The sequence below is a fragment of the Arcicella rigui genome (genome assembly GCF_034929435.1).
In the GTDB taxonomy this organism is placed as follows: Bacteria; Bacteroidota; Bacteroidia; order Cytophagales; family Spirosomataceae; genus Arcicella; species Arcicella rigui.
Genome location: NZ_JAYFUM010000002.1, coordinates 1 through 49,098 on the forward strand (window position 1 = coordinate 1; position 49,098 = coordinate 49,098).

Below are 49,098 nucleotides of genomic sequence, written 5' to 3' on the forward strand. Positions count from 1 at the left end.
GACTTATCCATAAAAATGACAATTATTGTTCCTAAGTTATTTAAAGTTTTTTGTTGGGGCTTTGATTTTTTAAAAAATCAAAGCCCCAACAAAACTTACACAACTAAAGGGAGGGTGCCTAATTATCAAATAATTAATATAAAATTATTTGACAATGGTGCTGTATTATTGAAAATATCACTGAATATTCAATTGTTACTTTGACTTTCATTCTTTTTAGAAAGGTTAAATTTTAGTTTAGATGAAATTGTGCCATTAATTTGGATTTATTCTAAATACAGATGATATTTCATTGATTGTGTCAGGAGTTGTACAATTTCAAAGTAAACTTTAGAGATTTTAAATTTAACAGGTGTGATAAGTAAAAACCCCTAATTTAAGGGATTGTTGCTTACGATAAAAAGTAACAATTTTGCACTGTCAAGTTTATAACCTAACCGCTCTCGATTATAGCATAAACCGCCACTTCTGCTATTCAAAAAATAAGCTTGTATAATTTAATTAGTCCAGTTGGTAGTGATAACCGTCATTATTACTACCATTCTTATGTCGTATTATTGTCTTCAAACAATCATATATTTCTGTATTTATCTACTATGATTTTTGCATTCTAAGCTGATTAATTATATATATTCTTATCTTTATGATTATATACTTAGAAGAACACAAAAGATAAAAACATGGGAATCAAAATTGGTATTATTGAAGATGATTTAATCCTTAGAAAGAATATTGAGGCTTTTTTTTCAATTACGAGGGATATGGAAATCAGCTTTTCTGTCAATAGTATTGAAAATTTTTTAGCAATCAGTAACTCTTTGGCTTTCGGTTCATATTTAGTGCTGGTGGATATTGGCTTGCCTGGGGTTTCGGGAATTGAAGGCATAAGCGTGGTGCGTAAAACTATTCCTGATGCACATATTATTATGATAAGTGGCTCGAGTAGTGAAGAATCTATTTGGCAATCTGTAAAAGCGGGTGCAAATGGTTATTTACTTAAACCGCTTAGTTTGGATAAATTAGCCGAACAAATTGAAATTGTAAAAAATAATGGGGCTTTAATTTCTCCGGAAGTTGCTTCCATTCTATTTTCAAAAATTTCACATTCAGAAGAAGACAAACTTACTTCTCTCAGAAAAAGATTAACCAAACGAGAACTCGAAGTAGTTGATTATTTACTGAAAGGGATGTCTTATAAGGAGATTGCTAATAAACTTTTTATAAGTTATTCTACTGTAAATGACCATGTTAAGAAAATATATTCAAAATTAGAAATCAATTCAAAAGGCGAACTTTTGGCTCTCTTTATCAATTAAAACAAATTATAATGGTGAATTTTCAGCAGGCTATACTTATAGTTGATGACGAATTTTTAAACAGGTTTTTACTTCGTAAATTTTTAGCTGACTTAGATTTCCCTTTAGCTGAAGTTGAGAATGGCGAGGATGCCATTGATTGGATTAAGAATTCAGATTATACTCAAGTAATAATTCTTTTGGATTTGAATATGCCTGTAATGGATGGCTTTGAGGTCATTAATTATCTACAAACCAATTCAAGTGAATTTGCCGACAAGCAAATAGAAATTATTATTGTTTCCGCCTCTGAGTTCAGTGATTTTAGTAAAAAAATGCCTGATGCTAAAATCGTTGATTTTCTTCGGAAACCGTGTACCAAAGTCGCTATTCATAATTCAATCAACAAAGCCCTTGAAAATTTTAAGTAAATGATTACAAAAGAAGATAGTTTGGTACACAAACTGAATTTTATTCTTAATAAAATTCCTTTCGCTGTACTTTTGGAAGATAGCAACCGCCGCTTACAATTTACGAATCAAAATTTTTGTCAACTATTCAATATTGAAGCAAAACCTGAACAAATGGTTGGTTTCAATTGTGCCGAGGCTGCTGAAATTGTTGCTCCTTTATTTAAAAATCCAGAAGAGTTTTTAAACAGAATTGATGAAATTCTTGAGAAAAAGGTTGCTGTAAATCAAGAAGTGATAGAATTGGCAAATGGTAAAGTTTTCTTACGAGATTACTTGCCAATCTTCAATGATGAGGTTTTTGAAGGGCAGGTTTGGATTTACTATGACTATACTTCAACTCGTAGAATGGAATATGAAAACATTCGCCATAAAGAATTTTATGAACGAATTCTACATAATATACCTGCTGATATTGCTGTATTCGATAAAAATCATCGCTATACTTTTGTCAATAAAATCGCAATTAAAGATGATATTATTCGTGAGTGGATTATCGGCAAAGATGATTTTGAATACATTCAACTCAAAGAAAAAGATATAAATATTGCTAAAGTAAGAAGGGCTTTATTTAATACAGTTATTCAAGAAAAAAATCCACAAGAATTTGTTGAGGAAAATATTAAAAAAGACGGCGACGTTCAGTTCAATTTACGCAGAATGCAGCCATTTTTTACTGAACAAGGTGAGGTTGATTATGTTGTAGGGTATGGTATGGATATTACATCTATTAAAAAAGCGGAGGAGTATATTCGCAGAAAAGAACAAAATTTTGCTCAAATCCCCGATATGCTCAGTATCGTGGTGGTTATTATTGATAAAGCACTGAATATAGTTTTTGCCAATTCTTCATTTGAGTCTGTGTTTGGCTATCCACCTTCTGAGATTATTGGTAAAAAAATTGAGGAGATTGCTCTTTCTGATATGGTTTCGATACGCAGAGATATTGAATTGTATGAAACTAATGCCATCACCGAAGATGCACCAAAAGAGTTTCAGTTCAAAGATAAGTATGGTTCTACGAAGTATCTGACTTATTCTCTTATGCCTTACGAGCGTGCAGATGTAGCCGAAACAAATTATGCTTTATTTTTCAATGATGTTACTGACCAGCATTTAGCTGTTTCTGAACTTCAAAAAATCATTGAAAAAGAAAGAAGATTGAACGAACTAAAATCTGGTTTTGTGAATATTGTCTCGCATGAGATGCGTACTCCACTTTCAGTGATTCAATCGAGTGCACAAATCTTAGAATTACTCAATGGTGCAGACAGAGTAACTAAAGAATTACTCACGCTTCATACCAACAGAATTGTGAGTGAAGTAGGAGGGATGGAAAATTTGATGGAAGAATTACTGTTGGTTAGTAAAATTGAAAGTGGCAAAATTGAGTTTAAGCCTTTTCCACAAAATTTATCAAGCTTTGTAAAAACCCTGCTTTTTGAAAGATATTCGCCTTACAACGACGGGCGTTATATGAGATTTGAGGAAAGAGGAACGCTAAGAGAGTTGGCATTTGATAGAGTAATGATGCAACATATCTTGAATAATGTGATTAATAATGCCTTTAAATATTCGAGTGGTAGAAAACCTCCAGTCATTCGACTACGCTATGGCATCAATAAAATATCAATAATTGTGATGGATTTTGGGATTGGAATCCCTGAAAAAGATAGACAAAATCTGTTCAAAGCGTTCTCAAGAGCTTCTAATGTCGATGGTATTAAAGGTACTGGATTAGGGCTTTTGGTGGTGAAATATTTCTTGGAGTTCCATCAAGCAAAACTCAGATTTAAAACAAAAGTCAATACTGGTACTTGTATTATTATTGACATGATCGAAAACCCCGCTTTAGATGTATAAGATTGTTTTAATTGAAGACGACATTGTTTTAGCAGAAAACACCAAAACTATTCTTGAAATTCATGGATTTAGTTGTTCTGTTGCTCATAAAGGTCAATTAGGAATTGAGTTGGTGCAAACGACTTGCCCAGATATTGTCGTTTGCGACATTATGCTTGATGAAATTGATGGTTTTGAGGTACTAAACCAAATTCGTGCTTTAGAACAATTTATTCATTTACCTTTTATTTTTCTGACTGCTCGGGCAGATTTTATGGATAAAAGAAGAGGTATGAATTCGGGAGCAGATGATTTCTTGACGAAGCCTTTCATGGCTAAGGATTTGGTCGAAACTATTAAGTCTCGTCTGACGATTAGTTCTCAGAAAAAAGAATCTGTGGTAAACGAAATCAAGAAAAATGCAGTCGATATTTTCTTTAGTGTTTCCAGTAAAGAGTATTTACATCCACTCGACAACATCGTAAATCTGAGCGATTCAGCGATTAATCAATTAAAAAATCAGGAGTATTCCAATGTCTTGAATTTACTTACCGACATTAGTAATGCTGGCAGAAGAGTACTTGATACCACCCACAAACTACTTTTTTACAACCAATTGGCCAATAATATTAATCCTTGGGCAAAACCTGTAAACAGTGGAATGGTTAATATTAAAGAGATTCAGAACAATGTTTTGCTTGAACTCAAACAAAGATTTCCGAAAAAAGTATTGATAGAATTCAAATCGAACCTTAATACTTTGAACGGCTATGATGAAAAATGGGTGAAATTTCTATTTACAGAATTGTATCAAAACTTGTTTCAATACGCTGATATTTCTTACAAAGCTTTTTCTGATACTCGTCTCGAAAGCGATAAGTTTGTCTTGATTCTTAGAAATCATTATCAAGGAAATTATGCTTTCGAGACTGATGACATCACTCCATTTTTTCAAGCTGATAGAAGTAGCAAAGAAATGGAAAATATTGGTTTGGGTTTATACATTATCAAACAATGGATTGATTCAATCAATGGTACATTTAAAGTAAAAGCCCATAACAATTTGTTTGAAGTTGTGATAAAAATCCCCGTGAGTATCGTTTAATGTTAGATTTTTTTCAGATTTACATAAAAATTCTCGTCCACTTTTAGTTCAGTTCCCGTAATACCTGAGCTTTTCCATTCAGTTGTTGGGTAAATAAACTGAAAGCTTTCGCTGGGTTTGGCTACTTTTACAGGCATATCAAAGCCTGCAATGCAATTTGTCCAACGATATGAAATTACGCCATTTTCAGATTTATATTCTAAAGTTGGAATAGCTGTATTTCGCAAATATTGGTCGAATACTTTTTGTAAATTTACGCCTGCTTCTTTGCTGACATAATTTTCAATTTGTTGCGTTTCTACGGTTTGGTGATAGAAAGTACGATTCAGTCCTACTAAAATTCCTCTCCATTTTTCATCATCATTCACAATCTGACGAATGGTATGAAGCATATTTCCACCTTTGTAATACATATCGCCCGAACCTTCGGCATTTACATTGTAGAAACCAATGATAGGTTCACGATTTTGAATTAATTTTCTTGTACCAATTACATAAGCCGCACCTGCTTCTTTTCCATAATAATATTCAGTATAAAGGTTTTCAGAGTAGTTTGTGAAACTCTCATGAATCCACATATCGGCGATGTCTTTATAAGTAATATTATTGGCAAACCACTCGTGTCCAGACTCATGAATGATGATAAAATCCCATTTCGTTCCCCAGCCTGTTCTTGATAAATCTCTGCCCAAATAGCCATTTTGAAACTTGTTGCCATAAGTCACTGAACTTTGGTGTTCCATGCCTAAATACGGTACTTGTACCAATTTGTAACCATCTTCATAAAATGGATAAGGCCCAAACCAATGTTCAAAAGCCTTGAGCATCATCGGTACTTGCTTGAATTGTACTTTGGCTTTTTCGAGGTCTTCTGGCAAAACGTAATAGTTGCAGTCTAAAACGCCTTTCAAACCTTCAAACTTTTCTGAAAAGTGAACATAATTACCAATGTTTACATTTACACCATAATTATTGATTGGATTAGCCACAAACCAATGAAAAGTATGCGTATCATCTTTGTTTTCAGTTACTTTTCTTAATCTACCATTTGAAACATCTGTAAGATTTTTCGGTATTGTCACCGAAATAGCCATACTGTCGGGTTCGTCGTACATGTGGTCTTTGCAAGGCCACCAAAGGCTTGCCCCAATTCCTTGGCATGAAGTAGCAATAAACCAATTGCCAGCAGTATCTTTTTTCCAAGAAAAACCGCCATCCCAAGGAGCATTTTTGGCTGGACGAGGTTTCCCTTCATAATACACAAGGATTGATTCCTGTTTACCGATTACTTGTTTTTTATTCAGTGTAATAAAGAACGCATTGCCATCTCTACGAAATTTTAGGGCTTTGCCGTCTTGTGTTACTTTTGTGATTTTGAGAGGATTCTGCAAATCAATTTGTATCGACTGTGAAGCTTTGAGTACTTTATAAACCACCAAATTATTGCCTGAAATGCTACTGTCTTTAGGTTCAACTTTTAGACTGAGGTGATAAAATTTTAAATCCCACCAAATACGTTCAGGTGTAATACTTCCTCTGAGCGTATCTTGATGCGTAAAAGTGGGCTGATGATTTAGAAGTTGAGAAAATCCGCAAAAACTATAAAGCCAAAAGCAGATGCAAAGTATTTTTTTCATGGAATTATTGAATGTTGATTTTTTATGAAGCTCGCAAGATACAAGATAATTTAGAGTTATGAATGAGGAGTTGTGAATTTTGAAATTTAAAATATACGAATTCAACATTTTAGGCAAGGATAAATTTTAATTCATCATTCATCACTCATCATTCACAATTTCTTTCATCCTACTTCAACAATATTTCTCTTTTTCTCAACGGATAATTCTTTTGGAATAGCCGCCAAAATACTTTCCTTCAAAGCTTTCAAAATTCCCAGCTTTGCAAAGTTTTTATGTGCAACCAAACTTACTTCACGCACTGGTGCAGGCGATTTGAAATGACGAATCAGATTCAATCTGTCTTCATCAAAATCCATCGTTGCCAGTTCTGGTAAAATTGTAATGCCTTGATTTCTTTCAACCATTTTCCGAAGTGTTTCCAAACTTCCTGCTTGGTACTCAAACTGATTTCTACCGATTGATTTTCTCTTCAACTCACAAAGGTTTTCAATCTGCGAACGCAAGCAATGTCCTTCTTCCAAAAGCCATAATTCTTTGGGATTAATGTCTTCTGAAAGAGCATATTTTTTCTGATAAATCGCATTTTCCTTTGATACATAAAGTACCAATTCTTCGTAATAAATAGGATACTCAACAATATTAGGCTGTTGCAAGGGCGTAGCGATTAAGCCCAAATCAAAATCATCATTTTTTAATCCGTGAATAATTCTGTCGGTGGTAAGTTCTTTGATTTTTAATTCAACATTGGGATATTTTTCCAAGAAACTTGCCAAAAATAGAGGCAACAAGTAAGGAGCAATCGTTGGAATTACACCCAAACGAACTTCGCCACTTACGTCATTTTTGCCCGAATTTACGGTTTCTTTGATTTTATAAAACTCAGCAATGGTAATGCGTGCTTGCTGAATTATTTCTAAACCGATTTGGGTGGTAACAACTGGCTGGCGACTTCTATCGAAAATTTTTACGCCTAATTCGTCTTCTAATTTTTGGATTTGCATACTCAAAGTAGGCTGAGTAACAAAACAACTGTCTGCCGCTTGCACAAAATTTCTGTGATTTTCCACAGCGATTACATACTCTAATTGGGTAATTGTCATAAGCTTAAATTACGTTATAAAGAATCTCTATGTAAATATCAATATTATCAATTTGTTTACAAAACATTTAGTTAGCAACTTTGTAACGAAATAAAAAATATTACTTTTCAAATAGGAAAATGATTTAAATCATTTCTGATAAGGATAAAATTGTATAATTTCAATATTTAATATAAATACTTAAAATCATAAAATCATGTTATCATTAGGTTCAATTTTCCCAAAATTCCAAAAAACTGCTGTTGTTTCTCTTGAAAAAGGAAAAGAGTTTCACGAAATTACTTCTGAAGATCACAAAAATGCAGATAAATGGATGGTAATGTTCTGGTGGCCAAAAGACTTTACTTTTGTGTGTCCTACTGAAATTGCTGCTTTTAATGACAAATTTGATGACTTCTCTGACCGTGATGCTTTCTTAATCGGTGCTTCAACTGACTCTGAGTTCGTTCACTTAGCTTGGAGAAACAACCATGATGACCTTCGTGGATTAAAATTCCCAATGTTGGCTGATACTTCTAAATCTTTAGCTGAAGAATTAGGTATTTTAGAAGCTAACGAAAAAATCGCTTACCGTGTTACTTATATCGTTGACCCACAAGGCGTAATTCGTTGGGTTTGTGCTAACGATTTATCAGTTGGTCGTAACGTTGACGAAGTTTTAAGAGTATTAGACGCTCTTCAAACAGACGAACTTTGTCCATGTAACTGGAAACAAGGCGAAGAAACTTTGTCAGTATAATCCTTATTTTGATATGTCATTGAGGGTAATTTCTCAATGACATACCTTTACACTCCTCCAAATTAAAATCATGTTCGGAACAGTTAGTGAAACAAAAAAAAATCTGTTGGCAGAAGTAAATCTTCCAGCGGCTTTTGAAAGTATATTCCTCGACCGTCTAAATGCTCTTGACCATCGTTATATCAAAGACCTTAAAATCAATGTTTCAAATGCTTTGAAAGCTCAGACTTTGAAAGAAAAAGAGGCAGTTTTATTGGCTTTGTCGGTGGCTATCAACGAGAAATCGACTACTTTAATTTCGTCTTTAGAAGAATTAGCAAAAAGCAAAGGAGCAGAAGAAAAAGAACTTTTAGAAGTAGCTGCTTGCGTTTCTTTAATGAATGCCAACAATGTATTGTATCGTTTCCGTCACTTTATGGACAAAGAAACTTACAATAATATTCCAGCAGGTGTTAGAATGTCGATTATGATGAACCCTGTTTTAGGAAAAGAATTTTTTGAATTATTGAGCTTGGTAATTTCTGCGATTAATGGTTGCGAAATGTGTGTTACTTCACACGAAGCATCTGTAAAATCTCATGGAGCAAGCGAACAGCGTATATTTGATGCCGTTCGATTAGGAGCTGTTATCAAAAGCTTTATTACTTTATTGTAAGATTTACAAGACATAAAAACTACCGCAGAACGAGAGTCGAACGAAAGTTTGGCTCTTTGTTTTTTTAGTTCTTTTTAGAATTAATGAGCTGATTCACAATGCCTAACCATAAATCTCTTCCTTCACAATTCCAATGTGTATCACTTTTTAAATAATACTTTTCAGGATATTGCTTGAAAAGCTGATAAGCATCAATCACAGGAATGTTAAGTTTTGGGTTTGTCTGAATTCTTTCAATTAAATGGTTATAATTTCCCAAATCTGGCGATTGCAAACTTACTTTATTCGGAATTATCGAAAGATATACTTCATCAAAACCAGCCTTTAAATACTTTTCTCTACTGTTGTTTGCGTGCGTCACAAAAGTATCAATCTGAGCCTCCGTAACTGGAAAAAACGAAGAGCGACCATGAGTACTATCGGCTTCTTCAAAATAAAATAAATGTTTTTGGTTTTTTGAAAGAATAACTTTTGGTTCAATTCTGTTGAAAATGGCTAAATTCATTTTGGCTTTCAACTCACGAAACCACAAGAAAAAATCGTAGTTAAACAATGTATGTTCTAAACGTTCTTCTGTTCCTGCGGGGAATGCAATGCTTTTTATTTTATCCCATTTTTGCGTTAAGTTTTGTCTGAAAGTAAAGTGCTGAGGTGTTTCGTTTTCTACCAAAGCTTCTGTCTGAAAATTATTGGCATCTTGCGAAAGATGTTCTTTGGTGGCTCTTTCTACCGATTCTAAAATTAAAATATTCTTTTTTGTACTGTCCAATTGAATGTGCTTGAGATTCGCCCAATGCACATACTGATATTTTTCAGCCTGAAAATCGCTTTCATTTACTCTTTGTTCTTCGGTAAAACTGTCGCCAATGATGTACAAATGAACGGGTAATTTTGGACTTTGTGATGAAGCGTTTTTGTGACAATCAATGGCTTTTTCTTTGAATTGTGGTAAATAGGAAAGTCTGTATAAATCGCCATTACGGTAATCGTCAGGAAATAATTTTGTGCTTGAATAAATGGCAGGAAAGTAGGCTTGCAGCCACAAAAAAATGGCTAACAAGAGTACAGAATATTTTAAAACACTTTTTAACATAAGAAATTTTTTGAATTCGGATATGTGATTTCGGATTTCGGATTTCTGCTTTTGGACATCGGATTTCGGATGATATTTTTCTAAAATCAGATGTCCCAAATCCCAAATCTGACATCCCAAATCCGAAATCCGATGTCCGACATCCGAAAGCTTTTCTAAAATTGAAAATAAATAAAATTATTGGTGTTGAAAACGCCAAAGAAGTAAACCAAAATCATTATCAGCGAAATCATTCCGTAAAATTTTATGGTATTTTGGGTTGAAATATAAAAGTACTTGATTTCCTTCCAAAGCAATAAACCAATTAATCCAAGCGAAAAAGCCATTTCTACGCCATTTAAAGGCGTTTGAAGGTTGTCGATAGGAGAGAAGAGTAACATTTTTTTGATAATCAAAAAAGCATCATGTGTGTCTTTTGCTCTGAAAAATACCCAAGCGAACATCACAAGTATAAAGGTTGAAACAAGATTTAAGGCTTTGCCAAAAGTGTTTTCGGGCAAAGACATTTTCGGAAAATACTTGTTTCGGACAGCCGCCACGATTAAATAAAAACCATGCAAAGAACCCCAAATAACAAAGGTCCACTGAGCTCCATGCCATAAACCACTCACCATAAAAACAATAAATTGGTTGAGGTATCTTCGCCATTCAGCTACACGATTTCCACCCAGAGGAATGTACAAATAATCTCTGAACCAAGTTGAAAGTGAAATATGCCAGCGTCTCCAAAATTCTGAAATGGAAGTAGAAAAATATGGACTTTTAAAGTTTTCCATCAATTCAAAGCCCATTACTCTGGCAGAACCCAAAGCAATTTCTGAATATCCCGAAAAGTCACAGTAAATCTGAAAAGTATAGAAAAAAGTAGCGACTAACAGCGAAAGTCCATTCTTTTCGTTTGGGTCTTTATAAGCATAATCTACAACCATCGCCAGTCGGTCGGCAATGACCACTTTTTTGAATAAACCCCAAGCCATCATCATCAAGCCACTTTTTACTTTTTCCCAATCATACTGATGTGTTTCATGGAATTGATGCAATACATTTTGTGGTCTCTCGATTGGCCCAGCGACCAATTGCGGATAAAACATCACGTAAAGGGCATAAATTCCAAAATGTCTTTCAGCTTTTTGGTTGCCACGATATACTTCAATCGTATAACTCATGGCTTGAAAAGTATGAAACGATAAACCAATGGGCAATAAGATTTTTAGATAAGGGGCAGGGTTATGAATGTGAAACATCCATAATAAATGCGTAAGATTTGTATTGAAAAAATTATAATATTTAAACAAAGCCAAAATCCCAATATTAGAAATCAAACTGACGATGAGTATGAGTTTTTTATTTGGCCCATGCGTTTTTTCAAGATAAATCCCTGCGATGTAGTCAATGATGATGGTGAGTAATAGGATTAAAATATAAATTGGCATGAAAACCATGTAGAAATAACAGCTTGCCAATAATAATAAACGCCAACGACCACTCCAACCCAAAGACCAATAGCCAAGCGTGACGATGATAAAGAAAATTAAAAAATGAATGGAATTAAAAATCATATTAACGAAGTTTCACCGACCAAGTTTCCAACGCAGTAGGTGTTGTGATGTTCATAATTAATTTTTGATAAGATTCAGAATACGTAATTACTGGAAGATGAATAGATTCTATGGCTTTACCACCGATGTATTCGCCTTTCTCATCAAAAAAACGATAATTTGTATAAGCATTTGTAAGAGCGAAGAATTTCCCACCAATACCCAAATTGTAATATTTCAAACGTTTTACGCCAAAAGTAGCTTCTTTGATGGTAAACATTTCCTTTTCAGTTTTGTCTATTACCACCACATTTTTGCCGTCGCTTCGCATAATTACCCAATCGCTATTGCGTTCGTCGGGACAAAGAAAAAATTTAGTTTCGCTATCCGGACGAAGTAATTGTCTTTTTTCAATGATTTTTCCCGAAATCCCAATTTTGAAAAGTTCTCCATTTTCACTTAAAACGTTAATGGCAATTTGATTGCCCGAACCTTCAAGAAAAGCTGGACTATTAATATTGCGATTCAGTGAAACAGGGAAACCTTCGGCAGTTTTGCCTTTGGCATTTTGCAAGGTTAATTTCCCTTTTTTATCCAAAAGTACTGCATACTCTGTTCCTTTCAGAATGACCGTAGAAAGTGGCGTAATGTACTGATTTGAAGTATTGTCTTTAAAGCCTGCTTTGAGCGTTTCTGAAGATTTACTAATTTTAAAACTTTCACCGTTTTCGGCAAAAAGCGTTAGATTTTCGTTGGCATCGCCTTCTTCATTGAAAATCAAAAAGTCTTTCAATCGCAAACTTTTTGGATTCTGGATTTCGGTAATCTCAAAAGTATTTTGAATTCTGCTGAGTATGTAAGCCTTATTTGTCGTCACAACCAAGTATTGTGTTTGGTTGCTTGGTAAAAATTTCACAGTTTTTACATTGCCAATCAGTTTTCCTGAAAGTTCATGCTTCCAAACACTTTTGTTATCAACAATAAAATGGAGTACTTTATCATCACTTTGGGCAAAAATCTCCTGCTTGTTATGATTATTCAAATAGCTTGGTTTGGCTGCACTGATTAAAGGAATACTTGTTAATTTCAACCATTTATTAGTGTATTTAAGAGGTGCTTGCGACAATGATAAATTCTTTATTAAATACAATTTGCTTTCATTGGGCATTACCTGATAAATACTTGCTTCTACTTGGTTGATGGCATTTTCTTCTTTTGTGATTTTATTCACCCAATTATTGATAAAAGACTTTTTTAAGCCCGTTAAAGCTCTGTTAGTTTCGGCAATTAGCGTCAAATTAGCGGGGCTTGTCTGCTTAACAATCGCTTGATTTTTACTTGAGTTACTCCAAACATCACCTTTACTGAGCGTCACCAAATAGCTTTGCATGGCAGTCAGACTATTCGTCAAAATCAAGTGATTTTTATATTCTGTAAAGTAACACTCATCAAAACCTGCAAAACCTTCGCCAAATGCCATACTTGGGAATTCACGAATTCCTAATGAATGAATGGTATAAGCTCCAAAGGAAAGGCTAAAAACATTGGCAGCTCTTTTTTTGGCAACTTCCTTGGCGATTTCTTCTAAAGGATAATACAGTTGTTGATTTTTGAGAATGAGTACTTTTCCTGCAAAAGTGGCGTTGCCTTCATCAAAACCAGCCAGAATGATTTCGTCTTGTAATTTTTGATAAATTTTTGAAAAATCTACTTTAAATTCATCAATCACCGTATTGCGTAAATCATTCAAGTGTTCGCTTTTTTTGATGTATTTTTCAACACCTTCTTCAAAAAGTTTATTATCAGAAACCGCAAAGTGTAATACAAAAGCAGAAGTGTTTGGAATCAGATTCAAACTGCTGATTTTGGCAGGTACTTGTCCTAAAAAAAGCTTTGATGAAAATGCTTCGCCTTTGGCTTCTAAAGTAGTTTTGGTAGTTACAAAATCAGTGAATTGTTCAGAAAGTAAATGCACAAACTGACTGGCAGGCGAGTTTTTTTCTAAAGAAATAGTGTTGATAAATTTGGCAATAGCTTGTCTGTTGAGATAAGTAGCGTTAAAAACACCCTCGCTGTGATTATTGATTTTGCCCGTAAGTCCTTTTATCCAAGTATTTCCACGGGGAAGAATTGCTTCTTCCAATATCAAACTTGAAGAGCTGAAAATCAGGAAATTATCTTGAATAATAAATGAAAAAACAGATTTTGCAGAAGCGTCTATCACTTCTGCAATTTTGTAGCCTTGTGTGGTATGATAAATAATTCTGTTGCCAGAAATATTATTTTTTAGCGTTTCGAATTTATCTAACAAAGACTGGTCGTCGCTGTTTAGCGGAAGGTAATTTACAAAATTCAAATCATCTTTGGCTTCGGCAATGAGGGCAAAATAGAGGGTTTTATGAGCTAATATTTTTTTGATTTCAGCATCATTTAGACCGATTTTTTTCAAAACCAAAAACTGATTCCCTACTCTGGAAAGTAAAGGAATATGCGAAATGACGGGCGTTTTTGGATAATTGCTAAACTCATTGCTTTCTAACAACAAAAGTGTATTGTCAGGTACAAATCTGGTAAGAACACTACTATAAAGGCTTTTCTTTTGGTAGAAAAGATAAGCGACGATTCCTATGACGGCAATAGCAAGGAAAAGTAGTGTTTTTTTCATGATAGATGATTTAGATTTCTAAGCTATTTGAATCATTCTCCCAATACATTTTTTACTCTTACCAACGCAGAAGCAACTACTTGGTGCATATCATAATATTTGTATTCAGCCAAACGTCCTCCAAAAATAACATTCTTTTCCTCAAGTGAAAGTGTTCGATAGCGTTTGAACATTTCAGTATTTTTATCGTCGTTGATTGGATAATAAGCCTCCATTCCCGAAGTCCACTCGCAAGGAAATTCTTTGGTTACTACTGTTTTAGCTTGTTTCCCAAATTCAAAATGCTTGTGTTCGATAATGCGAGTATGCGGAATATCCGCTTCGGTATAATTCACAACGGCGTTTCCTTGATAATTCTCTTGGTCGAGTACTTGGTTTTCAAAACGTAAACTTCTGTATTCTAATTTTCCAAAACAGTAATCATAAAACTCGTCGATATGTCCTGTAAAAACGATTTTCTCAGCAATTTCTGTAAACTCCGCTTTGTTTTTGAAAAAATCTACGGAAGTTCTTACTTCAACACCAGCCAAAAGTCCTTCCACTAACTTATTGTAGCCACCGATAGGAATTCCTTGATACTTATCGTTGAAATAATTGTTATCGTAGGTAAAACGCAAAGGCAAACGTTTGATAATAAAAGCTGGAAGTTCTGTGGCTTTTCTGCCCCATTGTTTTTCGGTATAGCCTTTAATCAACTTTTCGTAAATGTCAGTTCCAACCAAAGAAATTGCTTGTTCTTCCAAATTTTGCGGTTCGCTAATGCCCGAAGCTGCTACTTGTTCTCTGATTTTTTCTTGGGCTTCCTGTGGCGTTTTTACTTTCCAAAGCTGATAGAAAGTATTCATGTTGAAAGGCAAATTGTACAATTCGCCTTTGAAATTAGCTAAAGGTGAATTGGTATATCTGTTAAATTCAACAAATGAATTTACATAATCCCAAATATCTTTATCGTTGGTGTGAAAAATATGAGCTCCGTATTTATGGACATTGATGCCTTCGATTTCTTCACAATACACATTTCCGCCTAAGTGCGGACGTTTGTCAATTACTAAGCATTTTTTCCCTTTTTTGGTAGCTTCGTGGGCAAAAACTGCCCCAAATAAACCTGCTCCAACGATTACAAAATCATATTGTTTCATACTTGTACTGGCTGCTGTTTTTTCACATTTCTAATTTTTTCGTTCAAGGTCAATCTGAAATTGAGTAATTCCTTAAACGACTGCCAGCACACTTTTAAAAGTTTCATTTTTCTGATTGAAACTTCGCCAGTTGCTCTTTCTTTGTGTACAATCGGAATATTGAATAATTCTTCGCCTGCTTTTTTTGCCATGATTGCCAAGAAAATATTTGGAGCAAATGGCACCGGATTGGGTAATTGAGCTAATAATTTTCTCAAGAAATTACCTTCAATCAAGCGGAAAGGAATATTTGAGTCCATGATAAAAGTACCATAAACGGCAAACATACTGTATCGTAAAATACGAGTAATAAGAAGGCGGAATGGGTCGTCGTGACGCACTTGGCGATAGCCCAAAATGAAAGAAGACTGATGGCGTTTTTCCCACAAAAGTTTTACGTCTTCTGGAATAAACTGGTCGTCTGAATCCGTTTGGAAAATATATTCAGCACCGATTTCAACGGCTTTTTTATATGCGTGAACTACGGCATTGCCATGTCCACCATTTTTCTGATGTATAACAATGAGTTTTGGATAAAGAGGTTGAATATCGTCAAGGATTTTTCCTGTATTATCTTTTGAACCGTCGTTTACTACAATAAGTCGAGTTTCTTCAGAAGCAAATTCACTGTCTAAGAGGTCTGACCAGATTTTTACTACGTCTGCCATGCAATCTTGTTCATTATAAGCTGGCATGACGATGGCTAATTTAATACTCATTCTTGATGTTGGTAAGGCTGCTATGAGAATACATAGGAAAACTGGAAATTCGACTTAAAATATTCATATTTTTAGAGATTACGCAGTTTCTGATTTACAAAATTATTGAAACATTGGCACAAAACCCATTTTTCAAAGAATACTTTGCTTCAATCTACGATTCTAAGTCACAAATTATTGTTTACTTAATACGTGAAATGCTTTTTTAAGTGGTTGATTGGCTTTTCAACAAGAAACCAAGAGAGGCTTGCGACTACAATTGTGATGATAAAATAATAGAATAGTTCAAAAACAACATTACTACTCACAGCTGGCATAATTCGCTGAATTTTGTGCAAAACTCTTAGTACAATACTCGTCTGGGGCGTATGATAAAAGTTATAAATAAAATTATGATACAAATAAATACCGTAACTGATACGACCAAAGTAGCTTATGGCAGGATTTTCTAAAAATGATTTCCCAAAACTTTGATAGCCCGAAACTGCTTTCGCAATAAAGAAAAAACAAAACAATGCCGATACAAACCTTTCAAGTACAACCGTACCAAATTGGTGGCTCAGATGCGTAATACTTTGTTGGTGTAAAGTGTAGTAAACCGAGAAAGCATACACTCCAAAACTAAGTAAAACCAACCAAGTATTAGCTAATTTTTCAAAGATAGCTTCTTTATGAAAAGTAAAATAATAAGCCATTAAACCGCCCAAACCGAAACAATCAAGGCAAGTTGGCATCAAAACGTACTGAATTACCCAATTACTTCCTTGAAGATAGAAGAAAACCCGAAGACCGATAGAAAGCAAAATCATTAGGGTAAGTACTTTAAGGTAATGTTTGCTTGGTAAAAACAGAATCAAGTAAGGGAAAATTAGATAGTACTGTTCTTCTACTGCCAAAGACCAGAGGTGGTCGATTGTTCCCATCCAATGTTGATGAATGGCAATGTAAAAATTGGTAGCATAAGCCAAACACCACAAAATCGTATCTCTTACAGGTGGGACATCGAAAAGGTACAGTGCAAAAATGGCTAAGAAATAAATCGGGAATATTCTGATACTTCTACGAATGATGAATTGCTTTACCGAAAACCAATGGCTTCGACCAATTTTATCATCCTTTAACTTGCTTTCAATCAGGATACGGGTAATCAAAAAACCGCTGAGTACAAAAAACATTGTTACACCCAAATGCCCCAAAGGCAATACATTTTTTTCTGCTAACCAGTGGTCAAAAAGTACCAAAGCGACAGCTACAAAACGGATTCCGTCTAATTGGGTAAAATATGTTTCTTTTTTTGTTTGAGACATTTTGTAAATATTTGAGCTTATTTCTCATAAGCTGTGTTTTGTGTAAAGAGGTGTAATTTTTATAAATTTCTGATAATTAGAAGCTTAAATCGACAATTGCCAATGTTTGTTTCCTAATAATTATGCTCAATTTTGATTGAATCATTCAAATTATAGGCTTTCCCAATCTTTCCGTCTTGAATCCACAAGCCTAATTGATAAGTATCAGCATCTATAAATTGATATTCAAGTGAGCCAATAAACCCTTTTGCCCAAAAATCGCCCGTCCTCAAAAACTTTCTCATCGAAGAAGAATGATTACTCACAGGGTAAATATAGACTCTTTTACTTGATTGAAGCATTAAATATACACCAAATTTTCCTTCTATTCTTGGCTCAAAGTCGGCACTTTCAAAAACTAACATTTCGCTGTATGGCGTTTTGTAAAAAGAATGTTGCCATTTGGGAGCTTCAATAATAGGTTTTTTGAGGCTTCCCAACTGTTCATTAAACCATAAATGAGGTATCTGATAAATGTTACTATTTAACTTATCAAATTTATCGCCCGAAACTATCAAATTATTGATTAAAGCACAAATTCGCTGTTTTTGTAAGTGAACAGTAATGTAATAATTTCGATAATTACTCCATAAATTATAGAGAATACTCAAGAAAATCAAAGGAATGATAGCTTTCGCTAACAAATATCTGTCAGCTTTGAGTAATAAACAAAAATACAGACTAACTATTATTAATACTGAATAGATTTTATATCGACTGACAAATAGCGAGATTAGTCCAAAACTTACCCTTGTAACCGCCACGATGAAGGCTGTGCCGAGTACAAAAAGAAAACAGCCTAACAAAAATAGCTCAATAGCTTCAAATTGGCGGTTTATTAGCCAAGCTTTCATCAAATATTTGACTAAGAAAAAGATAACCAATCCCAGCGATAAAGCTCCTACAAGCGTTATTAAGATGATTCTAATCGTCATGTTACTGACAAGGTCGAAAGCTGAACCAATGAATAAAAGAAAACCTTGACCAATGGCTATTATATCTACGCCTTCAAAATAATGAATGTACTTGGGCGATTGATAATGATAAAAGTATGTACCAATTAGTAACAAAGCCCAAAGGCAAAAAATAAAAAAATCTTTTATCCTTTTTTGAAGTAATAGGAGTGTTCCGCAAACAAAAATGCTGAGAATACCATTCCCACTGGTATAAGTAGCTAAAAAAACAAAGCAGAGAGATAAATAAAAAAGTGAGCTTTTTTTCGAGAGGATGAAGTGAATGGCAATCAGTAAAATAAAAATTACACCAAAATTCTGAATTGAAGCCATTCCCCAAAAACTATTTTCCCAAAATTGTAACTGAAAAAATAGAAAAGGGACAGGAATAAAGTAAAGTAAATGAAATTTTAACTGTAAAAAGTAATGATAAAAAATAGCAACAATGCCGAGTAAAAATATGTTGCCGATAAAAATCATTACTCTGTAATTGAGATTTCCATTCAACCAGTAGATAAGAAAAGCAAAAACTCGATTTAGAAAAATTCTATGCTCGTTGTGTTGTTCAAAAAAAAGTTCGACTTTCTCGCCAAAACTAATTTCCGAAAATAGCTTTGGAAGAAAGTCGAAAAAGGTATAATCATCCAAATAGGGAATATTTACGGCATACTTATCAAGAAATAAGAAGTATCCTAAAATCGGAATCAAAACTGTCAGTAAAGATAATACTTTAAAAAGTTGAGCATTTTTAGCAGAAATATTCATGATTTGAGGTTTTATGAGATTAAGCCATAGCCTATTCCATAAAACACTTCAATTTGATGGCAATATTTTGGCTATCTAATCCCGACTGTGTTTGGTGATAAGTTTGGCTTCCGTAAGTACCATCGGGATACCCTTCGGCTCTTAGGCTTACAAACTTCTTTAACGAAACTCCATTTTCTAAAAGTTGCACAGACAATTGCTGTGCCAATCCTCCGGTACTTACGTGTTCTTCTACGACTAACAGCTTTTCAGCCTCTTGAATTAATTGGAAGGCTTCTTTTTCAATTTTCATTGGCAAATTGTAGGCCGTAAAGACGTTGAATTGCCCTGAAAGTTCTTCATTTTCTAAAGCATTCATTACATTGTTGGCAACAGGGCCTAATGATACAATCGAACCTTTAGCATTACTTGCTTTGTATAATAACTTCAATCCACCGAAATCAGTATCTAAGGAAGGTGTTTTTTTTCCTGCACCTAATCTTAAATAAGCTGGGCGAGCATCTGCAACGATTTGATTTAGAAAAGGTTCTACTTCATCTGAAAATGCTGGAATCCAACATTTTACGTTTTGTAAGCTACTTAGTCCTGCCAAATCTTCAATAGCATGATGGCTACTTCCCATGATTCCGTAACCATAACCACCTCCATTTCCGACTAAGAAAACGGGTAAATTATGTAAACAAACGTCGTTTCTAAACTGCTCCCAACAGCGATACACTACAAAAGGAGCGATTGAATAACAAAATACTTTAAAACCTTTGTAAGCCAAACCTGCTGCCAAGCCCACCATATTTTGTTCAGCAACTCCAGCATTGATAAAGCGATTGCCCATGGCCGCTTGTAAGTTTTCAAGGGCATTATATCCTAAATCTCCAGTGATAAAAACTACCTTTTCATCTTCAATGGCAATTTTTTCGATGGCATCTGAAAATTCTCTCCTCATTCTTTGAAGGCGATTCTTGAATCGCTTTATAATGTTATTTTCTTTGTTGTTCTACTAACCTTTTGATTTCCTCAGAAGTGTTATACTTCTTAATTCCCTTACGTACTCTGGTTCGGATAAACTTCGGTCTTTTCTTAGTTTCTTCAAAGATTTTGGCAATGTATTCTCCTAAAAAGCTTATCCCCAAGAGATTGATACCGCCAAAAAACATTACTAATACTATGACAGTAGAAATCCCCGAAGGGGTGTCTGGATAAAATATATATTTTGCCAATATTTGCCAAACGATACCTAAAATTGAAAGTAATGTCATGATAAAACCACCATAAGACATAATTTCTAAAGGCACAAAACTGAATGAGAAAATGGCTTTTTTTGCCCACCAAATGTTTTTTCGCCAGTTGTTGGTAGAAACGCCAAACATTCTTTCGGGACGAACGTAATCAACACCAATTTGTTTGAAACCAACCCAAGCACGTAATCCTCTTAAAAACTGTTCCGTTTCTGGTAAACTCACCAATTCTTTTACTACTTTTCTATCAATCATCGAAAAGTCGCCAGCATCATTAGGAATATTGATGTAAGACATATTTTTGAAGATTCTATAAAAAGTTTTGTAGAAGAAATGTAGCCAATTTGGCATTTCTCGCTGTACTCTTACACCATAAGTTACTTCGTAGCCTTCTGACCATTTTTCAAAAAAGCGTGGCATTACTTCTGGGGGGTCTTGCAAATCGCCATCCATGAGTACTACGGCATCGCCAGTTGAAATTTCCATACCAGATAAAAAAGCTGACTGAGAACCAAAATTTCTTGAATGGGTAATCCCGATTACATTCGGGTCTTTATTACAAATCTCTTCTAATACTTCTTCGGTATTGTCTGGCGAACAGTCGTTTACAAAAATGATTTCATAGCGTACTTTCATTTCGTTGAAAGTTTTCACTAATCTTTCATACATGTATGGAATTGCCTGAGCGTCTTTGTAACAAGCAATAATGGCCGTAATCACAGGGTTTAAGTAAGGATTTTGGAAAGCTGGCAATACTTTCTCTTCGTAGCGAATACTTTCTTGCCACTGGTAGTACTTTCTTAATCCTTCTGCCAAAGGCGTTTTTGCCGACCAGCCTAAATCTTTTTGAGCTTCCGTTGGGTCGCCGTACCAGTCTGCCAAATCCCATTGGCGATTTTCCATACTTCCCCACGAAGGTTTTTCAGCAATGCCAAATTCTTGTCGAGATACTTCTACTAAATCGCCAATGGTCGTTTTTACACTACTGGCAATGTTATAAGAATTACCACGAATGGCAGGCGACATTTTCAACGCTGTATCAAGGAAAGCTTCTATACAATCTGAAATATAAACAAAATCTCGACTGATTTCTGGAGAAACAAAATTGGGTAATTTATTATGTCTAACACTTTCAATCAATTTAGGAATCAAGCGGTCGGGTTCTTCCCAATCTCCATAAATTGAATAAAGACGTAAATTCACCGCATTTTTGTTGTGAACTTTCGCATAATATTGAATGGTATAAGCCGCAGAAACTTTTGAAACTGAATAATGACTGTTGGGTTCGAGTGCGTCGCTTTCTTTGGGTGCAGTACAGTTAAAACCATATTCCGAGCTACTTCCTGCATGGATGTACACCATATCAGACGCTAAATTTTCAAGCAGGTTTACTGTTCCGATTACATTGGTTTCATAAGTAAGCGTTACATTTTTTTGCTTAGAGTACGCTCCATAAGCCGCCAAATTGAAAATCGTTTTGGGCTTATAAGCACTAAAAACTTCTTGAACCGAGTAATTAGAAACAATATCGCAGTGAACAATATTTTCAGCAGGAACATTCAGTAATTTCAAACGCCATGCTTTTTGAGCATCATGGGTAAGTGCATAGCAGTCTTTTCTGAGTTTGAAAATCTCGTTGAAGAGATTCGCACCAATAAAGCCACTTGCACCATATACAAAAATGGGGCCTTTAAGGGAAAGTATTTTATCTTTTAACATGAGGTCGTTATCGAAAAAATATGATTTCAAGGGTTAGCTCGAAAGGATTAATTTAGAAGTTAATTTGTATTAGCTATCAGCCATCAGTCGTCGGATTTAAGTAAAACCTTTTAGGTCAATAGACGATGATTAAAGATATGCCTTCAAAATATCATTGGTAGCAACGGCGTACTGTTCTGGATTCATAGGAAGGTAATGCCACTCCAAGCGATTTTCCATGTAAGAAACGCCCTTTCCTTTTACCGTATTGGCAATGATTACTTTTGGCAAGCCGTTTTTATTATTTTTGAAAAAATCTATTTGCTGATAAAGTGCTTCAACATCGTGTCCGTCGCATTCTGCTACTTCAAAACCCATTACTTGCCATTTGGTAGCATCGGCAGAAATTCCCAATACTTGATTGGTATTTCCAAAACCTTGCAAACCGTTTTTATCAATCATCACTATCAGATTATCCAATTGCTTGGCTACGGCATAATGAGCAGCTTCCCAAGTTGTCCCTTCATTGGTTTCTCCGTCTGACATCAGCACATAAGTAGTTTCGTCATTTCCGAGAATCTTATTGGCTTGAGCAATGCCTAAAGCGATGGGTAAACCATGCCCCAACGAACCCGTAGCAAATGGAATTCCTGAAATTTTATTAGGAGCTGGGTGAGCAGGCAAAACTGTACCTTCTTTATAATAAGTACTGAGTAATTCATCTGAAATTTCACCTAATTCATGCAAACAAGCGTACAAAGATGCCGCCGCATGACCTTTGGAGAGGATAAAAACTTCGTCTTTGCGTTTGTGAGACATCAAAGAAGCAATCATTAGGTCGATACAAGAAAGCGAACAGCCAATATGACCAGCGTTGGCTTTAAAATACATATTTAAAATCTTGAGGCGTAGTGTTCCTTGCCACTTTTTTAAGTCTTGCAATACTTCAATTGAGTTACTTATCGTAGTTGTCATTCGGGCTTCTTTGGGTTATTTTGCCAGTTTCATTTTATGAAACTTAGGGCTGTCCTATGAAGAATACACAAAAATAACTGCTTTTTAAGCCTTACACAAAGAAAAGTACTATTTCTTAATGATTGTAAACTCTACTCTTCGGTTTCTTTGGCGTTGTTCTTCGTTGGCATTGTTAGAAATAGGTCGAGTTGGGCCCCAAGCTTTGGTCTTAATTCTTTGAGGTAAAATTCCCTGACTGACCAAATATTTTTTTACTGCTGCAACTCTGTCTTCCGATAATTTCATGTTCAATTGAAAGTCTCCCTGATTATCAGTGTGTCCTTCAAAGAGAATTTCCAAAGTCGGATTGTCTTTCATAACTTGTACAATTCTATCCAAATTTCGCATCAATGAAGGTTGTAATTTAGCTTCACCTTGTTCAAATGAAAAACTGTTTAGAATACCTTTACTTCCAACTTCGATTGGAATGAGATAAAAATCTTTTTTGATTTCTTGGTACTCATTTACATTTCTTAAATCAATGGTTTCGTTGACGGCAATAAAACCAGTTGCTTCTGGAATAAAATCATAAATATCATTCAGCGGTATTACGAAACTAAACGCACCAGTACTGGGTTCGTATTGCTTTATCTCAGTTTTATTTACTGAACTTCTCGCCGTCATGGTCAATTTGGCTGGAATGGCCAGTCTTTCGTTACTCGACAACACATTGCCCGTTACAATTGCCACAGGATTGGGTTGAGCCGTTTTAGGTAAAACTAATTTGTAAATATCTTCCTTTGCTCCGCCACTAAATGAACAAATATAGGCAAAATCACCAGAAGCTGGCATGGTAAAATAACCGTCCCAATTGGAAGTATTCACGGCTGGGCCAAGATTTTCGGGTTCTGTCCAAGATGTCCAAGTATCGTCTAACCTGACACTTTTAAAAATGTCATTGTCACCAAAACCAGAAAATCCACGAGTCGAAAAATAGAGTGTTTTGTTATCGGCAGCAATGAATGGCGTTACTTCATGCTCGATGCTATTGACGGTTTTCCCTAAATTTTTAGGTTCAGTCCAAGTATTATTCGGTTTTCTGAACGAAACATATAAATCTCGGCTACCAATGGCATTTTTTCTTTGGATAGACATCACCATTACTTTACCATCAGCAGAAACCGAAAATTCAGCGTTGGGGCTTTGGTTGTAATAATTATCAATTTTTACTTCTTCTGGAAAAGACCAGCCGTTGGCGGTACGATAAGTCCTTGAAATCCCCGAAGACAAATGTCCGTCTGGATGATACTTATTCATCAGCAACAGTTCGTATCCATCTGCCGAAACTGCCAAAACCGCATTTTTATCTTCGGTATTAATGGGTGCTCCAATATTTTGTGCTTTTTGCCAATTGCCCGCTTCATCCTGCACACTGAAATACACATCTTGGTCGCCTTGTTTACCGAAAAGGCTTAAATAATTACGAGTATAATAAAGCGTTTTACCATCAGAAGAGATAACAGGAGCAAATTCTTGATGCCTTGAATTGATATTTTTTCCTAAATTTTCTCGATAAACTTCACCCGGAGCATCTGCTGCCACATTCACCATCGCTTGAATGGGGTCTGTACTTGCCGAAATACCAATGGCATCTATCTGATTGGCATCTTTGATTTTTTCAATATTCAGTACAATTTTGATGGCATATACTTTATAAGGTGTTTTATTGGGTAAAATCACATTGAACATTTCGCCTTTATCTCTCGGAATAATGGCTGCATCTCTTTGGTAAAGGGTGTAAGGTTTTGCTAAAGAATCAAAGGCGATTACTTTGTCGATACTGCCAATACCATAATTTTCGGCAACGGCTACTTGCTGTATGTGCATCAAAGTATCAAAGCCAACGGTGATATATTCTTCACTTGATTTCTTTTGTACGGAAGGTTGCCAAGCTAAAGCACTTTGGGTGTATTGGGGCAATACATTGGGCTTGCCCAATACTTGTACGGCTTTATGTCCTAACTGTTGAAATGGGATTACTTTTTCGGAAGAAAAACTAAAAATTTGGCTTGCCCAATATGTTTTTTGGGACAATGCCGTGAAGGAAAAGGAATATAATAGCAATAATATGGAAAAGGACTTGATTTTCATTAAAGCCATATTTGTTTAATTATATCCTAATTTGACAAAAATAATACCAATTGCTGAAATTTCAGCATGAGTCCTTTGGCAAAGAGTTACTTAATTTTTGATAATCATAAATTCTACTCTACGGTTCAATTTACGTTTTTCTTCTGAATTATTACTTGAAACTGGTCGAGTAGAACCATATCCTTGCGTTTGGATTCGGCTCATATTAATGTTTTTACTGGCTAAGTATTTCTTTACTTCGTCCACTCTTTGTTTTGAAAGCAACAAGTTGGCATTCCAGTCACCCTGATTGTCGGTATGTCCTTCAAGCATGATTTCCATCGTCGGATTTTCCCTCATCAAGCTAACAATTCGGTCTAATTCTGGGTACGAACTTGGTAAAATTTCATACTTACTTTGTTCAAAAAATACGCTATTTAAGGTAATCCTTTGCCCAGCTTCTATCGGATAGAGATAAATATTCTTTTTGATTTCTTTAAAATTGGTCTCTTTTGTAAAATCTAAAGGTTCTGATATAGACATGAAACCTTTTTTAGAAGCCGAAATGGTATAGCTTTTCTTAGCTGGCAACATCAATTTATAATCGCCCGTTTGTGGGTCATAAGTAACGCAAACGGTATCTTTATCAGTCATCGACTGTACATTAATGCTGGCTGAAATTGGTTTTTTATCACTGTAATTATAAACACCACCCGTTATTTGTACTACGGCATCTGGCTTGATGGATTCAGGTACTTTAAATTTAAAAATATCTTCTTCTCCTATGGCGTTTTCTTGCGAACTAAAAAAGGCATAATCACCCAAAGCTGAAATCGAAAAGTAACCGTCCCATTCTGGCGTGTTGATGATTGGCCCTAAGTTTTCGGGTTCAGACCACTTCAACCAAGTGTCATCCAAACGGCGTGACATAAAAATATCGTTACTTCCAAAACCACTTAGTCCTCTGGTTGAATAATAAAGTGTTTTTCCATCTGCGGCAATAAATGGCGTGCTTTCATCTTCGGCAGTATTAATCACTGAACCTGCATCTTGTGGCTCAGACCAAGTATTGTCTGCTTGTAAAAATGACAAGTAAACATCTTTTCCACCTTGTGTTTCCTTGAATTGACCTGTCAGAATGAGTACTCGTCCATTGGGCGAAAAACTGTATTCTGCATAATCAGATTTATTTTTGAAATTTTTAATGTTTAAAGCCTTCGGGAAATCCCAACCTTTACTGCTTTTTGTGGACATCGAAACGCCTTTTGCCATTGTACCGTCTGGTAGATAGACATTGTTCAATAAAATTGTTTTGCCGTCGGGCGAAATAGCACAAATCGCATTGTGTTCATTGTTGTTGATAGGAGCAGGGAAAAGTACAGCCGCTCCCCATTTTTTATCTCCCTGCAATTCCGAATACCAAATATCTTGATTTTTATCTTTGCCTAAATTGTCGGGATGTTTCCAACGAGTATAGTACAAAGTTTTTCCATCTGGTGAAATGACAGGTGCAATTTCTCGATATTCTGAATTAACACTTTTGCCCAGATTTTCTTTAACAAGTTCGGTAGGCAAGTTTTTGGCAAGATTAATAGTGGCTTTGATGGGTGTAGTAGCCTGCGAAATACCAATCGCATCTATCTGACTCCAGCCTTTGATTCTGTTGGTATTCAGTACAACTTTGATACTTCTTACTTTGAATGGCGTAGGTTTTTGCAAAACAATATTTAACATTTTCCCAACTTCACCCGTCGGAGCAGATTTATTTGCCCAAAGTAATTTTAGGTTATCGAATTCATCAAAAGCTTCTACTCTTACCACACAACCTTGTCCGTAGTTTTCTGCAACCGCCACTTGTTGAATTGACATTAGGGTATCAAAACTAACAATAATAAATTCTTCTTGTGGATTATTCTGTGTGAGTGGCTGCCAAGCACAAGCACTCATACCAATTTGAGGGAGCTTGTTGGGTCTTCCCAGAACTTGAATCGCACGGTTTTCTTTGGTAGTAAGTGCATCCGAATATTCTGAAGAAAAGGCAACAACTTTACTTGCCCAAAATGTTTTTTGGGCGAATGAAAGACTTGAAATGAGAAAGAATAATAAAAACAGCAGTATTCTCATTATAATTTGATTAACAAAGCGATTAGATTTTTACCAATAAAATTAAACGAAAATTCCCTTTTTTTTTTTACTCTTTCCAAAATTGAGGCAGTAATGAGTAATTAAAATTGACTGATTTTGTGAAGAGATTGGAGTACTAACTACCCAATCTCTATTTAACAATCACAGAATAATGACTATCGTTTAATGTTTTTTAGTCCAGCAATGGTTTGCATTGGGTCTTTTGCCCCGAATACATAACTTCCTGCAATTAAAATATCTGCACCCGCTTCAACTAATTTTTGACCTGTCTCTTGGTTTACACCACCGTCGATTTCGATTAAAGTATTCAATCCTTTTTCCTCAATCATACGGCGTAATTTACGCACTTTGTCGTAAGTAGATTCAATGAATTTTTGTCCGCCATAACCCGGATTTACCGACATCAATAAAACCATTTCGCAGTCTGGTAAAATTTCTTCTAATACAGAAACAGGCGTTGCAGGATTAAGTACCACACCAGCCAAACAACCTAAATCTTTGATTTGCTGAATTGTACGATGCAAATGCGTGCAGGCTTCATAATGAACAGTGATGTTGGTAGCACCAATTTTTTTGAATTCAGCTAAGTATCGCTCTGGCTTTTCAATCATCAAATGAACATCTAATGGCTTTTTAGCATGGCGATTAATGGCTTCGATAACGGGCATTCCGAAAGAAATGTTAGGCACAAAGTGTCCGTCCATTACATCAATATGAAACCAATCGGCTTCGGAAGCATTTACCATTTCAATATCTCTTTGGAGATTTGCGAAGTCTGCTGCAAGCAAAGAAGGGGCAATCAGGATATTACTCATAATTTAATAACGGTATTTTTTCTCTTTCAAATCAAAGATTTCAAGGAGACGACCGTCTTTTTTCTTTAAAAATACTTTGTTTCGTTCTGTAATGTTTACTTTTTGTATGAATTGGGCATCTTTTGGCAAATACAAATTTACGTATTGTGCATCCAGATTTGATTGTTTTTCTACTTTTCCTAAAGTATCAGCCGCATAAAAACTTTCGATGTAAGAGGGGTACAAAATAGTATCTCCTGTTTGATAATACTTCGTTAGTTTTTGGGCAATGGCTGGGTATGGATTTTTGCTTCGGGCTTCACTTCTGTAATTGTATTTTACCGAAACGTCGTTGAGGACTTCTTGAATCGTCTGTCCGACATAAACCAAATGAGCAAAAAGAACAGCAAAAATAAAGAAATTTAAGGGCTTTATTTCCCATTTTACCTGAGAGATTGCTAAACCTACAAAAATAATGGAGTATGGAAACGAAAAACCAGAATAACGTTGTGTTAGACCAAAGGTATGTCCGTTTTTGAAGGTCATTATTACTAAAAAAATACTTGGGAGAAATGCCAAAATTGCCATAAACACCAAGAGTCTCTGTTCAAAAACTTCTTTTTTTGCTTTGAAAGAATGCAACAGCAAGTAAAATAAAAGTGACAAATTGACGAAGGCTAAAAATTGAAATTTACCCGTTGAGTACACAAAGAAAGCAATGGCGTTCAAAGCAATAATTCCCCAAAGCCAAATAGTTTGTTGGTTTTTGAAGTAACGATTCAAAGAAAAAACCGAAAGCAAAGCCACCAAAATCGCTAAAGCTAAATTGCGGAAACCAATCATTTTATTGATGAGTCCATTGGCAAGAATGAATAAATCTAAAAAAATGGGCGTTGCTTTTTTCAATACATTTTTGGGCGTAGCGGGGTCAATATATCCAGCGTGCGGATTCGGAACGCTGTGGGCTTCTTGGTAATAGACTTTGGCTTGGTATGCCAAGGTTTTGAAAGTATAATCGCCACCGCCAAAAGTAATCCAGTAACCAAAAAATGCTCCGCCAATACACAAACTCAAAGGCAGGAAAATCCAAGGACGAAGTTTACGGACAAACAATAAAACGTACAAGCCATGAGCCATAAAAACCGTAGCCGTAAGGAAATGCGATAATAAACAGACTGCAGAAAGAAATCCGTAAGTCCAGTAAAGTCCAGCAGCAGAGCGTTCTTTTTCTTCTCTTTTAATAATTTTCAAGAAAATATGCGTAGCCAAAAGTGTAAAGAAAAAGCTCATCGAGTAATTTCTTGCTTGCTGACTAACGGCAATAAAGAAAGGTTCAATTGCCATTAATCCAGCACAAATAAGGGCTAAATTGTTGTTTTTGAAATGCTCTTTTACAAAGAAAAAAAGTAAAATGATAGTAGCGATACTCCACAAAACTGAGAAAAAACGGATTGCGTAATCACTTAATCCAAAGGCTTTTGTCCAGAAATGTAAGACTAAATAATAAGCGGGGCTGTTGCCAATATCACTTCTTCGGTTGGCTTCAAAATAATCTTGAAGGCTTTTTTCTTGCCAAAATTCTTGCGGTGTAAAAGTACTTTTGTTGGGCGTATTAAAACAGTTTTTTTGTGTACTGCCTTCCATTGCCATTCCCTGACTTACCAAGAGCGTAGCTTTTTCGTCAAAGAAAATACCGTGTTCATCTAATTGATTGATGCGTAAAAAAAAGGCAAGCGTTAGAATGCAAATAAGGATGAGGTTTTGTAAGCGAAAGAATGCTTGAAAGACATTTGTCATTTGAGCGTCGTTGATTTTTATAGCATGAAAATAGCTTGGTAAAATTACCACATATTCTTATCAGACGCAAAGACAAAAACAAAAAGCAGGAAATTCGATAGCTAAGAATTTTTGTGGATTTTTAGGCTAAATTTTAAAATAACTTATATTTTGGCTTTAAATTCGATAAAAATTTAAAGCTTTTTGAAATGAACCCACAGGAAGAAATCAATCAATTGACCGACCAGTTGAATGAACTGAATTATAGATATTATATCACTGCCGACTCAGAAGTGTCTGATTATGAATTTGATAAACTACTCGAAAAATTACAACAATTAGAAGCTCAATATCCGCAATTTATTAGAAACGATTCGCCAACGCACCGAGTAGGAGGAACGATTTCAAAAGAATTTGAGGCTGTCAATCACCGTTTCCCGATGCTTTCTTTGGGTAATACTTATAATGCTGGTGAATTGGCGGATTTTGATGAAAGAGTAAGAAAAGGACTTGATGGCGAGCCTTACGAATATATTTGTGAATTAAAGTTTGATGGCGTTGCCCTTTCGGTTTGGTATGAAAACGGCGTTTTGGTGCGTGGCGTTACTCGTGGTGATGGCGTTCGTGGCGACGATATTACTGCCAATGTGAAAACCATTCGCACACTTCCATTGCGAATCAATGCTGAAAATATGCCTGCTGTCTTTGAAGTACGAGGCGAAGGTTTCATGCCTTTGTCGTCATTTGAATCTTTGAACAAAGAAAGAGAAGACATTGGCGAGGCATTGCTTGCCAACCCAAGAAATGCAGCTTCTGGAACATTCAAAATGCAAGATTCATCCGTAGTTGCGAAGAGAAAAATGGATTGCTACCTCTATCAGTTCTTGGCAAATGAAGAAGTATTTGAAAGCCACGAAGAAAGTTTGCACTGGATGAAAAAAGCAGGTTTCAACGTTTCACCAACCTGGAAAAAATGCAAAACTTTAGAAGAAGTATTGGCTTTTATCGACCATTGGGATATTGCTCGTTATGACTTGCCTTTGAATACTGATGGCATTGTAATAAAAGTAAATTCCATTGCACAAAGAGAAATTTTAGGTTATACAGCTAAATCGCCAAGATGGGCGATTGCTTATAAATATAAATCAGAATCTGCTTCAACTACTTTGGAGTCAGTAAGTTATCAATTAGGAAGAACAGGAAACGTAACGCCAGTAGCTAATTTAAAACCTGTTTTATTAGCCGGAACAGTGGTAAAACGAGCAAGTATTCATAATGCCAATGAAATTGAGCGTTTGGATTTACACCTTGGCGATACGGTTTTTGTTGAAAAAGGGGGCGAAATTATTCCTAAAATTACGGGAGTAGATACCAGTAAAAGAAGTTTGGCTTTTGAAAAAGTACAATTTCCAACTACTTGTCCCGAATGTGATACACCATTAATTAGAAAAGAAGGTGAAGCCAACCATTATTGTCCAAACGAGAAAGGTTGTCCGCCACAAATCAAAGGAAAAATTGAACATTTTATTCAAAGAAAAGCCCTAAATATTGAGAATTTGGGAACAGAAACCATTGATTTATTTTACCAAAAAGGAATCGTAAAAAGTCCAGCCGATTTATACGAACTGACAAAAGATAAGTTGGCGAATTTAGAAGGATTCAAAGAAAAATCAATCAATAATATTCTTTCTGGCGTTCAGAAATCTAAAGAAATACCATTCAAACAAGTACTTTTTGGCATAGGTATTCGCTTTGTTGGAGCTACTGTTGCTGAAAAATTAGCTTCTTATTTCAATAACATCGATGCCCTTGCTAAGGCTACTTATGAAGAGCTTTTACAAGTACCCGAAATTGGCGATAGAATAGCCCAAAGTGTAGTAGCGTATTTTCAAGATGAAGAAAATCAGGCTTACATTGAAAAATTAAAGGCAGCAGGTTTACAATTTATTCACGAAAGCACTGAAATTGTTGTAGAAGGGAACAGTTTAGAAGGAAAAACTTTCGTAATTTCGGGAACTTTTCAAAATTATGGCAGAGATGATTTAAAAGTAAAAATTGAAGCCAATGGCGGAAAAGTATTGAGTGGCGTTTCTGGTAAGCTGAACTTTTTGATAGCAGGCTCTGATGCTGGGCCATCAAAACTACAAAAAGCCGAGAAATTGGGCGTTCAAGTAATTACAGAAGAAGAGTTTGAAAAAATGTTGTGATAGCTTTTAGCTTTTAGCTTTGAGTGATGAGCTTTTAGCTTTTTGATTTTAGGTATTGTAGTTTTTTAGCCATTTGTACTTTAAAATTTACTCCATTTTCAAATCACCAAATCTTCAAATTTTCAAATTAAAAAGAGACCAATAGTTTTTAAATATAGACGATTGTACAATCGTAAAAAATCCAAAAATGAGACCAAAATTCCACGGCGTAGCTCCAGCTTTAGTAACTCCAATGTTTGAAGATGGCAGTATTGATTATGAAGGATTAAAAAGATTAGTCCAGCACGTAAGCGACGGTGGTGTTGATTATTTAGTGGTTCAAGGAACAACTGGAGAATCTGCCACAACCAGTACCGCAGAAAAAAATGCGATTTTAGCGTTTATTAAGGAAAATAATTCAAAGAACCTTCCAATCGTTTACGGACTTGGAGGAAACAATACGCCAGAAGTAATTAAGGCTATCCAAGCAACAGATTTTACAGGAGTTGATGCGATTCTTTCGGTTTGTCCTTATTACAATAAGCCGGGAGCTCGTGGAGTAATTGCACATTATACGGCCGTTGCTGATGCTTCGCCAGTGCCAGTAATTATGTATAATATTCCCGGACGTTCAGGAATTAATATGTCGGCAGCGACTACTTTGAAATTGGCTGAACATCCAAATATCATCGGAGTAAAAGAAGCTTCGTGTATTATTGAACAGTGCATGGAAATTTATAAAGATAAGCCTGAAGACTTTTTGTTGATTTCTGGAGACGATGTACAAGCTGTGCCAATTATTGCTTGCGGAGGTGTAGGTGTGATGTCGGTAATTGCGAATGCAGTTCCTGAGAAATTTACTAAAATGATTCACTCTGCCTTAGATGGAGACTTCCTTGCAGCACGTAAAGTATTAGGCGATTTCTTAGCGATTGACCCACTTTTATATGAAGAAGGCAATCCAGTAGGAGTGAAGAAAATTTTAGAATTAAAAGGAATCAGTGGTTCAGATGTTCGTTTGCCTTTGATGAAAGCATCAGATGAACTTGGCGAAAGAATGGCGGTAATCCTTGAAAAAGATAATTTGTAATGAAGGAGTGATTGGTAATTAGTATATCAATGTTTTGATTATTAAATACTTACAATAAACACAAACTTTAATTAAATTGTATTCATTACTTGATTTTTTAGTTTACTAAAAAATATTTTTTATAAAATTAAAATGGAAGAAGTTGCTGTTTGAATTATAATATCGTACATCAAATTCACCATTCAAAACTCATAATCGTAGCGGCGAACCGCTCACAACTCATACTTATGTTTGTTCACGTAGTAAATTTTTGGTTAAAGAAAGACTTGTCAGAAGCCGACCGTCAGAAATTTGTTGAGGGCGTAAAGTCACTTGGCAATATCGAAAGTATTAAAACGTTTAGTGTAGGACCGCCAGCAGCAACCGACCGCCCAGTAATTGACCGTAGTTATGATTATTGCGAGCTAACCGTATTTGATGATGCGGCAGGTCACGATGAGTACCAAGTACATCCCCTTCATCTAAAGTTTATAGATGACTGCAAACATCTTTGGGAGAGAGTATTAATTTATGATTCAGAAAGTATTTAATTGGAAGCAGGTTTTAAGTTTAGGCATTTTGGCTTTGTCATTTACCAATTGTCAGCCTACTAAAAATTTTCAACCTACCACTTATTATAGTCCGAACTACCAAAGTGGGGGCTACGACCAACATACTGGTTTAGGTTTTCAGATTCCTGATAAATATCCTATTGAGATTTTACAAGGAAATGAACAGCCTAAAACAAGTTTTCAAGAAATTGAAAAATTATCAATTTCTGAAGAATATCCTTTGTCAGCCGACCAAGAGTATAAAGGAAGAATGTTGAAACGTGGCAATGACCAACAGGAAAAGGAAGCAATTTTAGCAAGATTAGTAACACAAGCCCAAGATTTAGGAGCAAGTGGTATTATGAATCTGAACTATAAAGTATTTTCAACTGCTACCACTACGGGATATATTCTTTCGGGAACAGCATTCAAATATATTGTTAAACCCAATATGAAAGAAAATAGATAGTTGGTACAGATAAAATTAAAAAAGAGAAACGCTTGAATATATTATTCTGGCGTTTCTCTTTTTTTTGAGGGTTTTTGTAAAACTACTTCATGATTAAGCCCGAATTTTGGTCGAACCTAATCTTGCTCATTACATTTTTAAAGGTCGTTTATTTCTGATTCAGACAGTCCTGTCAAATCTGAAATATCCAAAGATGAAAGCCCTTTAAGTTTCATTTTTCTTGCAATTTTTAGAACACCTTCATTTATCCCTTCCTCAAAAGCTGAGTCAATAACACCCTTTAAGTCTCTATATATTTTCAAACTGTTTTCATAGTTTGCCAGCTCAGTTTGTCCAAATTTTGCGAGTTCAGCTTTCTCAAATGCTTGACTAAATACTTCGTCTGTAAATATTGCTGGAATCGTCTGAAAATCTTCTAAATATTTGATGAAATAAAGCCATTTATCCAAACGAGTTTCAAGTTCATTTTCCTTTCTTTTGAAGTTTGGCATTTCAAGGTAAATGAAAGTTAGTTTGTCATAAAAAGTTTTGCCATGTTGATTTTTTAATTTTATAGTATGAACAACCTCACTTTTTTCAGGTTCAGATTCATAATCATCAAATGTAAAGTCCAAAATGCCAACACAATAAACTGCTTTCAGATTGTAATTCCATTCTCCTCTTTCAGCTTGTTCTCTAATCGGAAAAGTTGAATAGTAGATGGTTCTTTCTTTGAAATAGTTCTGCTTCGCTTTTTGAAGTTCAACTATAAATTTTTCACCTTTTTCGTTTTCGCAGTAGATGTCATAAATGGCTTTTCTATCAAGGTCTGTTTGCCCAAGTTGTTCGTTGTTTTTAAAAGTCAAATCAACGATTTTGCCTGTGTTTGGTAACAAAGCATTCAGGAAGTCAATAAGCGATGGTTTACTGGCTTCTTCACCGAAGATTTTCTTAAAACCAAAGTCTGTAAATGGATTTACATATTTTGCCTTCATTTTTTAACTGATTGTTATTCAGCAAATTTACACATTATTTATAGATGTTTGAAGCCTCTCTGAGTTTTTGAGTGTTTTTAAGTGTATTGTTCATAATGTCCTTTTGTCTAAGTTTTATCATGCTATTGATTTCACCAATATGTATTAGGCGAAGTTTTTTTGCGAAAGGTTTGTTGTATTATCTTGTTTCATCAGGTAACCAACCTAATCCTATTTGTCTGTTATGAAACCTAAAATATGAAACAATACATTTTATGCTATCTCCTTCTTTTATCCAACTGGAAAAACCAATGGGTAATTGCTTTCCATTATTAAAATTTAAGTGTCCAATATCAATAAGCCCAATAAAGGGACAATTTTCTAAATCAACAAAAAGTCCAAATGGAACGACTTTATTTATTTTTCCCATTAGGATAGTGCCCTCTTTTATATTTTCGATAACTTCATAGAATTCTTTATATAATCTTATCTCGGTTTCATTTAAATCAGATGGATTTGAACTTAAATATAATGTTTTGGTTTCATCAACAAAGTTTTTTACCACCATTTCAATGACTGTTCCTTTTTGAGGTATTTCACTATCTATTAATTGTAAATCGGAGTCAAAAGAATTATATACTAAGATTGATTTATACTTAGAATCTGTTTCAACTTCTACGTGATAAGTTACAAAACCTTGAATCTCAAATCTTTCGTGTCCTAAAACTACGCCAGAAATGCGATGTCCTACTTTATGTATATTTTTCAAGATTTCGTAAGCATTCATTGTTTCTTAACTTTTCACTAAATCGCTAATATGAGAAAGTTTTGTCGTATTTCTCTTATTTTCGTCATTTTTACTAATAATTCCTTAGCCAATTGTATCATGCCACAAGTCAGCCAAGATTAAATTTAACCATAATCAATATTCAAATAAAACCTAATTAACCTTCAACACTTTCATTAAAGTACTTTTAGCATCATTACCAATGCGTAAGAAGTATGTGCCGACTGCTAAGTTTGCCAACGACATTTTGAACGTTGCTGTATTTACTTCTTGATACATTAGTGTTTTGCCTGTAATATCCATTAATGAGCTAAAATAATTACTTAATCGGCTATCCTTGATTTGAATTGTGATGTCGCTTGAGCTTGGATTGGGATATACACTAAAAAGTGAATTGTTTTCATCTTCTACCGCAAGTACAACTTCGTTGGTATTGGCTCGAACAAAATCTGGTATGCCGTAGCCCAATCTTTCATCTGGCTGATTATATTGATGTCCCGACTTTCTAATTCTTTCTATTACTTGTATGGCTGTTAAAGTTGGATTCGCTTGCCAAAATCCCGCTACCATGCCACATAAAATGGGTGAAGAAAATGAAGTTCCCTGACTGGTAATTACGTTGCCATTGGGTGAAACTACTGCCACGCTTTGTCCCATGGCCACTACATCAGGTTTTACTCTTCCATCTGACGATGGCCCAATCGAACTAAAAATGGCATAAGTATTCTGGGCATCAACCGCACCAACGGTTAAAACAGAATCGGCATCAGCAGGAGTAGAGATGTATCGCCAAGAGCCATTTCCATCATTTCCTGCACTGATAACGCAGATGATGCCCACTGAGGCTGCCCAAGCGGCAGCTTTTGCAGCAATGGTGGTTTTACCATTCATGTCTGCGTAAGTATGATTCATGGTTGCATTATCAAATTCTGTATAACCCAATGACGAATTGATTAAGTCAACCCCAACACTATCGGCATATTCTACGGCAAAAAGCCAGTTGGCTTCTTCAATCAAGTACTCTGAGGAGGAATCTTCTGAACGTAATAATAAAAACGAAGCTTTATAAGCCGTGCCAATCATTCCTGCAGGCGAATACGCTCCGATACATGACAATACGTTTGTGCCATGTGAGTCATCATCGTAAACAGATTGATTATTTTCTACAAAATCATACGTGCCTACTATTCTATTTTCATCAAAAATTGGTTTTAAGGCTGTAATCGTATTGGCATTTCTGAAACCAGCATCCAGAATCGCAATCAACATTCCTTCTCCTCTAAAGCCTTCATCGTGCATTTTATCTACACCAATCATTTTGTTTTGGGTGGTTGCCAAACCGTAGTCGAGAGAATTGGTGGCTAAGGTTTCAAATTTGCTTGCTTTTCGTCCGCTTCTTGTTGCAGGGTTGTCGAGAGCCATATTTACAGCTAAACCTTTTACAGAAGAAAGTGATAAAACCGAGGATAAAACGGTGGACGAACATTGAATTAATGCGGCATTCATCCATCTGGAAGTATAAATTACTTTCGCTCCTGTGTTTTTTACAGCTTGTAAGTAGGCTGGATTTACGGGTAAATCTTTGCTGGTAAAGGCAATTTTTTGTCTTTCTCGGCGAGCAACAGAACGTTGTGAAAGGAAAGCCAAAGGCTTATCGGTAGAATAAGGGGAATTATTTTTGTCTTTGAAAACGACCAAATATTTACCAGCAGTTTGTGAAAAGGTTAATTTCGGAAAGAAAAACAGGAGAGAAGTTATCAAGTATAAACTTCTTAAAAAGGATAAATGTATTTTATTCTGTTCCATAATCTTTGATTTTCATACGAATACTTTTTCCAAAATCTATCTTATTTTTCCCGATGCAATCTGCTTTACTACAATAAGTAATACTTTTATTTTCTGCATAAATCAAACCAATTCCTTCGGCATAAACTTCCATTCTTTTATTTAAATCAACCAAAGTAGAATCATTTTGTTGAACGATAGTTACTGTTTTAGGAAATACTTTGTTGTCGATACTAAAAGCTTGATGAAGGTTTTTTACAGTATAATCATCTTTCCCTAAAGCATTATAGGCGTTTCCATTCCATGTCTGATTTTCGGAAAGTGGAAATACAAATTTTACAAAAGTTTGGTTGTTTTCGGTTTTTAAAGCTTCATTACCTCGTTTTTTAGCGGTAAAAACTGCCTCAATTTGCCATATTTCCTTATCATTGTTTCTTCGATAACGCTCGATTCTGAGGCTTTCTTGTCTGTCTAAATCTGTAAAGAAAGTAGCTACCAATTCTTTGATTTGATAGTTTTTAATAGTAGGCTCTTGCGTGATATAGTATTCTATTTCTTGCACTTCATACGTAGTAAATTGTTTTATGGAAGTATAGAAATAAGACATTCCTGTTTCTGGCGGAGCAACACATTCGCAGTCTCGAATGGTATTTTTACAAGCAATAAATCCCAGAAAACCAATGAGAAGACAGTATGACAGAGATTTTCGTTGCATTTGGTTAAATAGAGGAAAGAATAGGTAAATGTGTGTCGAATTCTGTAATGATTTGAAAGACAAGATAATACAAAAACGCCAGTCAAAGATGAGCTTGACTGGCGTTTGCGATTATTTTTTTATTTTTCTTCTGGACTTAACCATGCTTTACGAAGTTTGATTTGGGCTTCGCTTGGATTTTGAACAGGAAGTAGAAGATTTTTCTCGGTTACTTCTGGAATAAAGAGTTTTGCCGTTAATGTTTTTTCTACTTTTTTGTCGCCATCTTTTCTTAAAATTACATAAGTGATGTCGTCTGTTTCTTTGCTATTCGTATTAAAATCTAAACGAGTTGCTCTGAAATTGGCTAAATCTAAAGGTTTTCCGTTCAATGAAACTAATTCGTCACCAGCTTTAAAACCTAATTTTGCTCCGAAACTATCAATTCCTTCGTCGTCGATAATGAAAATACCTTTTGTTTCAGGATTGATTCCCAAATTGTAAATTGAGAAACCTAAGCTTTTTTCAAATTTCTTATTGGTCTTTTTAAAGCTAATACCAACGCTATTGAAGGTTTCTTCTAAAGGTAATGGTTGCTTTCCTTCTACATAATTCGTGAAAAACTGACGAATTTCTGGCATTTTTGATACTTCTACGATTTTATCAAAAAGCTCTTCATCATCGAACGATTTATCTTTTCCATAGTATTTTGATAAATCTCTCATCAAATTCTGAGTACCGTATTTCCCGTCCGACAATTGACGTAATTTAATGTCTAAACACAAGCCAATCAATGCACCTTTTTCATACACATTTTGGTATTGCTCTTTGTATTTATCCAAAACATCAGCCGACATTACAGTAAACGGCAAATCGTCTTGATAACGCTCATACATGCTAATAATCTTACCACGAAGCATACTGATATAAGTCGGTAAGTCGATTAAATCATATTTAGCCTGCATGTGTCCAGCGGCATATTCTGTAAGTCCTTCGTACAACCAAAGATGTTTTGACATTTTTGGTTTATTGAAATCAAAATCTCCGATTTCTTTTGAGTGAATACTCAAAGGCGTAACGATATGAAAAAACTCGTGAGCACAAACATCTTTTACGGTTTGCGAAAGCTCGTCAGACGTAGATTCTGGTAAGTAATAAAACGACGAGTACGAGTGTTCTAAAGCACCATAGCTACCGTTTTTCAAATTATCCGACAAAACGATTAAGAACGCATATTTTTTAATCGGCAAAGTACCACCTAAATACTCTTTCTGAGCTTCTAAAAGTGTTTTTACATTCTCCGCAATTTCAGCAGAACTTGCTTTTTTGTTAGGTGAATAAACCGAAATTAAAATATCCGAACCACCAACTTTTAAAATGGTTGTATCTGGTTTTGTGTACATAATCGGTGCATCTACTAAATCATTGTAGTTTGAAACACTGAAAACATCTTGTTTATCGTCCGATTTTGTAGTCGAAAGTGACGAAGCTCCATAAAAACCATTTGGCTTAGTGAAGGTAAGGTCGAAGGTAGTTTTCTTTAGATTATCAAAATATCCAAAGAAACCATGTGTATTGATGGCGAATAATTTATTCTCTTCGATGTCAGTTCCAGCAGGTTCAAAAATGTACTCACCTTTTACTTCTGGCGAATCCCAAGTATCATCTACCAAGTAAGCAATTTTAAATAACTTTTTTGCTCCTTTGATTTTGTAACTGTTCACATCTAATTTATCTACTACTAAAGCTTTTCCTTTATCGTCAAAGGCTTTAAAATCAGAGATATATCTACCAAAATCATAATTGGCATAAGTACCAGGAACAATTTTAGGAAAATTATAAATTACTTCATCTTTTGAGATTTTAGGCGTAATCAATGATACTTCTAATTTATCATTCTGGACTTTAGTTAAATCAATATAAAATTGATAATTGGTGTTTTGTGAAACTTTTTGAGCAAAAGAATTTAGACATAATAACAGTGCCCAGAGTGTTAGGATTTTAATTTTCATTGTTTGTATTTGAATGGTTGGAATAAAATAGCAATAATACCTTTATTGTAAGGTATTTTATCGTTTCAAAGAAATGGTTGTTTGTAAAGAGGTAGCTTGATTGGCTTCTACGGCATTACCTTTTATCTGAATAACATAATAACCGACGACTAAGTAAAGAAAGTCTGTAAAACCATCAGTTTCGATTTCTCCATTCGCATCGGCAACTAATTTTTTATAAGCTAATTTTAAATCAGTGGATGTTAAGGATGCAATCTGATACGTTATTACTTGATATTTTCCATCAAAACCTACGTTTTGTGTCGAAGTAAGCGTGACTGATTTTTTATCACTCGACATATTCCATTTCCCTCTGTCATCACCTGCAATATAAGTACTGTCACTTTTAAATTCATAAGCATACAAGGAAGCGATAGAATCAGTTGTTGCAGTATTATTTCCTGAGAACTTTTTGATTTCATCTAAGGTAGCTTCATAGCTTTTGACGTTTGTTACTGCTCCTAAACTATTGAATTTCCACTGTCCGATGATACTTACTTCAGTAGGAGCGGGAGTTACATTAGGGCTGAATCCTTCTTCACAACTTGTGAGGTAGAAGAATGAAAGGATGGAGAATAGAATTAGAGTTAATTTTTTCATGTGGAGAATTATTTTTTGATAAAACACAAATTAAACATTAAGTTTTTAAAATACACTTAAAACTTATTAAACGGTCAGGAAATATGATAAAAGAAAAAAGCCCGAAAAAATTCGGACTTTCTTCTTTTGAAAGTATTGAGGAATTTGTTTAAAAGTGTGTAGTACATTTTAAAGTTCCTCATTCAACATTTAGTACTCTTCGTTCATTTATTCCCACTCAATCGTTGCTGGTGGTTTTGATGAAATATCGTAAACTACTCTGTTTACGCCTTTTACTTTATTGATAATTTCGTTAGAAATTTCTGCTAAAAACTCATAAGGTAAATGACACCAGTCAGCCGTCATACCGTCAACAGATGAAACCGCTCTTAACGCTACTACTCTTTCATAAGTACGCTCATCGCCCATTACACCTACTGACTGAATCGGTAATAACATCGCACCTGCTTGCCAAACGTTGTTGTACAAGCCTTTATTTTTCAAACCATTGATAAAAATGGCATCAACTTCTTGAAGAATCTGTACTTTTTCGGGAGTAATATCTCCTAAAATTCTGATTCCCAAACCCGGCCCTGGGAATGGATGACGACCCAAAATAAAGTCTGGAATTTCTAAAGTTCTACCTACCAAACGTACTTCGTCTTTGAACAAAGTTTTAAGTGGCTCAACAATTTTCAATTTCATATAATCAGGTAAACCGCCAACGTTGTGGTGAGATTTAATCGTTTGTGAAGGCCCTCCACTAACGGAAACTGATTCAATAATATCTGGATAAATTGTACCTTGTCCCAACCATTTTACGTCTTCAATTAAATGAGATTCTTGGTCGAAAACGTCGATAAATACTTTACCGATGGCTTTACGTTTAGCTTCTGGGTCTGTCAAGCCTGCTAATGCCGAATAGAATTGTTCTTTTGCATCAACACCTTTTACATTCAAACCAAGATTTTTGTATGATTCAAGAACGTCTTCAAATTCATTTTTTCTCAGCAAACCGTTGTCAACAAAAATACAGTAAAGGTTTTTGCCAATCGCTTTGTGAATCAACACAGCAGCAACTGAGCTATCTACACCGCCAGAAAGTCCTAAAACTACTTTATCTTCGCCCAATTGTGCTTTTAATTCAGCAACAGTTGTATCAACAAATGAATCTGCCGTCCAATCTTGTGAACATCCACAAACGCCAATCACGAAGTTTTTCAACATCGTTTTTCCTTCTAAAGAGTGCGTTACTTCTGGGTGAAATTGAATCCCATAAGTTTGTTCGCCTTTGATATGGAAAGCGGCAATTTTTACTGATTCTGTTGAACCAATGATTTCAAAATCTTCTGGAATCGACATGATGGTATCACCGTGCGACATCCAAACCTGGTTATTTTCAGAAACATCGTTCAAAATTGGATTTTCGGCTACTTTTTGCAATTTAGCTCTTCCGTACTCACGATGTCCAGAATTATATACTTCTCCACCGCCTGTGTAAGCCAATAATTGAGCTCCGTAGCAAATACCCAATACAGGTAATTTACCTCTAAAAAGGCTCAAATCCACCCTTGGAGAGTCTTCATCACGGACAGAACAAGGGCTACCTGAAAGAATAACGCCTTTTACGTCATCGCCGATTGTTGGAATTTTATTGAAAGGATGTATTTCGCAATAAATATTAAGTTCACGAACTCTACGAGCAATTAACTGAGTGACTTGTGAACCAAAGTCGAGGATAAGAATTTTTTCGGACATTTTTCGATTTCGGATTGCTGCTTTCGGAAGACAAAACGCTGTCTCTTGAAAACTTTGCTAAAAAATAAACCGCAAATTTGGGGAAAATTTGCGGTTTTGAAGTAATATATTTTACTTTTTTCTAAAATTGGAAGTAAATAAACTGTGCTGGAGCGTCGTACATTCCTAAAAAGAGTATCGCCATCACAATTCCGTAGTAGAGTAGCCAGCGAAAAACCAGAGGTTTCTGACTTAAAATTTGCCTTAAACTTTGTCCTCTTTGAAAAAAATGTACCGTTTCCATCACCATTAAGGCAAAGACTACCATTACAAAATTTGAAATGCCTTGTCCTAAAAATATATTTTTTTCAATAAAACTTTTGTTACTTATTTGAAGTATCTGCTCGCCAATCCCTGTAAACAAATGTGTGGCGATGTAATATGCTGATTTGAAATCGACGGCACGGAAGAAAATCCAAGCGAAACTTGTCAAACAAAAAATGGTAAAAATCTGAATGATTTTATACAAAGTCGGCAGTTTTTTGATGCCGATTACTTCGATAAACTTATTTCTAAAATCAGCAGTAAGGTTGGCAAAAATCAAATAAAATCCGTGTATTGCTCCCCAGATTACAAAATTCCAACTTGCTCCGTGCCAAATACCCGAAACCAGAAAAACGATAAAAAGATTGTACTCTTTTCGCCATTTTGGTACTCGATTTCCGCCCATCGAAATATAGAGATAGTCACGAAACCAAGTAGAAAGTGAAATATGCCAGCGTCGCCAAAATTCAGAAATGGTTTTTGAGAAATATGGACGGTCGAAGTTTTTCATTAAATCAAAACCCATTACTTGTGCCGAACCCAAAGCGATGTCGGAATATCCCGAAAAATCACAAAAAATTTGAATTGAAAAAAGCGAAGTAGCTACCAAAAGCGGAATCCCCGTTTGATGAAAAGGATTATCATACACTTGATTGACCATCACCGCCAGACGGTCGGCAATTACCACTTTTTTGAACATTCCCCAAGCCATTAATTTAAGCCCGTCACTTACTCTTTTGGCATCAAAATCAAATTTTTCATAAAACTGATGCAAAACATTTTGTGGTCTTTCAATTGGCCCTGCTACCAATTGCGGATAAAACATTACGTACAAAGCGTAAATACCAAAATGTCTTTCTGCTTTTTGTTTGCCACGATATACTTCAATTGTATAAGACATCGCCTGAAAAGTATGAAAAGACAAACCGATTGGGAGTAAAATTTTGAGATAGGGAATCGGATTTTCAATCGCAAAACCTTTTAGCAAAAAGCCTAAATTATCGTTCAGAAAGTTATAATACTTAAACACCGCCAAAACCCCGATATTGGCTATCAGGCTAATCGTGAGGAAAAGTTTTCTTTTTTGGTCTTCTGATTGTTCAATAAAAATCCCTGCATAATAGTCAACCAGAATCGTAAAGCCCAGAATTAGCATATAAATCGGCACGAAAGCCATGTAGAAATAACAGCTTGCCGCCAACAACCAAGACCAACGGAAACGATATGGAATTAAAAAATATACAATCGTGACGATGGGAAAGAAAAAAAGAAATTCTAATGAATTAAAAAGCATATTGGATAAATCTCAAAATAAGGTCATTTTTCTACAAAAACAACCATTTATTTAGTGCTTGTACTGTTCTGAATTTGGTATAATGCTACTTCCTGTTCTGCATAAACTTTCTTGTAAGAATGCTGATGATAGATAATCGCATTTTGATGATGCTTGTTCGATACGATATAATTGGGCTTAAAATCGGGCTTGGTTAATTTTACTAAAGCTGGGTCAAATACGCCTACCCATCTTACTTCAATGCCTTTTGGCACGAGTTCACGTAAAATAATATAATCTTTATCGTCACCGGCAATATCCAAACCGACCGATTGCAAGGCTGGCTCTTTTAGTAAATATTCTGTCGCATTCAAAAACTCAGTTGCTTGTGTATCCAAACCTTCGTGCGTAAGTACTTCACGATAAGTAGAAAATAGGATACTCTTTTTTTGATACAAAGCCAAAGTCATGTCGTTGCTTTCTACTTTTCTCAATTTCTGTACTAATGCCGTCAGTGCTTTGAAAGAAAGCAATGGTTTCTGAAAATTCAAAAAGACAAATGGTAAAACACCGAATGAAAGTGAGATGACCAGTATTTTAATAAATCGTGTTTTATCAGCAATAACCATAGCTGTAAAACAACACATACATAAAAAAAATGGGGTATGTAGCCGACTTCCAAAAAGTTGGAAACGCAATAAAGCACAAAAAAGCACAAAAGTACTGATACTGCAAAACCAAAAAATACTTAGTCTTGATTGTTTTTTTGACTGGAAAAGATAAACCAAAGAAACAGCTAAAATCAAGAAAAAGTGAAGAAAATTACCTGCGTAATCTTCACTGGTATTTAATCTTGAAATTTTGAAAGATGGATTAATCCCAAAAGTAGTGAGTGGGTCGGATATATCAATGCCAAGTTTTTGATGTAAGTTGAGCATCTGACTCGTCCAGAAATCATTCCAGATATTTCCGGGCGACTGAATGCCAATATGTAAACTTAAATGTCGGCTAATATTTGAAATTAATGCCACCAAAGAATGATTATCCAGCGACATTCCGCCAGAAGATTCTCCGAGTGGATGATGAAAAATAAGCCAATTCCGCCAATAATAGCCCAAATTCAAACCAACACTTAGCAAAATGATTGTGGCAAAACCCAACCAAGTACTACTTTTTTTCCAACCAGATGCTTGGAACAACATCACTAAGCCTAACCAAACACAAAATGGAAATAAAAATATGTAACCTGTTCCTTTCGTAAGTTCTGCCAAACCCAAACTAAAACTAAAGAAAACGATATTTACAAAGGCTTTGTCTTGTAAATAATTGAGCAAAAAATACACGCCCGTCATTACAAAAAATGCTACTGTCAAATCATTTTGTGTAGAAGTAGCCTGCAAAACTACCATCGGAATTGAGGCAACCAAAAATGCTCCCAACCACTGCGTTTTGGGTTTTCCGCCAAGTCTTTCAATAACTAAGGTACAACAAGTAATTACCCCCAAAAAACTTAGCCATTGAACCAAATTAGTAGCAAAGTCACTTTTGCCAAGAATGATTAAGTGAAGAATTGCCAATTCTGAAAAAATATTATAAGATACTTGCCTAAAATTGTTAGTGGCGAAATGCCTTAAATCTTCATTCTGAATCCAATACATTACTCTCGACAAATGATAAGTCAGAGAGTCTTTATTATTAATAGGCGAAATCAGAGCTAAGAAAAGTGTCAATAAAAGAATCAGGCTAATGGGAATACAGAAAAATTTATAAGTGGAGAAATCACTGATAATCGCTTTTGAAAGTCTTTGTAATTTTTCTGTTTTAGCTGGCGATTTACTTACTTGGTAGGCGAGGAGTGAAGTACTCATTAACCAAAGTGTCAGCAGATAAGGAAAATTTAACACCGAAAAAATGCTCAATACTTCGGCAAATAACACTATCTGAACTGAAAAAACTAAAAAGGCTAATAAGATAGATTCTCTGAACCGTCCTGATTGATTATAAAATAAATAAACTGTAAGAACAATATTTAGGAAGAGGATGTAATTCAACATTTGTTTTTTATTTAATTTTTCAAAAAAACTGGCTTTGTCAAAGCCAGTTTTTGATGATTTTATTTACTCAGCATAAAGCAAATACTTTTTTCTGAGTGTTTTATAGTTGTCTAAATCGTTTTGCCAAGTTTTACGAATCTCCGTTTCGGTCAAACCTTCTGCCAGTTGTTTTCTTAAATTATCTGAGCCAACAAGTCTATCAAACGAAGCAGTATTGATATAAAATTTATTTTTGTCTTCTGCTTTTTGATAAAAATCTATTATGTACTTGATGGTAAAACCTTGTTTACGAGCATCCACTTGGCGGAGGTCGAAACCATAACAAAGTTTGCCTTTCAAGGGTGGATTTTTTGCTCCCGGTTTATCTTCGGGCGTAAAAGTAAAACTTCCATATTTTGGATTTACTGAGCCAATTACTTGAAACTGTTTGTCTGTGCCTCGTCCAACACTCACTTCTGTTCCTTCAAAAAAGCAAATAGAAGGATATAAAAGAATTGATTGTAAGTTGGGCAAATTAGGAGAAGGAGCAATTGGTAAAGTGTAAGGAGTTGAATGCTTGTAATTTAAACATTTGATGACAGTCAGATTGGCTTTTACTTGATTTTTCAACCAACCTTCTTCATTAATCATCGTTGCCAATTCGCCAACTGTGCATCCGTGAACTACTGGTACGGGATTGAGTCCTACAAAAGAAGCAAATTTTCTGTCCAGCACTGGGCCATCAACATAATGCCCGTTTGGATTCGGGCGGTCTAAAATCAAAACGGCTTTTCCATTTTCAGCACAAGCTTCCATCACATAGTGCATCGTAGAAGTATAAGTATAAAATCTTACGCCTACATCCTGAATATCAAAAATTACGATGTCGATACCTTCTAATTGGGCAGGAGTAGGCTTTTTGTTTGAGCCGTACAAAGAAACGATGGCAATGCCTGTTTTTTTATCTACACCATTGGCTACGTGTTCGCCTGCGTCGGCTGTACCTCTAAAACCATGCTCAGGAGCAAAAATAGTTTTGATTTTTACACCGAGCGAAATCAATGAATCTGCCAAGTGCGTTTGTTTGATTACCGAAGTATGATTTACAACCAAGGCTACCGTTTTGCCTTGCAGCAATGGAAGATATAGATTGGTTTGTTCAGCACCAGTTTTGAGAGGTTTCGTTTCTTTTTTGACAGTAGCACAAGCTATGAAAGAAACAAACGTTAGGAAAAGTAAGATGTTTTTTGAGAAATGGAGCATGATTTACAGCGTTGTTGATTACATTATTTGAAAAATCTTTGAGCAGAATACAGATATTACGTCATTGCTTGTTCGCTCTCAAAAACATTCAATTCAAAACAAGCAAGCATTTTTAAAATAAAAAAACTTAATTTGTGCTTGAAAAACAAAATTACAAAATACTGCATGAATTTCCCCTATTTCATTTCTCAACGGATTCAAAATACAAAAACTACCTCTTTTTCTGGAACGGTTACTAAAATCGGTGTGGGAAGTATCGCCATTGGTTTGGCGGTAATGATTATCGCTTTTGCAGTTTTATTTGGTTTCAAAGATGCTATTCATCAAAAATTGTTCAGTTTGTCAGCTCATATCAAAGTAGCCAAATTTTCAATTAATGAGTCTTATGAACAATATCCAATCACGAAACAAACCGACCTTTTCAGACATTACAAGAATATCCCCGAAATCGCCCATTTACAAACTGTTGCTCATAAAGCAGGTATTTTAAAAACTCGCCAAGATATTTTAGGCGTTGTGATGAAAGGAATTGCACCAGACTTTGATTTTCAACGCTTCGCTCCGAATATTATTGAAGGAAAACAAATACAATTTTTGCCAGATACTTATTCAAAAGATATTTTAGTGAGTAAAGTAATTGCCAATAAGCTCAACTTAAAAGTAGGAAGTAGCGTCATTATGTATTTTTTGAATGCTCCCGACCGTCCACGTAAATTATTGGTAAAAGGGATTTACGAAACCCAAATGGAGGAATTTGATAAAGCACTAATTATTGGCGATTTGGGATTAATCCAAAAAATGAATACTTGGGGAGCGGATTCGGTAGGTACTTATGAAATTTATATCAAGGATTTTGAACAACTCAATGCCGTTGCGAAGAAAGTACAAGATAAAATGCAGCCTGATATGAAGTTAGAGAAAGTAACTGCTACTTACATGGGTTTGTTCGATTGGCTCGGAATGTTGGATAGAAATATGGTCATTTTCCTGACGCTGATTTTGTTTGTGGCTTCTTTTAATATGATTTCAATATTATTGGTATTGATGTTAGAACGTACACCAATGATTGGCGTTTTGAAAGCTCTGGGAGGAAGTAATTGGCAAATCAGAAAGATATTTTTGTGGAGTGGTTTTTCTATGATTTTCCGTGGACTGATTTACGGAAATGTCTTTGGTATCGGTATTTGTTTGCTTCAACAGTACTATAAAATTATTCCACTCGACCCCGTGAATTATTACATGAATACTGTACCCATTATGATGAACTGGGGCGTTGTACTCTTATTGAATTTGGCAACGGTTTCCTTAGTGATTTTGGTTTTAACTATCCCAACCTTCGTCATCACACGCATAGAACCCGTGAAAGCGATTATTTTTAGAAAATGATTTTAATTCAGAGTTTTGAATTATGAATTAAGAAATGTTCTAAAAAATAGGGTAAAAATAAATTCAAAAAGAAAAAGGTATTTTAGGAACTCATTTTCCCAAAATACCTTTTTCTTTAAATCC

Annotated in this window: 38 protein-coding genes; 12 read left to right on the plus strand and 26 right to left on the minus strand. The window is 35.2% G+C overall.

The annotated features are described in order from the left end of the window. The 5 genes from VB248_RS02025 to VB248_RS02045 form a co-directional block, all read left to right on the plus strand. On the plus strand, positions 1-204 hold a 204-nt coding region (locus tag VB248_RS02025; protein ID WP_323295061.1), incomplete at its 5' end, for a hypothetical protein. A 476-nt stretch (positions 205-680) separates the two neighbouring features. Continuing rightward, positions 681-1,316, plus strand: coding sequence for a response regulator transcription factor (locus tag VB248_RS02030; protein WP_323295062.1), 636 nt, complete (start codon positions 681-683; stop codon positions 1,314-1,316). 11 nt (positions 1,317-1,327) lie between these two features. Continuing rightward, the gene (locus VB248_RS02035; protein WP_323295063.1) at positions 1,328-1,726 is read left to right on the plus strand and encodes a response regulator; all 399 of its coding nucleotides are present in this window, start codon (positions 1,328-1,330) and stop codon (positions 1,724-1,726) included. After that, positions 1,727-3,628, plus strand: a complete 1,902-nt coding sequence (locus VB248_RS02040; protein ID WP_323295064.1) for a sensor histidine kinase — start codon at positions 1,727-1,729, stop codon at positions 3,626-3,628. Then, positions 3,621-4,712: an ATP-binding response regulator gene (locus VB248_RS02045; protein WP_323295065.1), complete on the plus strand. Its 1,092-nt coding sequence runs from the start codon at positions 3,621-3,623 to the stop codon at positions 4,710-4,712. The genes VB248_RS02040 and VB248_RS02045 overlap by 8 nt, the downstream gene beginning before the upstream one ends. A 2-nt stretch (positions 4,713-4,714) precedes the next feature. On the opposite strand, the gene VB248_RS02050 is transcribed toward VB248_RS02045, so the two are convergent. Together VB248_RS02050 and VB248_RS02055 are read right to left on the minus strand one after the other, a co-directional pair. Then, entirely contained in the window at positions 4,715-6,349 is a 1,635-nt protein-coding gene (locus VB248_RS02050; protein WP_323295066.1) for a M1 family metallopeptidase, read from the minus strand. A gap of 164 nt (positions 6,350-6,513) precedes the next feature. After that, positions 6,514-7,452, minus strand: coding sequence for a hydrogen peroxide-inducible genes activator (locus VB248_RS02055; RefSeq protein WP_323295067.1), 939 nt, complete (start codon positions 7,450-7,452; stop codon positions 6,514-6,516). Positions 7,453-7,648: 196 nt separating this feature from the next. On the opposite strand from VB248_RS02055, the gene VB248_RS02060 reads away from it, so the two are divergent. Together VB248_RS02060 and VB248_RS02065 are read left to right on the plus strand one after the other, a co-directional pair. After that, entirely contained in the window at positions 7,649-8,191 is a 543-nt protein-coding gene (locus tag VB248_RS02060) for a peroxiredoxin (RefSeq protein WP_323295068.1), read from the plus strand. Positions 8,192-8,261: 70 nt separating this feature from the next. Next, positions 8,262-8,846, plus strand: coding sequence for a carboxymuconolactone decarboxylase family protein (locus VB248_RS02065; RefSeq protein WP_323295069.1), 585 nt, complete (start codon positions 8,262-8,264; stop codon positions 8,844-8,846). 64 nt (positions 8,847-8,910) lie between these two features. Here the strand turns inward: VB248_RS02065 and VB248_RS02070 are convergent, their stop codons facing one another. The 14 genes from VB248_RS02070 to VB248_RS02135 form a co-directional block, all read right to left on the minus strand. Next, positions 8,911-9,939 (minus strand): hypothetical protein, encoded by a 1,029-nt coding sequence (locus VB248_RS02070; RefSeq protein ID WP_323295070.1) that lies wholly within the window; start codon positions 9,937-9,939, stop codon positions 8,911-8,913. A gap of 155 nt (positions 9,940-10,094) precedes the next feature. Further along, positions 10,095-11,498, minus strand: coding sequence for an MBOAT family O-acyltransferase (locus VB248_RS02075; protein ID WP_323295071.1), 1,404 nt, complete (start codon positions 11,496-11,498; stop codon positions 10,095-10,097). 1 nt (position 11,499) lies between these two features. Beyond that, positions 11,500-14,142: a hypothetical protein gene (locus VB248_RS02080; RefSeq protein WP_323295072.1), complete on the minus strand. Its 2,643-nt coding sequence runs from the start codon at positions 14,140-14,142 to the stop codon at positions 11,500-11,502. A 32-nt stretch (positions 14,143-14,174) separates the two neighbouring features. Further along, positions 14,175-15,281, minus strand: a complete 1,107-nt coding sequence (glf, locus tag VB248_RS02085; RefSeq protein ID WP_323295073.1) for a UDP-galactopyranose mutase — start codon at positions 15,279-15,281, stop codon at positions 14,175-14,177. Beyond that, positions 15,278-16,039 (minus strand): glycosyltransferase family 2 protein, encoded by a 762-nt coding sequence (locus VB248_RS02090; protein WP_323295074.1) that lies wholly within the window; start codon positions 16,037-16,039, stop codon positions 15,278-15,280. Before VB248_RS02090 ends, glf begins: the two co-directional genes overlap by 4 nt. 185 nt (positions 16,040-16,224) lie before the next feature. Further along, positions 16,225-17,346, minus strand: a complete 1,122-nt coding sequence (locus tag VB248_RS02095) for an acyltransferase family protein (protein WP_323295075.1) — start codon at positions 17,344-17,346, stop codon at positions 16,225-16,227. A 113-nt stretch (positions 17,347-17,459) separates the two neighbouring features. Then, positions 17,460-19,103, minus strand: coding sequence for a hypothetical protein (locus VB248_RS02100; protein WP_323295076.1), 1,644 nt, complete (start codon positions 19,101-19,103; stop codon positions 17,460-17,462). Between the two features lie 31 nt (positions 19,104-19,134). Beyond that, positions 19,135-20,046, minus strand: a complete 912-nt coding sequence (locus tag VB248_RS02105) for a transketolase family protein (protein WP_323295077.1) — start codon at positions 20,044-20,046, stop codon at positions 19,135-19,137. A gap of 34 nt (positions 20,047-20,080) precedes the next feature. Further along, on the minus strand, positions 20,081-22,057 hold the full coding sequence (locus tag VB248_RS02110) for an NAD-dependent epimerase/dehydratase family protein (protein ID WP_323295098.1): 1,977 nt from the start codon (positions 22,055-22,057) through the stop codon (positions 20,081-20,083). A gap of 129 nt (positions 22,058-22,186) precedes the next feature. Then, entirely contained in the window at positions 22,187-23,011 is an 825-nt protein-coding gene (locus VB248_RS02115; RefSeq protein WP_323295078.1) for a transketolase, read from the minus strand. Positions 23,012-23,119: 108 nt separating this feature from the next. Then, positions 23,120-25,084 carry an OmpA family protein gene (locus tag VB248_RS02120; protein WP_323295079.1) on the minus strand — a complete coding sequence of 655 codons (1,965 nt, stop codon included), beginning with the start codon at positions 25,082-25,084 and terminating at the stop codon, positions 23,120-23,122. A 147-nt stretch (positions 25,085-25,231) separates the two neighbouring features. Then, positions 25,232-27,244 carry an OmpA family protein gene (locus VB248_RS02125; RefSeq protein ID WP_323295080.1) on the minus strand — a complete coding sequence of 671 codons (2,013 nt, stop codon included), beginning with the start codon at positions 27,242-27,244 and terminating at the stop codon, positions 25,232-25,234. 176 nt (positions 27,245-27,420) lie between these two features. Continuing rightward, complete coding sequence (gene rpe, locus VB248_RS02130) at positions 27,421-28,080, minus strand: ribulose-phosphate 3-epimerase (RefSeq protein WP_323295081.1); 660 nt, start codon at positions 28,078-28,080, stop codon at positions 27,421-27,423. A 3-nt stretch (positions 28,081-28,083) separates the two neighbouring features. Then, positions 28,084-29,856, minus strand: a complete 1,773-nt coding sequence (locus VB248_RS02135; protein WP_323295082.1) for a glycosyltransferase family 39 protein — start codon at positions 29,854-29,856, stop codon at positions 28,084-28,086. Positions 29,857-30,044: 188 nt separating this feature from the next. Between VB248_RS02135 and ligA the strand changes: the two genes are divergently transcribed. The 4 genes from ligA (at position 30,045) to VB248_RS02155 (ending at position 34,110) form a co-directional block, all read left to right on the plus strand. Continuing rightward, the gene (gene ligA, locus VB248_RS02140) at positions 30,045-32,042 is read left to right on the plus strand and encodes an NAD-dependent DNA ligase LigA (RefSeq protein ID WP_323295083.1); all 1,998 of its coding nucleotides are present in this window, start codon (positions 30,045-30,047) and stop codon (positions 32,040-32,042) included. 187 nt (positions 32,043-32,229) lie between these two features. Then, positions 32,230-33,111: a 4-hydroxy-tetrahydrodipicolinate synthase gene (gene dapA / locus VB248_RS02145; protein WP_323295084.1), complete on the plus strand. Its 882-nt coding sequence runs from the start codon at positions 32,230-32,232 to the stop codon at positions 33,109-33,111. A gap of 227 nt (positions 33,112-33,338) precedes the next feature. Further along, entirely contained in the window at positions 33,339-33,641 is a 303-nt protein-coding gene (locus VB248_RS02150) for a Dabb family protein (RefSeq protein ID WP_323295085.1), read from the plus strand. After that, positions 33,622-34,110, plus strand: a complete 489-nt coding sequence (locus tag VB248_RS02155) for a hypothetical protein (protein ID WP_323295086.1) — start codon at positions 33,622-33,624, stop codon at positions 34,108-34,110. Before VB248_RS02150 ends, VB248_RS02155 begins: the two co-directional genes overlap by 20 nt. A gap of 137 nt (positions 34,111-34,247) precedes the next feature. On the opposite strand, the gene VB248_RS02160 is transcribed toward VB248_RS02155, so the two are convergent. The 10 genes from VB248_RS02160 to VB248_RS02205 form a co-directional block, all read right to left on the minus strand. After that, entirely contained in the window at positions 34,248-35,084 is an 837-nt protein-coding gene (locus tag VB248_RS02160) for an Rpn family recombination-promoting nuclease/putative transposase (protein ID WP_323295087.1), read from the minus strand. A gap of 178 nt (positions 35,085-35,262) precedes the next feature. Beyond that, entirely contained in the window at positions 35,263-35,850 is a 588-nt protein-coding gene (locus VB248_RS02165; RefSeq protein ID WP_323295088.1) for a S1 domain-containing protein, read from the minus strand. Between the two features lie 153 nt (positions 35,851-36,003). After that, positions 36,004-37,656, minus strand: coding sequence for a S8 family serine peptidase (locus VB248_RS02170; protein ID WP_323295089.1), 1,653 nt, complete (start codon positions 37,654-37,656; stop codon positions 36,004-36,006). After that, complete coding sequence (locus VB248_RS02175; protein WP_323295090.1) at positions 37,643-38,350, minus strand: hypothetical protein; 708 nt, start codon at positions 38,348-38,350, stop codon at positions 37,643-37,645. The genes VB248_RS02170 and VB248_RS02175 overlap by 14 nt, the downstream gene beginning before the upstream one ends. Before the next feature lie 119 nt (positions 38,351-38,469). Then, positions 38,470-40,341, minus strand: a complete 1,872-nt coding sequence (locus VB248_RS02180; RefSeq protein ID WP_323295091.1) for a M61 family metallopeptidase — start codon at positions 40,339-40,341, stop codon at positions 38,470-38,472. Positions 40,342-40,398: 57 nt separating this feature from the next. Beyond that, the gene (locus VB248_RS02185) at positions 40,399-40,980 is read right to left on the minus strand and encodes a hypothetical protein (RefSeq protein ID WP_323295092.1); all 582 of its coding nucleotides are present in this window, start codon (positions 40,978-40,980) and stop codon (positions 40,399-40,401) included. A gap of 207 nt (positions 40,981-41,187) precedes the next feature. After that, positions 41,188-42,717 (minus strand): glutamine-hydrolyzing GMP synthase, encoded by a 1,530-nt coding sequence (gene guaA, locus VB248_RS02190; RefSeq protein WP_323295093.1) that lies wholly within the window; start codon positions 42,715-42,717, stop codon positions 41,188-41,190. A 121-nt stretch (positions 42,718-42,838) separates the two neighbouring features. Continuing rightward, entirely contained in the window at positions 42,839-44,314 is a 1,476-nt protein-coding gene (locus tag VB248_RS02195) for an MBOAT family O-acyltransferase (RefSeq protein WP_323295094.1), read from the minus strand. A 47-nt stretch (positions 44,315-44,361) separates the two neighbouring features. Next, the gene (locus VB248_RS02200; protein ID WP_323295095.1) at positions 44,362-46,347 is read right to left on the minus strand and encodes an ArnT family glycosyltransferase; all 1,986 of its coding nucleotides are present in this window, start codon (positions 46,345-46,347) and stop codon (positions 44,362-44,364) included. 63 nt (positions 46,348-46,410) lie between these two features. After that, on the minus strand, positions 46,411-47,589 hold the full coding sequence (locus VB248_RS02205) for an exo-beta-N-acetylmuramidase NamZ family protein (RefSeq protein ID WP_323295096.1): 1,179 nt from the start codon (positions 47,587-47,589) through the stop codon (positions 46,411-46,413). A 138-nt stretch (positions 47,590-47,727) separates the two neighbouring features. Between VB248_RS02205 and VB248_RS02210 the strand changes: the two genes are divergently transcribed. Beyond that, positions 47,728-48,975, plus strand: coding sequence for an ABC transporter permease (locus VB248_RS02210; protein WP_323295097.1), 1,248 nt, complete (start codon positions 47,728-47,730; stop codon positions 48,973-48,975). Positions 48,976-49,098: the final 123 nt, after the last annotated feature.

Bases quoted from the DNA above. Each gene is read 5' to 3' on its own strand.
- VB248_RS02185 (WP_323295092.1), bottom strand. From the start codon at position 40,980: ATGAAAAAATTAACTCTAATTCTATTCTCCATCCTTTCATTCTTCTAC.
- dapA (WP_323295084.1), top strand. From the start codon at position 32,230: ATGAGACCAAAATTCCACGGCGTAGCTCCAGCTTTAGTAACTCCAATG.
- guaA (WP_323295093.1), bottom strand. From the start codon at position 42,717: ATGTCCGAAAAAATTCTTATCCTCGACTTTGGTTCACAAGTCACTCAG.
- VB248_RS02035 (WP_323295063.1), top strand. From the start codon at position 1,328: ATGGTGAATTTTCAGCAGGCTATACTTATAGTTGATGACGAATTTTTA.
- VB248_RS02055 (WP_323295067.1), bottom strand. From the start codon at position 7,452: ATGACAATTACCCAATTAGAGTATGTAATCGCTGTGGAAAATCACAGA.
- VB248_RS02090 (WP_323295074.1), bottom strand. From the start codon at position 16,039: ATGAGTATTAAATTAGCCATCGTCATGCCAGCTTATAATGAACAAGAT.
- VB248_RS02150 (WP_323295085.1), top strand. From the start codon at position 33,339: ATGTTTGTTCACGTAGTAAATTTTTGGTTAAAGAAAGACTTGTCAGAA.
- VB248_RS02200 (WP_323295095.1), bottom strand. From the start codon at position 46,347: ATGTTGAATTACATCCTCTTCCTAAATATTGTTCTTACAGTTTATTTA.
- ligA (WP_323295083.1), top strand. From the start codon at position 30,045: ATGAACCCACAGGAAGAAATCAATCAATTGACCGACCAGTTGAATGAA.
- VB248_RS02050 (WP_323295066.1), bottom strand. From the start codon at position 6,349: ATGAAAAAAATACTTTGCATCTGCTTTTGGCTTTATAGTTTTTGCGGA.
- VB248_RS02065 (WP_323295069.1), top strand. From the start codon at position 8,262: ATGTTCGGAACAGTTAGTGAAACAAAAAAAAATCTGTTGGCAGAAGTA.
- VB248_RS02175 (WP_323295090.1), bottom strand. From the start codon at position 38,350: ATGCAACGAAAATCTCTGTCATACTGTCTTCTCATTGGTTTTCTGGGA.
- VB248_RS02155 (WP_323295086.1), top strand. From the start codon at position 33,622: ATGATTCAGAAAGTATTTAATTGGAAGCAGGTTTTAAGTTTAGGCATT.
- VB248_RS02095 (WP_323295075.1), bottom strand. From the start codon at position 17,346: ATGTCTCAAACAAAAAAAGAAACATATTTTACCCAATTAGACGGAATC.
- rpe (WP_323295081.1), bottom strand. From the start codon at position 28,080: ATGAGTAATATCCTGATTGCCCCTTCTTTGCTTGCAGCAGACTTCGCA.
- VB248_RS02165 (WP_323295088.1), bottom strand. From the start codon at position 35,850: ATGAATGCTTACGAAATCTTGAAAAATATACATAAAGTAGGACATCGC.
- VB248_RS02160 (WP_323295087.1), bottom strand. From the start codon at position 35,084: ATGAAGGCAAAATATGTAAATCCATTTACAGACTTTGGTTTTAAGAAA.
- VB248_RS02205 (WP_323295096.1), bottom strand. From the start codon at position 47,589: ATGCTCCATTTCTCAAAAAACATCTTACTTTTCCTAACGTTTGTTTCT.
- VB248_RS02100 (WP_323295076.1), bottom strand. From the start codon at position 19,103: ATGAATATTTCTGCTAAAAATGCTCAACTTTTTAAAGTATTATCTTTA.
- VB248_RS02115 (WP_323295078.1), bottom strand. From the start codon at position 23,011: ATGACAACTACGATAAGTAACTCAATTGAAGTATTGCAAGACTTAAAA.
- VB248_RS02030 (WP_323295062.1), top strand. From the start codon at position 681: ATGGGAATCAAAATTGGTATTATTGAAGATGATTTAATCCTTAGAAAG.
- VB248_RS02105 (WP_323295077.1), bottom strand. From the start codon at position 20,046: ATGAGGAGAGAATTTTCAGATGCCATCGAAAAAATTGCCATTGAAGAT.
- VB248_RS02060 (WP_323295068.1), top strand. From the start codon at position 7,649: ATGTTATCATTAGGTTCAATTTTCCCAAAATTCCAAAAAACTGCTGTT.
- glf (WP_323295073.1), bottom strand. From the start codon at position 15,281: ATGAAACAATATGATTTTGTAATCGTTGGAGCAGGTTTATTTGGGGCA.
- VB248_RS02125 (WP_323295080.1), bottom strand. From the start codon at position 27,244: ATGAGAATACTGCTGTTTTTATTATTCTTTCTCATTTCAAGTCTTTCA.
- VB248_RS02170 (WP_323295089.1), bottom strand. From the start codon at position 37,656: ATGGAACAGAATAAAATACATTTATCCTTTTTAAGAAGTTTATACTTG.
- VB248_RS02040 (WP_323295064.1), top strand. From the start codon at position 1,727: ATGATTACAAAAGAAGATAGTTTGGTACACAAACTGAATTTTATTCTT.
- VB248_RS02070 (WP_323295070.1), bottom strand. From the start codon at position 9,939: ATGTTAAAAAGTGTTTTAAAATATTCTGTACTCTTGTTAGCCATTTTT.
- VB248_RS02180 (WP_323295091.1), bottom strand. From the start codon at position 40,341: ATGAAAATTAAAATCCTAACACTCTGGGCACTGTTATTATGTCTAAAT.
- VB248_RS02075 (WP_323295071.1), bottom strand. From the start codon at position 11,498: ATGATTTTTAATTCCATTCATTTTTTAATTTTCTTTATCATCGTCACG.
- VB248_RS02080 (WP_323295072.1), bottom strand. From the start codon at position 14,142: ATGAAAAAAACACTACTTTTCCTTGCTATTGCCGTCATAGGAATCGTC.
- VB248_RS02110 (WP_323295098.1), bottom strand. From the start codon at position 22,057: ATGTTAAAAGATAAAATACTTTCCCTTAAAGGCCCCATTTTTGTATAT.
- VB248_RS02135 (WP_323295082.1), bottom strand. From the start codon at position 29,856: ATGACAAATGTCTTTCAAGCATTCTTTCGCTTACAAAACCTCATCCTT.
- VB248_RS02195 (WP_323295094.1), bottom strand. From the start codon at position 44,314: ATGCTTTTTAATTCATTAGAATTTCTTTTTTTCTTTCCCATCGTCACG.
- VB248_RS02045 (WP_323295065.1), top strand. From the start codon at position 3,621: ATGTATAAGATTGTTTTAATTGAAGACGACATTGTTTTAGCAGAAAAC.